43 protein-coding genes and 2 pseudogenes (2 of these 45 cut by a window edge) are annotated in these 57,671 nt (G+C 70.3%); 15 read left to right on the top strand and 30 right to left on the bottom strand.

Going from position 1 to position 57,671, the window contains the following annotated elements; all coding sequences use genetic code 11:
* From ACFRFC_RS19695 to ACFRFC_RS19675, 5 genes are all read left to right on the top strand, one after another.
* On the top strand, window positions 1-39 hold the final stretch of the coding sequence (locus tag ACFRFC_RS19695; RefSeq protein ID WP_382690193.1) for an ABC transporter permease. Its footprint begins 801 nt before the window's first position; the window shows 39 of its 840 coding nt (coding positions 802-840); its start codon lies off the left edge, out of view; the stop codon is at window positions 37-39.
* 28 nt (window positions 40-67) lie between these two features.
* Window positions 68-1,360: a sensor histidine kinase gene (locus tag ACFRFC_RS19690; RefSeq protein ID WP_382690367.1), complete on the top strand. Its 1,293-nt coding sequence runs from the start codon at window positions 68-70 to the stop codon at window positions 1,358-1,360.
* Window positions 1,357-2,025 (top strand): response regulator, encoded by a 669-nt coding sequence (locus ACFRFC_RS19685; protein ID WP_382690195.1) that lies wholly within the window; start codon window positions 1,357-1,359, stop codon window positions 2,023-2,025. Before ACFRFC_RS19690 ends, ACFRFC_RS19685 begins: the two co-directional genes overlap by 4 nt.
* 521 nt (window positions 2,026-2,546) lie before the next feature.
* Window positions 2,547-2,843, top strand: coding sequence for a hypothetical protein (locus ACFRFC_RS19680; protein WP_382690197.1), 297 nt, complete (start codon window positions 2,547-2,549; stop codon window positions 2,841-2,843).
* A gap of 9 nt (window positions 2,844-2,852) precedes the next feature.
* Window positions 2,853-3,326 carry a MarR family winged helix-turn-helix transcriptional regulator gene (locus ACFRFC_RS19675; protein WP_382690199.1) on the top strand — a complete coding sequence of 158 codons (474 nt, stop codon included), beginning with the start codon at window positions 2,853-2,855 and terminating at the stop codon, window positions 3,324-3,326.
* Between the two features lie 610 nt (window positions 3,327-3,936).
* Here the strand turns inward: ACFRFC_RS19675 and ACFRFC_RS19670 are convergent.
* The 10 genes and pseudogenes from ACFRFC_RS19670 to ACFRFC_RS19625 all read right to left on the bottom strand — a co-directional run.
* Window positions 3,937-4,467 (bottom strand): annotated as a pseudogene (locus tag ACFRFC_RS19670) (class I SAM-dependent methyltransferase); the annotation flags it as partial.
* Window positions 4,468-4,968: 501 nt separating this feature from the next.
* Entirely contained in the window at window positions 4,969-5,643 is a 675-nt protein-coding gene (locus tag ACFRFC_RS19665) for a hypothetical protein (protein WP_382690201.1), read from the bottom strand.
* Window positions 5,640-7,049, bottom strand: a complete 1,410-nt coding sequence (locus tag ACFRFC_RS19660; RefSeq protein ID WP_382690203.1) for an FGGY family carbohydrate kinase — start codon at window positions 7,047-7,049, stop codon at window positions 5,640-5,642. Before ACFRFC_RS19660 ends, ACFRFC_RS19665 begins: the two co-directional genes overlap by 4 nt.
* A 235-nt stretch (window positions 7,050-7,284) precedes the next feature.
* Entirely contained in the window at window positions 7,285-8,973 is a 1,689-nt protein-coding gene (locus ACFRFC_RS19655; RefSeq protein ID WP_382690205.1) for a sugar ABC transporter ATP-binding protein, read from the bottom strand.
* A gap of 48 nt (window positions 8,974-9,021) precedes the next feature.
* Window positions 9,022-10,023: a substrate-binding domain-containing protein gene (locus tag ACFRFC_RS19650; protein ID WP_382690207.1), complete on the bottom strand. Its 1,002-nt coding sequence runs from the start codon at window positions 10,021-10,023 to the stop codon at window positions 9,022-9,024.
* Window positions 10,024-10,271: 248 nt separating this feature from the next.
* Complete coding sequence (locus ACFRFC_RS19645; protein ID WP_382690209.1) at window positions 10,272-11,276, bottom strand: ABC transporter permease; 1,005 nt, start codon at window positions 11,274-11,276, stop codon at window positions 10,272-10,274.
* A complete protein-coding gene (locus ACFRFC_RS19640; RefSeq protein ID WP_382690211.1) occupies window positions 11,273-12,010 on the bottom strand; it encodes an SIS domain-containing protein in 738 nt (245 codons plus the stop codon). The genes ACFRFC_RS19645 and ACFRFC_RS19640 overlap by 4 nt, the downstream gene beginning before the upstream one ends.
* 309 nt (window positions 12,011-12,319) lie before the next feature.
* The gene (locus ACFRFC_RS19635) at window positions 12,320-12,553 is read right to left on the bottom strand and encodes a hypothetical protein (protein WP_382690213.1); all 234 of its coding nucleotides are present in this window, start codon (window positions 12,551-12,553) and stop codon (window positions 12,320-12,322) included.
* 179 nt (window positions 12,554-12,732) lie between these two features.
* The gene (locus tag ACFRFC_RS19630; RefSeq protein WP_382690215.1) at window positions 12,733-14,262 is read right to left on the bottom strand and encodes a helix-turn-helix domain-containing protein; all 1,530 of its coding nucleotides are present in this window, start codon (window positions 14,260-14,262) and stop codon (window positions 12,733-12,735) included.
* 162 nt (window positions 14,263-14,424) lie between these two features.
* Window positions 14,425-14,991 (bottom strand): TetR/AcrR family transcriptional regulator, encoded by a 567-nt coding sequence (locus tag ACFRFC_RS19625; protein WP_382690217.1) that lies wholly within the window; start codon window positions 14,989-14,991, stop codon window positions 14,425-14,427.
* Window positions 14,992-15,270: 279 nt separating this feature from the next.
* Here ACFRFC_RS19625 and ACFRFC_RS19620 point away from each other — a divergent pair, with 279 nt between their 5' ends.
* The 3 genes from ACFRFC_RS19620 to ACFRFC_RS19610 are packed head-to-tail and all read left to right on the top strand — an operon-like array spanning window position 15,271 to window position 19,060.
* Window positions 15,271-15,849: a 2Fe-2S iron-sulfur cluster-binding protein gene (locus ACFRFC_RS19620; protein ID WP_382690219.1), complete on the top strand. Its 579-nt coding sequence runs from the start codon at window positions 15,271-15,273 to the stop codon at window positions 15,847-15,849.
* On the top strand, window positions 15,846-16,883 hold the full coding sequence (locus ACFRFC_RS19615; RefSeq protein WP_382690221.1) for an FAD binding domain-containing protein: 1,038 nt from the start codon (window positions 15,846-15,848) through the stop codon (window positions 16,881-16,883). The genes ACFRFC_RS19620 and ACFRFC_RS19615 overlap by 4 nt, the downstream gene beginning before the upstream one ends.
* Complete coding sequence (locus tag ACFRFC_RS19610; RefSeq protein ID WP_382690223.1) at window positions 16,880-19,060, top strand: xanthine dehydrogenase family protein molybdopterin-binding subunit; 2,181 nt, start codon at window positions 16,880-16,882, stop codon at window positions 19,058-19,060. The genes ACFRFC_RS19615 and ACFRFC_RS19610 overlap by 4 nt, the downstream gene beginning before the upstream one ends.
* A gap of 99 nt (window positions 19,061-19,159) precedes the next feature.
* On the opposite strand, the gene ACFRFC_RS19605 is transcribed toward ACFRFC_RS19610, so the two are convergent.
* The gene (locus ACFRFC_RS19605; protein ID WP_382690225.1) at window positions 19,160-20,311 is read right to left on the bottom strand and encodes a CaiB/BaiF CoA transferase family protein; all 1,152 of its coding nucleotides are present in this window, start codon (window positions 20,309-20,311) and stop codon (window positions 19,160-19,162) included.
* 441 nt (window positions 20,312-20,752) lie between these two features.
* On the opposite strand from ACFRFC_RS19605, the gene acnA reads away from it, so the two are divergent.
* Window positions 20,753-23,482 carry an aconitate hydratase AcnA gene (acnA, locus tag ACFRFC_RS19600; RefSeq protein WP_382690227.1) on the top strand — a complete coding sequence of 910 codons (2,730 nt, stop codon included), beginning with the start codon at window positions 20,753-20,755 and terminating at the stop codon, window positions 23,480-23,482.
* A 67-nt stretch (window positions 23,483-23,549) separates the two neighbouring features.
* Here acnA and ACFRFC_RS19595 read toward each other — a convergent pair whose 3' ends face one another.
* The 5 genes from ACFRFC_RS19595 to ACFRFC_RS19575 form a co-directional block, all read right to left on the bottom strand.
* Window positions 23,550-24,950, bottom strand: a complete 1,401-nt coding sequence (locus ACFRFC_RS19595) for a hypothetical protein (protein WP_382690229.1) — start codon at window positions 24,948-24,950, stop codon at window positions 23,550-23,552.
* Window positions 24,951-25,028: 78 nt separating this feature from the next.
* Complete coding sequence (locus ACFRFC_RS19590; RefSeq protein ID WP_382690231.1) at window positions 25,029-28,910, bottom strand: hypothetical protein; 3,882 nt, start codon at window positions 28,908-28,910, stop codon at window positions 25,029-25,031.
* Window positions 28,907-31,300: a hypothetical protein gene (locus tag ACFRFC_RS19585; RefSeq protein ID WP_382690233.1), complete on the bottom strand. Its 2,394-nt coding sequence runs from the start codon at window positions 31,298-31,300 to the stop codon at window positions 28,907-28,909. Before ACFRFC_RS19585 ends, ACFRFC_RS19590 begins: the two co-directional genes overlap by 4 nt.
* A gap of 109 nt (window positions 31,301-31,409) precedes the next feature.
* On the bottom strand, window positions 31,410-35,453 hold the full coding sequence (locus tag ACFRFC_RS19580) for a DUF6603 domain-containing protein (RefSeq protein ID WP_382690235.1): 4,044 nt from the start codon (window positions 35,451-35,453) through the stop codon (window positions 31,410-31,412).
* A 13-nt stretch (window positions 35,454-35,466) separates the two neighbouring features.
* Window positions 35,467-36,366, bottom strand: a complete 900-nt coding sequence (locus ACFRFC_RS19575) for a hypothetical protein (RefSeq protein WP_382690237.1) — start codon at window positions 36,364-36,366, stop codon at window positions 35,467-35,469.
* A 450-nt stretch (window positions 36,367-36,816) separates the two neighbouring features.
* Here ACFRFC_RS19575 and ACFRFC_RS19570 point away from each other — a divergent pair.
* A pseudogene (locus ACFRFC_RS19570) lies at window positions 36,817-38,048 on the top strand (cytochrome P450); the annotation flags it as partial.
* A 98-nt stretch (window positions 38,049-38,146) separates the two neighbouring features.
* Here ACFRFC_RS19570 and ACFRFC_RS19565 read toward each other — a convergent pair.
* The 13 genes from ACFRFC_RS19565 to ACFRFC_RS19505 all read right to left on the bottom strand — a co-directional run bounded on the left by ACFRFC_RS19565 (window position 38,147) and on the right by ACFRFC_RS19505 (window position 49,986).
* The gene (locus ACFRFC_RS19565; protein WP_382690369.1) at window positions 38,147-38,764 is read right to left on the bottom strand and encodes an HAAS signaling domain-containing protein; all 618 of its coding nucleotides are present in this window, start codon (window positions 38,762-38,764) and stop codon (window positions 38,147-38,149) included.
* A complete protein-coding gene (locus ACFRFC_RS19560) occupies window positions 38,761-39,135 on the bottom strand; it encodes a PadR family transcriptional regulator (protein ID WP_382690239.1) in 375 nt (124 codons plus the stop codon). Before ACFRFC_RS19560 ends, ACFRFC_RS19565 begins: the two co-directional genes overlap by 4 nt.
* A 248-nt stretch (window positions 39,136-39,383) precedes the next feature.
* The gene (locus ACFRFC_RS19555) at window positions 39,384-43,214 is read right to left on the bottom strand and encodes a GH92 family glycosyl hydrolase (protein ID WP_382690241.1); all 3,831 of its coding nucleotides are present in this window, start codon (window positions 43,212-43,214) and stop codon (window positions 39,384-39,386) included.
* 210 nt (window positions 43,215-43,424) lie between these two features.
* Window positions 43,425-43,889 (bottom strand): NUDIX domain-containing protein, encoded by a 465-nt coding sequence (locus ACFRFC_RS19550; RefSeq protein ID WP_382690243.1) that lies wholly within the window; start codon window positions 43,887-43,889, stop codon window positions 43,425-43,427.
* A gap of 54 nt (window positions 43,890-43,943) precedes the next feature.
* Window positions 43,944-44,555, bottom strand: a complete 612-nt coding sequence (locus tag ACFRFC_RS19545; RefSeq protein WP_382690245.1) for an AAA family ATPase — start codon at window positions 44,553-44,555, stop codon at window positions 43,944-43,946.
* Window positions 44,477-45,319, bottom strand: a complete 843-nt coding sequence (locus tag ACFRFC_RS19540) for a hypothetical protein (RefSeq protein WP_382690248.1) — start codon at window positions 45,317-45,319, stop codon at window positions 44,477-44,479. The genes ACFRFC_RS19545 and ACFRFC_RS19540 overlap by 79 nt, the downstream gene beginning before the upstream one ends.
* 78 nt (window positions 45,320-45,397) lie before the next feature.
* On the bottom strand, window positions 45,398-46,180 hold the full coding sequence (locus ACFRFC_RS19535) for a hypothetical protein (protein ID WP_382690250.1): 783 nt from the start codon (window positions 46,178-46,180) through the stop codon (window positions 45,398-45,400).
* A complete protein-coding gene (locus ACFRFC_RS19530; RefSeq protein WP_382690252.1) occupies window positions 46,177-47,160 on the bottom strand; it encodes a radical SAM protein in 984 nt (327 codons plus the stop codon). Before ACFRFC_RS19530 ends, ACFRFC_RS19535 begins: the two co-directional genes overlap by 4 nt.
* Before the next feature lie 86 nt (window positions 47,161-47,246).
* Window positions 47,247-48,179: an endonuclease/exonuclease/phosphatase family protein gene (locus ACFRFC_RS19525; RefSeq protein WP_382690254.1), complete on the bottom strand. Its 933-nt coding sequence runs from the start codon at window positions 48,177-48,179 to the stop codon at window positions 47,247-47,249.
* Window positions 48,180-48,265: 86 nt separating this feature from the next.
* Window positions 48,266-48,997, bottom strand: coding sequence for a hypothetical protein (locus tag ACFRFC_RS19520; RefSeq protein ID WP_382690256.1), 732 nt, complete (start codon window positions 48,995-48,997; stop codon window positions 48,266-48,268).
* Between the two features lie 106 nt (window positions 48,998-49,103).
* A complete protein-coding gene (locus ACFRFC_RS19515; RefSeq protein ID WP_382690258.1) occupies window positions 49,104-49,310 on the bottom strand; it encodes a DUF6415 family natural product biosynthesis protein in 207 nt (68 codons plus the stop codon).
* Window positions 49,311-49,318: 8 nt separating this feature from the next.
* A complete protein-coding gene (locus ACFRFC_RS19510; RefSeq protein ID WP_382690260.1) occupies window positions 49,319-49,516 on the bottom strand; it encodes a hypothetical protein in 198 nt (65 codons plus the stop codon).
* Complete coding sequence (locus ACFRFC_RS19505) at window positions 49,510-49,986, bottom strand: ATP-binding protein (RefSeq protein ID WP_382690261.1); 477 nt, start codon at window positions 49,984-49,986, stop codon at window positions 49,510-49,512. The genes ACFRFC_RS19510 and ACFRFC_RS19505 overlap by 7 nt, the downstream gene beginning before the upstream one ends.
* A gap of 182 nt (window positions 49,987-50,168) precedes the next feature.
* Here ACFRFC_RS19505 and ACFRFC_RS19500 point away from each other — a divergent pair, with 182 nt between their 5' ends.
* Complete coding sequence (locus tag ACFRFC_RS19500) at window positions 50,169-51,503, top strand: hypothetical protein (RefSeq protein WP_382690263.1); 1,335 nt, start codon at window positions 50,169-50,171, stop codon at window positions 51,501-51,503.
* A gap of 91 nt (window positions 51,504-51,594) precedes the next feature.
* Here the strand turns inward: ACFRFC_RS19500 and ACFRFC_RS19495 are convergent, their stop codons facing one another.
* Window positions 51,595-52,626: an NAD-dependent epimerase/dehydratase family protein gene (locus ACFRFC_RS19495; protein ID WP_382690265.1), complete on the bottom strand. Its 1,032-nt coding sequence runs from the start codon at window positions 52,624-52,626 to the stop codon at window positions 51,595-51,597.
* 517 nt (window positions 52,627-53,143) lie between these two features.
* On the opposite strand from ACFRFC_RS19495, the gene ngcE reads away from it, so the two are divergent.
* The 4 genes from ngcE to ACFRFC_RS19475 form a co-directional block, all read left to right on the top strand.
* Window positions 53,144-54,595: an N-acetylglucosamine/diacetylchitobiose ABC transporter substrate-binding protein gene (gene ngcE / locus ACFRFC_RS19490; RefSeq protein ID WP_382690267.1), complete on the top strand. Its 1,452-nt coding sequence runs from the start codon at window positions 53,144-53,146 to the stop codon at window positions 54,593-54,595.
* 90 nt (window positions 54,596-54,685) lie between these two features.
* Entirely contained in the window at window positions 54,686-55,612 is a 927-nt protein-coding gene (locus tag ACFRFC_RS19485; RefSeq protein WP_382690269.1) for a carbohydrate ABC transporter permease, read from the top strand.
* A gap of 5 nt (window positions 55,613-55,617) precedes the next feature.
* On the top strand, window positions 55,618-56,607 hold the full coding sequence (locus ACFRFC_RS19480; protein WP_382690271.1) for a carbohydrate ABC transporter permease: 990 nt from the start codon (window positions 55,618-55,620) through the stop codon (window positions 56,605-56,607).
* 183 nt (window positions 56,608-56,790) lie between these two features.
* A protein-coding gene (locus ACFRFC_RS19475; RefSeq protein ID WP_382690273.1) for an ROK family protein crosses the window boundary here: on the top strand, window positions 56,791-57,671 show its 5' portion. It continues 319 nt past the right edge of the window; the window shows 881 of its 1,200 coding nt (coding positions 1-881); it begins with the start codon at window positions 56,791-56,793; the stop codon falls past the right edge of the window.

The following is a 57,671-nucleotide window of genomic DNA, read 5'->3' as shown; positions in this document are numbered from 1 at the left end:
GCGGGTGCGGCGCTCCGGCTGACCCGCAGCGACGCCTGACCGGCCGCACCATGGCAGCGTGACCTCCGTGACCTCCGTGACCACCGATGACATCAGCGCCATGGGGCCGCTGGTCGCCCGTGTCTCCCGGGGCGGCCGGCGGCTGCGGCGGGCCGACCGGACGCATCCGTGGGTGCTGGACACCGCGGTCGTCGTCGTCGTCTTCCTCGTGTTCTGCCTGCCCGACGTTCTGCGCGGCGGTACCGCCGGTGACGCCGACGTCCCGAGCCGCTTCCGGCTCGCCTTCGCCCAGCTGCCCGTCGCGGGGATGCTGGCGCTCCAGGCCGGTCTCGTACTGCCCCTGCTGTGGCGGCGGCGCAGACCGCTCGCGGCCTTCGCCGCCATCACGGCGGTGTTCGTCCTCCAGTGGTCCCTGGGCGCCGTGCTGCGCGCGGACGCCGCCCTCTTCGTCGCCCTGTACAGCCTGGCCCTGCACGGCAGGCTGCGGCAGCTGCCCTGGGCCTGCGCGGCCACGGTGGGCGCCATGGTGCTGGTGGCGGTCCGCATCTCCGGGGTGGTGTCCGTCTGGGACGCGCTGTTCTTCCTGCTGAGCACGGCGACCGCGGCCCTCACGCTCGGCCTGATGATCCGGATCCGCCGCGCCCAGCTCGCCGGACTGCGGGAACGGGCGGCGCGGCTGGAGGTGGAGCGTGATCAGCGCAGCAGGCTGGCCACGGCCACCGAACGCACGCGGGTCGCCCGCGAGATGCATGACGTCGTCGGGCACAACCTGTCCGTCATCATCACCCTCGCCGACGCCGGCGCCTACGCCACGGACATCGACCCCGAACGGGGCAAGGAGACCCTGCGGCTCATCGGCGACACCGGCCGCCAGGCCCTCGGCGAGCTGCGCCGGGTGCTCGGCGTACTGCGCGAGACCACGGACGGTCCCACGGGCGGGCCCCCGCTCAGCCCGCAGCCCGGCATCGCCGACCTTCAAGCCCTGTGCTCCGGGGTGCGCACCGCCGGACTGGAGGTCGTCTACCGGACCTCCGGCGATGTGGACACCCTGGACAGCGGAGTACAGCTGACCGTGTACCGCGTCGTTCAGGAAGCTCTCACGAACACCCTGAAGCATGCTGCCACCGGCACCCGGGTGCGTCTGTCGGTCCAGGTCGAGGGCAGCAGGCTGACCGTCCGGGTCGAGGACAGCGGCCCGGCCACCCCGGCCGGACCGCCGAACGAGGAAGGACACGGCCTGGTGGGTATGCGCGAACGAGCGGCCCTGTACGGAGGCACCGTCAGCGCGGGGCCGACGGAACAGGGAGGATGGAGCGTCGAGGCGGTTCTCGACCTCACACCCCCGGGCGGCGACCGATGACCACCGTACTGATCGTGGACGACCAGCCCTTGCAGCGCTACGGCTTCCATCTGCTGCTGGACTCCGTCGCCGAGACCGATGTCGTCGGCGAGGCCGCCCACGGCGCCGAGGCCGTGCGCAAGACCGCCGAACTGCGCCCGGACATCGTCCTGATGGACGTACGGATGCCCGGCATGGACGGCATCGAGGCGACCCGCCGGATCGTCGCGGCCGGTGGCCGCTCGCGCGTCCTCGTCCTGACCACCTTCGACCTGGACGAATACGTCCACGCCGCCCTGCGCGCCGGGGCCAGCGGCTTCCTCCTCAAGGACGCCCGCCCCGACGAACTCCTCGCCGCCATCCGCGCGGTGGCCTCCGGCGACGCCGTCATCGCGCCCGCCCTCACCCGCCGCCTCCTGGACGAGTACACCCGCTACGTCCCCGCCCACCGCGCGGACCGGACCGGGGACTCGGCCCTCGGCTCGCTCACCGAACGCGAGCGCGAGATCCTCGTCGCCGTCGGAAAGGGCTGGACCAACGGCGAGATCGCCACCCGGTTCGTCCTGTCCGAGTCCACCGTCAAGACCCATGTCGGCCGCGTCCTGGCCAAGATCGGGGCCCGCGACCGCGTCCAGGCCGTGATCTTCGCCTACGACCACGGCCTGGCCCGCCCCCACGCGAACTGACCCGACGCACAGCGCGGCAACCGGCGAGGCCGCTTCAGGGCGCGACGGCGTGCCGCCGGCCTGGCGGGTGTCACTCCGGCGCGGCGGAAGTATTACCGCCGGGTCGTTTTCGCCTCCCGGCGCGGTCCTGCGCTGCGCGACCACTGTGCTCTGGTGGCCAGGGTTCGACGGCCTGCCATCGGCCTGGCGGGTGTCACTCCGGCGCGGCGGGAGTGCCACCTACCGGCCCTGCGGGTGCCGCTCCGGCGCGGTAGAAGTACCACCGCCGGGCCGTTTCCGCCTCCCGGCGTGGTCTTGCCCTGCGCGACCACCGTGCCCGGCCGCCGGGCTGGGGGGTCCGGCGGCACGGCGAGGAGGACGAGCTGGCTGATCCGGTGCGGGGTCCGGTGCGGGGTGTCCGGGTTGGGACGGCGGACGGGCATGTCGATTCCTCTCCCGTTGATGCGTGCGGGCGGCTCCGCTACCGGGTCCCCGGGCGCAACCGGGCGGCGGTGCCCAGGAGTTCGGGATGCGTCCGTCTGGTGTCGGGCGGGGTCGACGTCGTGTTCGACAGGGCTCACGCCGGTTCCGGCCTCGCCACCACCGCCGCGGCGGCCAGGCCGGGAGGCATCCCGGTCTCGCCGCTCGGTTGCCCGGCCGTCTTCGACCGCGGTGTCACCGTCCTGTACGGCGGCACGCGCGCGACCGAAGGACGCGTGGCGTCCCTCGCCGTCGAGGTCGTCCAGGGCGAGCTGCGCATCCCGGTCGACGCCGACCACCCCTTCGCCGGGGCCCGTCAGGCCCTTCCCGTCTTTATTGACGCATCAACAACCTGCTAGTGTCGACCTATGTCCGAACCGCGATGGCTCACCCCGCGCGAGGCCGAGATCTGGGCGGCGTACCGCCGGTTGGGCCGACTCCTTCAGCGGGCCCAGGACCAGCAGTTGCAGCGGGATTCCGGTATCTCGGCCGCCGATTACGCCCTGCTCGCCCCGCTGTCGGAGTCCGAGGACGGCGTCCTGCGGGCCCGTGAACTCGGCGCGTGGGTCGACTGGGAGCGCAGCCGGCTGTCCCATCAGATCAGCCGGATGGAAAAGCGCGGCCTGGTCGTCCGGGAAGCGTGCGAGGACGACGCGCGCGGCTCGATGGTGCGACTGACCGAGAAGGGCAGGGAGACCATCGAGGCGGCCGCACCCGGGCACGCGGAGTTCGTACGGCAACTCTTCTTCGACCCGCTCGAAGCGGATGAGACGACAACACTCGGGGATCTCCTGACCCGCATCACGGCGGCGGTGGAGGCAACCACCGAGGGCCACACCTGAGACCGGCCACGGTCAGGCAACGGTCCGGACGAGCTTCTTGTTGACGAACTCCTCGATGCCCGCCCGTCCGAGTTCGCGGCCGAACCCGGAGCGCTTGACGCCGGCCGAACTCGACGGCCTCCTGCCGGACGAGCCCGCGGGCCCCGGGCACGAGACCCCGCTGAGCACGCTCCGGCGCTTCTTCTCCCTCATCGCGAGCGCCGAATTCGACAACGTCAGCAAGCTCTGGCTGAACGCACGGCACCTGTCGCGCTATCGCCCCGTGCTCCGCGACCATGTCGTCGAACAGGAACTGCTCTGGTGCCGCCGCATCGAACAGCTCATCGCGGCGGGCACGGGCGCACAGCTCTTCCACTGCGCGAACCCGTGGACCGCGGCCGTACGCATCCTCGTCGGGATCGACGGAAGCAGCGCCTACATCAACACCAGCGCCCACACCCGCACCGCCGACCCCTACGGCCGCCTGAGGCTGCGGGGGTCGGGTGGTGCGCGGGCGGCTGGAGATCCGGGTCGGCGGCCGGTGGTGCGGGCGGCGGGCCCGGATGAGCTGCTGGACGACCGGGTTGCCGTCATCCACGGGACGCAGCAGATCGATGGCCTCGACGTGGAAGCCGTAGTCGGTGAGCAGGCCCTCCCACAGGTGCGGTGCCAGGACCCACATCAGGGTCGGCAGGGGTGGGTCCTCGCGCAGCAGGATCGTCTGCTCGCGCGGTACCACCTCCGTGGACGGGCCCTGGCCGTGCAGGTCGGTGTGCAGGAGGGAGAGGATCAGCGGCGCCCCGGGGAGCAGGCCGTCGCGCAGGGCGGGCAGGACGCGGTGCGGGTCGGTGAAGGCCAGCGTCCCGATGGCGTAGGCGGCGTCGAAGGGCTCGGCCTCGGCGAGATACGCGGCCACGTCCCCGTGGGAGAAGTGCACGCCCCGGACCCCCACGTGTGCGGTGACCGCGCGTTGGTGCTGGGTGGGCGACAGCTCGACCCCGGTGACAAGGGCGCCGTGGGCCCGGGCGAGATGCACGGCGTGGTGACCGGCTCCGGACCCGATGTCCAGGACACGTCGGCCGGTGATGTCCCCGAGGATCTCAGCGCCCGGTCCGACCCCGTCCCAGGGCGCCCAGGCCAGGCGGCCGGGGACGTCCGGCACATGGGCGCGGTCCAGCTGGCGCCGGCCATAGCGGGTCCAGGCTTCGGTGTTGATGTCCTCGACGGGCACGGGGCTCCTCGGTGGGCGGCGCGGTGGATCGGGTGGACGGCAGATGCCTCAGCGGGGTCTCGGCGGGGTCTCGGCGAGGGCGAGGGCTACGGCTACGGCATCGGACAGCCACTGCCCGTGGGCCGCGGGCGGCACACCTGCGCTGTACGTTGCCGGCATGACCACCGGGTTGAGACGGTCCGCCGGGGTGACGTTCAGCGCCGCGTCCGGGATGGCTCAGAACCTCGCGTGAAGAGCGCTCGCACAGGCACCCGGCCCGACGGACACCGGGGAACTGGCGCCGACGGTACGGGATGCCTGGCCGGTGGCCCGCTGCCAGATCCTCGTCGTGATCGGCGTGGGCCTCGGGCGCGGACAGGGTGAGCCACGTTGTGCCGCGCGCTTACCGAGGGCCGCAGGGCGGCACGGTCCGGGACGTTGCCGCTGCCGGCATCAGGTCGCGCGTAGCAGGGCGCGGCCGGAGACGGCGTAGCGCGCACCGGCCTGGAGACAGGCGCCGAGGTTGCCGGTGTTGACGCCGCCGTCGACGCCGACCGGGAGGGCGTGGCGTGCCTGTGCGGCCTTGGCCGTCAGCGTCAGGTCGGCGGCGCCGGTGCTGCCGGGTTCGATCAGCATGACAAGGAGTCCGTCGACCATCTCGAAGCACGGGCGGACCGAGCTGAGTTCCGTGGTGGGCGCCACCGCGAGCCAGGCGGTCGCGCCGGAGGCGCGGATACGTTCGGCGGTGTCGGCCACGGCCGCGTGGTCCGGGCACGACTCGAAGGGAAAGGTGACGCGGTCGGCCTGCTGGGCGCAGACCTCGTCGATCAGGCCGTCGAGTTCCGGTGCGATGACGTGGATGTCGAGCGGCCCGATCCGGCGCTCGGCGAGCGTGCGCAGCAGGGAGAGGCTCACGCCGCGATGCGTACCGTCGTCCATGATGATGTCGGCGTGGATCCACAGGCCGGCGTGTTTCAGGTGCTCGGCGGCGGCGAGCCGGTCCGCCTCGGCGACGGCGTAGAGGCTGCCGGCGAGGACCGATCCGGGGTGGCGGGCGATCTCGGCGAGCAGCTCCGGGTTCAGGTCCGGGTTCCGGTCCGGGTTCAGGTCCGCGTCGTACCGTGTCACGTCGTGGGCCCCGCGTGCCCGGCGCCGTCGGTGTCGAGCGGGTCCCGGTCGGCGAGCACCGTGTAGGCCCGTTCCCGCGCGTGTGCCGAGCCGGGTTGGGGGGCGGCGGCCGACCGGGTCGTAGGTGCCCACTCGCCGCGGATATCGCGTACCGGCCGGCCGGACGCGATGGCCGCCGCCTGTACGCAGGCGCCGCGCGCCGACGACTCGGGGGCATCGGCCACGAGTACCTCACCGCCGGTGGCGATGAGGCGTCCGCCGGTGGCGACCCCGGCGGTGTTGAGGTGCCGCTCGCCGGGGAGCAGGCCGAGGATGACGCCTTCGAGGGCGGCCCATGCGCTGTCCGCGCGGCTCGTCGTGGAGGTCAGCCCGGCGTGGATGCCCTGGGCGCCGGGCCGGTTGGGCTTGCGTTCGCCGTCGAGGCAGGCGACGAGTGCCGGTTCGGCGAGGGCCTGGCGGTCGACGCCCAGGATGCGGGCGAAGGTGTCGGTGACGCGTGCGGCGTCCAGTGTCGAGACGAGGGGGCGGTGGCCGTCGGTCATGTCGGCGACGCCGTCGACGGTGCCGTGGGGATCAGAACCGAGGGTGTCGCTGGGCGAGAGGACGACGCCACAGGTGCCGAACGTGTGGTCCACGTCGCCGGGGGCGGCACCGAGACGGAGGGCCGCCGCGTGCTGGTCCCCGCCGCCGGGTTCCACCAGGGTGGCGGCAGGCGGCCCGAGTTCCGCGCGGGCCGTGGCGGTGGGCGTTCCGACGGCCGCCGAGGCGTTCATGACCTTGGGCAGGGCGTCCGTCCGGTCCCGTTCGGCGTCGACATGGGCCAGGATCTCGGGGAGATACCGGGACCGCGCGGCGCTGTGACAACCGGTCCCCGATGCCTCGGAGCGGTCGGTGGCGTACCGGCCGGAGAGCTTCCGGATCGGCCAGTGGTGCGGCAGCAGGACGGGGCGCGGTCGCCGGTAGTGGGCCGGTTCGTTCTCGGCGAGCCAGGCGAGCTTGCCGAGGGTGAAGGCCGCAGTCGGCGGGGAGCCGACGGCGCGAATCCAATCTGGCGCCCCGGTCAGGCCCTTGAGCCGTTCGAGCTGTGGTGCGGAGGTGATGTCGTGCCACGGCTTCGCCGGGATCAGGACCTGATCGGTGGTGTCCAGAGCGACCATGCCGTGGCACTGGCCGTCAACCGCGACCGCGCCGATGCCGTCGGGGGACCCGCCCGCGTCGTTCCTGGCGGCCATGAGCGCGGCGGCTCTCAGCGCCGTCCACCAGGCGGCGGGGTCCTGTTCGCCGCTGGGCGGGAACGCGGGTGGATGGGGTGCGCTTCCCGAGGCGAGCAGCGAGCCGTCGCGCAGGTCACGCGGCTCGACCTGGCAGGACTGGGTCGAGGAGTCGACTCCGGCGACGACGGGCATGGGATGTTCTCCTAGCGGGAGGCCACAGCGCCCTGCGGGTGCGGGTGCGGGTGCGGGTGCGCGGTGGCGTCGGGGGGTCCGGGGGGTCCGGGGCCCGGGGAAGTCGCCGGGCCCGCCCGGTCCCGGCACCTGCGGTGAACGGCGCGGTCCCGGGGGCCGTTCACTCCAGGTGCCCGTCGGAGCGGGGTGTGTTCGACAGGGGCGGGCAACGAAGGCGGATCGCGGGTGGACGCTGCTACCCGGCCGCGCGAGCCGTCGTGGCGGACGAGTCCGGCGGCTGATGGCTGCTGGGCCAGGCGAGCTGGCGCAGATCGCCCGGGGTGACGGTGTCCGCGGGGTATGTGACGCCGTCACACCGGCCGTCCTTGAAGACACACACCGCGTCGGCGAGCCCGATCAGCTCTTCCTCCTCGGTGGACACCACGATCACGGCCACGTCCTGTTCGGCGGCCATGGCACGGATCAGAGCGTGGATCTCGGCCTTCGCGCCGATGTCGACGCCCTTGGTCGGTTCGTCGAGCAGAAGCAGCCGCGGCTGTTGCAGAGCAGCGCGGGCGAACAACACCTTCTGCTGGTTTCCGCCCGACAGTTGGACGATGGGCTGATCGAGGTCGCCGCGGACCGCGACCTTGTCCAGGGCGTCGTGCGTCGCTTCGGCGATGCGCCTGCGCTGGAGCCGACCGGCACGGCTGAACGTATGCAGCACGGGAAGTGAGACGTTCTCCCTCGCACTCATCCCGGGGATGAAGCCGTCCGCCTTGCGTTCCTCGGAGAGGAAGACGATCCCGGACCTGATCGCCCGGGCCGGGCTCCTGGGCCGGTACGGGGAGCCCATCAGGGTCAGTGACCCGGACGGAGTGCGCTCCGATCCGTACACGGTACGCAGGAACCGTGAGCGTCCCGAGCCCACCAACCCGTACAGGCCGAGTATTTCACCGGCCCGCACCTGGAGCGTGACGTCCTTGAGCCGGTCGGTGGACAGATGGACGGCGCTGAGCACGACCTCGCCCGCCTCGTGGTCGCGGACCTCGCGGTCAGGGTCTTCGTGGTCACGGCCTTCGTGGTCACGGGTTCTGTGCCCGTGGGTTCCGTGCCCGTGGGTTTTGCGGCCGAGGTTCCTCCGGTCCTGGACCGTCCGAGGCTTCTCCCTGGCCTTCGGCCCGCTCGTCGGCAACGGATCAGCAGACGCGGATTCGCCGATGATGGCGTGCACCACATCGTCATGGTGCACCGTGTCCGCCGGCCCGCTCAGCGTGACCTGACCATTGGAGAGCCCGACGATGTGGTCGGCGACGGAGAACACCTCGTCGAGCTTGTGATCCACCAGCAGGACACCTATGTCCCGCTCGCGCGAGATGCGCTTGACCGTGGCCAGCAGATGATCGATCTGCTGAGCCTCAAGGGCCGTCGTCGGTTCGTCGAGGAGGAGGTACCGCGCGTTGCGGTTGAGCGCGGCGACCACTTCGACCATCTGGCGCTGGGCGACGGACAACTCGGCGGCGCGCTCGGTGGGGGACGCGGTGACCCCGTACGTCCGGCACAGCTCGGCGGTACGCCGGTTCATCTCCGACCGTGCCAGCCTGCCGTGCCGGCTGATCTCGTGGCCGAGGAAGACATTCTGGGCGACGGTGAGCTGGTCCACGAGCCTGAGTTCCTGGTACACGCAGGCCACGCCGGCGGCCAGCGCGTCCGCGGGGCTGGAGAAGTGCTGGGGGACGCCGTCGATGAGCACCGAGCCCTCGTCAGGACTTTCGGCGCCCGCGAGCATTTTCAGCAGGGTGGACTTGCCCGCGCCGTTGTGACCGACGAGGGCGAGCACCTGACCGGGGTGGAGTGCGACCGTCACACGGTCAAGGGCCCGTGTCTGCCCGTAGTGCTTGCTGATCGAGTCGACGGCGAAGCACCGCGCAGTGGCTCCACTCACTGTTGTGCACCTCTCTCTGTGTGTCTCGGCGGCCGTGGCCGTGCAGGGTCAGCCGACCTCGCCCGGACCCGGGGTGCCGCTGGTGAAGATCTTCAGCGGCTGGAGGATCTCCGCGGGCACCTGCTCCCCGCCGAGGTACTTCTCGACGTTCTCGACGACGATCCGCGCGTAGTCGGCGGGTTCCTGGGCGGCACACGCCTTGTAGGTGTCGTTCAGCGCCTTGTCGGCGGCGCAGAACCCGTACAGCGCGATCTCGCCGTCCTTCCCGAGCTGGCTGATCGCCTGGAGCGCGCCGACCGTGCCGGGACCGGTGTCGGCGAAGACCACGTTGATGCCGGGGTTGCCCTGAAGCATGTCGGTGGTGACCTGGAGGCTGATGTTGGGGTCGACCTTGCTGTTGACGGTGGGGCCCACGCTGGCATTGGCGTTGGACTTCAGCGCGTCCTTGAAGCCGCTGTCACGCTGGTTGGTGGGGATCTGGTCAGGGTCTCCCACGATCCCGGCCTCGATCTCGGCGTCCGCGCCCATGTCCTTGAGGAGCTGGGTCCCCATCGCCTTGCCACCCTCGACCTGGTCGGCGCCGACGTACTGGACGATGCTGGCGTTCTGGGTCTTGAGGTCGTCCGGCGAGACGATGACGTTGACGGTGAACACCGGGATCTTCGCCTGATTCAGCGCGGCGACGCTGGCGGCGCCGGGTCCGGAGTTCACCGCGTTCAGCGCGACCGCGCAGACTCCCTGCTGGATGAAGCTGTTGATCTGGGAGAGCTGGGTCGAGTCGCTGTCATTGGCGATGGCCAGCTTGACGTCGAATCCGCTCGCCGCGCCGTTGTCCAGGAAGCTCTGACGCATGGCGACGTAGTAGGGGTTCACCGTGTTGGGCAGGGCGACGCCCAGCACGGGCTTGTCCGTCGCGCAGTTGTCGGGCAACGCGGTGCTGCTGTCCGACGTCGGGGTGCCGCTCGTCGCCTGGTTGCTGCAAGCGGCCGTCAGAAGTGCGAGTGAGACGGCTGCCGACGCAACGGTCAGCGCTCTGGTTCTGTTGGGCATCTGCTCTCTCCTCGGTTGACGCGTCCGGCGCGGTCGTCTGACGCGGGTTGAGAAAGGTGCCTGCCGCCGGTGGCGGCGAGGCTCGGGCCGGATCGGAGTGGCGTGCAGTGGGCGAAATGTGACGGAACGTCGGAAAGGGTGCGGAGGCGGCCGGAGCCTGGATGGCGGCCGAGGTCGCCGGGAGGCGGAGTGAGACGGGCCGACGCGTGTCGGGGCGGGCGGTGCCGTCGGGGCGGCGCGCTGCGGAGTCAGACCGCCGTGGGCTCCTTCGCGGATGCCGATCGCGACGTACCGGTGAGCGAGCCGAGGATCGATGCGCCGTTCAGGCCCCGCCGGTAGGTGTCGAACGAGACACCGAGCAGGATGATCAAGCCGATCACCAGCGACTGCCAGTAGCTGTTGACATTCAGTACGTTCAGACCGTTGGAGACCGAGGCGATCAGAACGGCACCGATCATGGCCCCGGGCACCGTCCCCGTACCGCCGAACAGGCTCACCCCGCCGACCACCGCCGCGGCGATGGAGAAGAAGAGTTCGTTGCCCAGTCCGGTGGCCGGGAACCCGACCATCAGGCGCGAGGTGGCGATGAGCCCCGCGATGCCCCCGCAGACGCCGCTGACGGCGTAGACCAGGATCGTGACCGCCGGAATGTTCACGCCGGCCAGCCGGGCGGCCGGCTTGTTTCCGCCGGAGGCGTAGACATGCAGGCCCAGCCTGGTCCGGGTCAGGAACCAGGTGGCCGCGACGGCCGCGATCAGCAGCATGATCACGGGCAGCGGGACTCCCGCGATACGCCCCTGGCCGATCCAGGAGAAGCCGGCCTGCCGTACGGAGATGGAGTTCGCTCCGGTCATGATGAGGGGGACGGCGATGGCGACGCCCTGGGTGGAGAACGTGACGATGAAAGGCGGCACCTTCACGTAGTGGATCACCAGACCGTTGATCACCCCGAGGACGAGTCCCGCTCCGACGGCCAGCACGGAGGCCACCAGCCAGGGAAGCCCGTCCCGCATGAGGACGGCGGCCAGCACTCCCGTCATGGCCACATTGGCCCCGGTGGACAGATCGATCCCGCCGGTCAGCAGCACGAACGTCTGGCCCAGGGCAAGAAACGCGATGACCGCGCCGTTGAGGAGCAGGGCCATGCCGTTGTCGACGGTGCCGAAGGACGGCGACAGGATGCTCAGCACAGCGAGCACGACCAGCAGGACCAGGAAGATTCCCGTCTCGTCGGGCAGTCGGAACTTTCTCATGGGAGTCTCCGTGGTTCGTGGTTCGTCGTCTCGGCCGTGAGGTCGGTTCCCGGTGCGGCTCCCGGTGGGGATGGCGCGGGCCGGCCCCCGCGGCTCAGTGCCGCGGCGTCCAGGGGTGCCAACTCCTGGGGGGCTTCGGTGAGCCGGCCCACCGTGCCGGCCGGGTGCGCGGACAGCACCTGGGACCAGGAGTAGCCGTTGAGCCGCATCAGGGTGACCGCCAGCGCGTCGCCCCAGGCCGACATGGCGAGGGTGCTGCCCATGGCGATCACACCGCCCGGGTCCGCGTGGGAGGCGGGATCTATCCGCACGCTCACGTCCGCGATCAGGCCGAGCGCCGAGTCCGCGCGAGCGGTCAGCGACAGGACGTCGGCACCGCGATCCTGTGCCCGGCGGGCGAAGTCGTTGAGTTCGGCGGAGCCTCCGCCCTTCGAGATGGCGATCACCACGTCCGACCCGGACACCGCGCCCAGGGAGCCGTGCAGCGCGTCCATGGGGTGGAGGAAGACGGCCGGGGTTCCGCAGACGGACAGGAGGTGCGCCATCCGCCGGGCCACCGTCCCCGAGGTCCCCGAGCCGGCCACGACCACCTTGCCCCGGCATCCGAGCAGCAGTGACACGGCGGTCAGGAAGGACTCGTCCAGTTGTTCGGCGATGCTCGCGGTGGCGGCGCTCTCCCGGCGGATCACCTCTCGGGCGCCCTCAAGGATCTGGTCCTCAGCTGGCGAACTCACGACGGTGTACCTCCGGGGACGGCGGGGATCGGGCACCCGGTGCGAGTGCTCGGCCAGGGATCTCATCAGCCCGTTCCTGCCGTCGGCGGCGCGTCGTGTCCACGACGTAAATGCCGCATTACGACTCTGTGGCGCGGGTGGAGTCATCAGACCCCCAGCCCGCCCATGCGTCAAGTAGGCTGCCCATATGGGCGGCACCGCCCGGGGAAGGCAACGGAACCAGTGGCCATTCGCGAAGGCCAACCCGATGGGTCCAGCCGAACTCCAGCGAGCCACCACGGTCGCCCGCATCCTCGACGAGTGCCGCCATCAAGGCATCTCGCGGGCCGAGACCGGCGCACCGACCGCCGTGGACAGTGAGCCGTCAGAACAACCGCGTACCGCGTACGGGCTCCAGCACGCGCCGGCGGCCAAGGCGACCGCACCGGGTGTCGCCTCACCGGGCCACGAGGAGATCGCGCCGGAGGTCTGTTCCCTGCCGCTCACCGAGACCGGCACCCCGCCGGACGGAAAGACCAGCAGCCCGAAAACAGCAACGGTCAAACGTCCGAGTGTGTTTTCGCAGGTACGCAAAAACTCCCGACCTACTTGTTTCGCAGGTCGGGAGAATTTCCCGGAGTGTCCCCGGCGGAATCCGAATCCGCACACACGGATCCGGAGCGCCGCACCCCTCCCTCACCCGCCAAATCGCAGGTCAGTCAAGATGCGGCGGCAGGCGCGTGTCAGATATCCCGGAAGATCTCGATCTGCGCCCCGATCGAATTCAGCCGCTCCGCCAGATCCTCGTACCCCCGGTTGATGACGTACACATTGCGCAGTACCGACGTGCCGTCCGCGGCCATCATGGCGAGGAGGACGACCACGGCGGGGCGCAGGGCCGGGGGGCACATCATTTCGGCGGCGCGCCAGCGGGTGGGGCCCTCGACCAGGACGCGGTGGGGGTCGAGGAGCTGGAGGCGGCCGCCGAGGCGGTTGAGGTCGGTGAGGTAGATCGCGCGGTTGTCGTAGACCCAGTCGTGGATGAGGGTCTTGCCCTGGGCCACGGCCGCGATCGCCGCGAAGAAGGGGACGTTGTCGATGTTGAGGCCGGGGAACGGCATCGGGTGGATCTTGTCGATCGGGGCTTCCAGCTTGGAGGGGCGGACGGTCAGGTCCACCAGCCGGGTGCGGCCGTTGTCGGCGACGTACTCGGCGCTGCGGTCGTGGTCGAGGCCCATCTCCTCCAGGACCGCCAGCTCGATCTCCAGGAACTCGATGGGGACCCGGCGGACGGTGAGTTCGGACTCCGTGACGACCGCCGCGGCCACGAGGCTCATCGCCTCCACCGGGTCCTCCGACGGGGAGTAGTCCACGTCCACGTCGATGGTGGGCACGCCGTGGACGGTCAGCGTCGTCGTGCCGATGCCCTCCACCTGCACGCCCAGCGCCTCCAGGAAGAAGCACAGATCCTGGACCATGTAGTTCGAGGACGCGTTGCGGATCGTCGTCACGCCGTCGTGGCGGGCCGCCGCGAGGAGCGCGTTCTCGGTCACCGTGTCGCCGCGCTCGGTCAGCACGATCGGGCGGTCCGGGCGTACGGAGCGGTCCACCAGGGCGTGGTACTGACCCTCCGTCGCCGCGATGTCCAGGCCGAACCGGCGCAGCGCGATCATGTGCGGCTCGATGGTCCGGGTGCCGAGGTCGCAGCCGCCGGCGTAGGGCAGCTTGAAGCGGTCCATGCGGTGCAGCAGCGGGCCGAAGAACATGATGATCGAGCGGGTCCGCACGGCCGCGTCCGCGTCGATCGCGTCCATGTCCAGGTCGGCCGGGGGCACGATCTCCAGGTCCACCCCGCCGTTGATCCAACGGGTGCGCACACCGATGGAGTTGAGCACCTCCAGGAGCCGGTAGACCTCCTCGATCCGGGCCACCCGGCGCAGTGTCGTGCGGCCCTTGTTGAGCAGGGAGGCGCACAGCAGCGCCACGCACGCGTTCTTGCTGGTCTTCACGTCGATCGCGCCGGAGAGCCGACGGCCGCCGACGACCCTCAGATGCATCGGGCCGGCGTAGCCCAGTGAGACGATTTCGCTGTCCAGTGCTTCACCGATTCGGGCGATCATCTCAAGGCTGATGTTCTGATTGCCGCGCTCGATGCGATTGACGGCGCTCTGGCTGGTGCCGAGCGCTTCCGCGAGTTGTGCCTGTGTCCAGCCTCGGTGCTGCCGGGCGTCACGGATGAGCCTGCCGATGCGTTCGAGGTAGTCGTCTGCCATGAGGTTGAGGCTATCTCAGATATGAGATGGCGCCTGCTGGGGGGTCTGTTCGGGTGAAAGGGTGTCAATCCCGGCTGGTGGGGCGGAGGGTGGCAGAAGGGGCAGGGCTAGGGGAGATGCCTGCAAATCGGGCTATGTCGTATTCATCGTGCGGGGCGTCGCTCATGCCCGCAAACCGCGCATCACCAGGTCCAGCAACCGCTCCGCCCTCGGCTCCCAGTCGCCCGCCGGGTCGATCTGCCACAGGCCCGCGATCGCCAGCACGAAGTCGTCCGTCGTGACTCCCGGGCGTACGGTGCCGGCCTGCTCGTTCGCTTCGAGGAGCAGTTCGATCGCGTTGAGGAGGGGCGTGGCGCCCGGGGCCGTTCCGCCGCCCGGGGTGCTCGTCGCCCGGCGGATGGCCTCGGCCAGGCCGATCTTCGTCATGTAGTAGGCGGCCAGCCGGTCCATCCACTCCCGCAGTGCCCGCTCCGGCGTTCGGCGGCGCAGGAGTTCCGGCGCCGCGTCCGCGACCTGCTGCATCTCGTGCCGGTACAGCTCGATGACGAGTGCCTCGCGGTTCGGGAAGTGGCGGTAGAGGGTGCCCTGTCCGACGCACGCCTTCTTGGCGATCGCGCTCAGGGGGGTGGCGGCGTCCAGCGTCAGCTCCGTGAGCGCCACCGCCAGGATGCGATCCCGGTTGCGCTGTGCGTCCGCCCGCTGCGGTGCCTCGTTCTCCGGCTGTCCCATGTCCGCTCTCTCCCGGCCTCGTACGTGCCGGCCTCGTAGCTGCCGACGGGTCTTCGGCGAACCCGATCTTGCCAACCGGACAACTGTCCGCTACGTTCCTGAGCGTACCGGACAGTTGTCCGGTTGTGTCCCGGCCGGTGCCGAGCCCAGTGTCCCAGCGTCCCGTTCCGATCCGGCGCCACCCCCCACCCCGCACTCCCCACCCGCACCCCCACCCCGCACCCCCCGCCGACCGGCCGCTCCCGCAAAGACGCCCGGAACCGCGAAAGAAGGCTGACCATGGCTTCGGCCCCCGTGCCGACCTCCAGCGAACTCACCCTCCACATCAACGGGGAGGAGTACCCGCTCACCGCCGACCACCGCACCGCCCTCCTCGACGCCCTGCGCGAACGGTTCGACCTCACCGGCACCAAGAAGGGCTGCGACCACGGACAGTGCGGCGCCTGCACGGTGCTGGTCGACGGGCGCCGCGCGCTGTCCTGTCTGATCCTCGCCGTCGCCGCCGAGGGCAGGCGGATCACCACCGTCGAAGGGCTCGCGGACGGCGACCGGCTGCATCCGGTGCAACAGGCGTTCCTCGACCTCGACGGCTACCAGTGCGGCTACTGCACCCCCGGGCAGATCTGTTCCGCCGTCGCCGTCCTCGAAGAGCACGCGGCCGGCCGGCCCAGCGCCGTCACCGGCGACCTGCGCCCCGAGGCCGGACCCCCGCCCCTCACCCCGGCGGAGATACGCGAGCGGATGAGCGGGAACCTGTGCCGGTGCGGGGCGTACGTCGCCATCGTCGACGCCGTCTCCCACGCCGCCGCGCACGCCGTCGATTCCGTGGTACCCGCCCCCAAGGAGCCCACCCCATGAGGGAGTTCGGCTACGACCGTGCCCACGACGTCCCCGGCGCCCTCGCCCTCCTCGGCGCCGACCCAGGCGCCCGTTACCTCGGCGGCGGCACCCATCTCATCGACCTGATGAAGTCCGGCGTCGAGCGCCCCACCCGGCTCGTCGATGTCAGCGGGCTGTCACTGGACCGCGTCGAGCGGTCCGCCGACGGCTCCCTGCGGATCGGCGCCACCGTCACCAACAGCGACCTCGCCGCCCACCCGGACGTCCGCCGCGACCACCCCGCCCTGGCCCAGGCCGTCCTCGCGGGCGCCTCCGGCCAATTGCGCAACATGGCGACCGTCGGCGGCAACCTCCTCCAGCGCACCCGCTGCCCCTACTTCACCGACCCCACCGGCCCCTGCAACAAACGCGCCCCCGGCAGCGGCTGCCCGGCCGTCCGGGGCGAGCACCGCAACCACGCCGTCCTCGGCGCCTCCGCCCACTGCGTCGCCGTCCACCCCTCGGACATGGCCGTCGCCCTGATCGCCTTCGACGCGCTGATCTCGTACGAGACCGCCGACGGCACCGGCGAACTGCCCCTGGCCGGCCTCTATCTCCCCGTCGCCGACACCCCGCACCGCGAGACCGCGCTGCCGCCCGGCGCCCTGATCACCGGCGTCACCCTGCCGCCCGCCCCCATCGCCGCGCACGCGCGCTACCGCAAGGTGCGCGAGCGGGCCTCGTACGCCTTCGCCATCGGGTCCGTCGCCGCCGCGCTGGACGTCACGGACGGCGTCGTACGGGACGTACGTCTCGCGTTCGGCGCGGTCGCCTCCCGGCCCTGGCGGGCACGCACCGCCGAGCGGATGCTGACCGGCGGTCCCGCGACCCCGACGGCCTTCGCCCGCGCCGCCGAAGCCGAACTCGCCGCCGCCACGCCACTGCCCGGCAACGCGTACAAGGTCCCCCTCCTCCGCAACCTCACCACCGCCATGCTCACCGACCTGGCCGAGCAGCACAGCGACCCGCACACCGGTCCGCCCACCGACCGCGCCGAAGGGGCCGCACGATGATCGGCACCCCCGCGACCCCCGTCCCACCCCCGACCCCCGTCCAACCCCCGGAGGCCGTCCGCCCCCCAACCGCCGTAGGCCGCCCCCACCCCCGCGTCGAAGGCCCCGAGAAGGTCACCGGCCAGGCCCGCTACTCCGGGGAGATACCGTTCGCCGACCTCGCCCACGGCTGGCTGGTGCTGTCCACCGTCACCCGGGGCCGGATCCGCGCAGTGGACTCGGCCCCCGCCCTCGCCCGGCCCGGCGTCCTCGCCGTCCTCCACCACGGCAACGCGCCCCGGGTTGCGGCCGGGGACGGAGACGGGGACGGCACCCTCGCCGTGTTCCAGCACGACCGGGTCCCGTACCGGGGCTGGCCCGTCGCACTGGTCGTCGCCGAGACCGCCGAGCAGGCCAGGGAGGCCGCCGAGACCCTCGTCGTGCACTACGACGTGGCACCGCACGACACCGCGTTCCACGAGAACCACCCCGGCGCCTACGTCCCCCCGGACGGCCCGCACGTCAAGACCGTCGCCCGCAAGGGGGACCTCGACGCCGCGCTCGCCGCCTCCGCCGTGGTCGTCGACGCCCGCTACACCACCCCCGAGCAGCACCACAACCCCATGGAGCCGCACGCGGCCACCGCCCGATGGACGGACGGCCGGCTCGAACTGGCCGACTCCAACCAGGGCGCCACCTGGGTCAGGAACGACCTGGCGAAGCTGTTCGCGCTCGACCCCGCCGCCGTACGGGTGCGCTCCGAGCATGTCGGCGGCGGCTTCGGCTCGAAGGGGCTGCGCGCCCACCAGGTGGCCGCCGCGATGGCCGCGAGCCGGTTGCGGCGCCCGGTGCGGGTGGTGCTGACCCGGCGGCAGATGTTCACCCTGGCCGGCTACCGCAGCCCCACCATCCAGCGGGTCCGGCTCGGCGCCGCCCCGGACGGACGGCTGCGCGCCCTGGACCACCAGGGGTTCAGCCTCACCTCCACCGTCCATGAGTTCCTGGAACCGGCCGCCTCCTTCGGGCGGGTCCTGTACGACGCCGACGCCCACCACACCGGACACCGGCTGGTACGGCTGGACCTGCCGTCCCCGACCTGGATGCGCGCGCCGGGCGAGGCACCGGGCTCCTTCGCCCTGGAGTGCGCCCTGGACGAACTGGCCGAGCGGCTCGGCCTCGACCCCATCGAGCTGCGCGTACGCAACGAACCCGCGCTCGGCCCGGTCTCCGGACTGCCCTTCGCCGGACGCCAGCTGCTCGACTGCTTCCGCGAGGGCGCCGCCCGCTTCGGCTGGGCGGACCGCGATCCGCGCCCCGGCGTGCGCCGCGAAGGCCCGCTCCTGCTAGGCACCGGCACCGCCACCGCCGTCTACCCGGCCGGTGCCGGTTCCTCCACGGCGGCGATCACCGCCGAGGCCGACGGCACCTTCACCGTCCGGATCACCGCCGCCGACATCGGCACCGGCGCCCGTACGGCACTCACCCTGATCGCCGCCGACGCGCTGGACGTGGAGCCGGAGCGCGTCCGGGTGCGGATCGGCGACAGCGACTTCGGGCCCGCGCAGATCGCGGGCGGCTCCACGGGCACCCGCTCCTGGGCCTGGGCGGTCACGGCAGCCGCCCGCGACCTGCGCGAACGGCTGGTGCCGGGCGCCGAACCGCCCCCCGAGGGCATCACCGCCCGCGCCGACACCACCGCCGCCCTCGCCGCCCTCCCCGCGCGTGAACGGCACTCCTACGGCGCCCAGTTCGCCGAGGTCGCCGTCGACACCGTGACCGGGGAGATCCGGGTACGGCGGCTGCTGGGCGTCTTCGCCGCCGGGCGGATCGTCAACCCGCTCACCGCCCGGGGGCAGTTCGTCGGCGGCATGACCTGGGGCCTGTCCATGGCCCTGCACGAGGAGGCCGCCCGCGACCCCGCCTCCGGCGCCCCCGTCGGCGCCGACCTCGCGGGCTACCACTTCGCCGCCCACGCCGACGTCCCGCCGATCGAGGCGCACTGGCTCGACGCGCCGGACGACGGTGACCCCGTCGGCATCAAGGGCATCGGCGAGATCGGCATCGTCGGCACGGCGGCGGCCATCGCCAACGCCGTCCGGCACGCGACCGGCGTTCGCCATCGCGATCTGCCCCTGCGCCCGGACCGCATCCTGATGGCCGGACAGCCACCCGCCCCCGCCCCGGCACCCGGCCCCTGAACCCGGAAACTCCCGGCCCCCGCCCCGGGACCCCACAACCGACACCAGCGTTCCCCTCGGACTGATCAGCCCCAGCGACAGTCGGCGAGCCCCCCAGCGCTACTCCTCCCCACTCCCCTCCCGCCCCGGCGGCGGCAGCCGGTACGTCGGTGGTGTCCGGGACATCCCGATCGGGTTGCTCGGTGTCGCGATCTGACCGATCTGGGCGATGGGGTCGAGGCCAAACGATTCCGCGAGGGCGAACGCGCCCGCGATGTCATTGACCGGCCCGGCGGGGACCCCCGCCCGGTTCAGCAGGTCGGCCCAGTGGGCCGTGGTCCCGCCCGCCAGCCGTGCGGTGAGTGCGGCCCGCAGGGCGGGGCGGTGGGCGACCCGGTCCGTGTTGGTGACGAAGCGCGGGTCCTGGGCGAGGCCCGGGTCCCCCAGCCGCGCGCACAGCGCCGCGAACTGCCGGTCGTTGCCGACGGCGAGGGCGAGCTGGCCGTCCTCCGTCGGCAGGGTCTCGTACGGGGCGATGGACGGATGCTCGTTGCCGAGCCGGGAGGCGACGACCCCGCCCGCCGTGAAGCCGGTGGCCTGGTTCGCCAGCGCCGCGAGGAGGCTGCTGAGGAGATTCACCTCGACCAGTTGTCCCACGCCCGTGCGCTCCCGGTGCCGTACCGCCGAGAGCAGCCCCACGCAGGTGAACAGCCCGGCGAGGACGTCGACCAGGGCCACGCCCACCTTCTGCGGCTCGCCCTCGGGGTCGCCGGTGATGCTCATCAGGCCCCCGACGGCCTGCACGATCAGGTCGTAGCCGGGCACCGCCGCCCCCGCGCCCGAGCCGAAGGCGCTGATGGAGCAGTAGACGAGGTCGGGCCGCTCGGCCCGCAGCTCCTCGTAGCCGAGCCCGAAGCGGGCCATCACCCCCGGCCGGAAGTTCTCCACGACGATCCCGGACCCGACGGCCAGCTCCCGTGCGGCCTTCTGACCCTCGGGCGTGGTCAGGTCGAGCGTGACGCTCGTCTTGTTCCGGTTCGCGGCGAGGAAGTACGTCGCCGTGCCCGCCGCGTCGTACGGCGGCCCCCAGGCACGGGTGTCGTCACCGCCGCCGGGCCGCTCCACCTTCACGACCTCCGCGCCCAGGTCCGCCAGGATCATCGTGGCGAACGGGCCCGCGAGGATGCGGGAGAAGTCGGCGATCCGGATCCCGGAGAGCGCCCCCGGATCCGCCGCTGACGGATCTGACGGATCCGCTGCTGAACTGGCCATCGACAGATCACCTTCCGTAGTGGACAGCGGCCCGCCCCCCGGCGGAGACGCGGTGTGTCCCCGTCCGGTCATCCGTATCAGCTCCGGCGGCCCGTCCGCCAGCCCCGGCAGGACACCACAATCCAATGTCCCCTCGGTTCTCGGACCGGCTGACAGGGGGGTGACTCGGCCCGTCGACCTGCGCATGGAAGGGGCGCGGTGATGACGGCGATCTTGGTACGGGGTCTCGACGGAACGCGACGAAGGCCCAGGGCATGACCAGCGAGCCCCCATGTACTAGAGTTATCTCGACATCGAGATATCTGCCGAGGCGTGCCGCAGCCACCCACCCCGGTGAGGTACCGGTAAGGGTTACCTAACTTAGCCGTACCTTAGCGGATCGGCCAAGGGGGCGTGGCGGCAGGATGCGGTGGTACGCGCACATGAATGAAGGAGACTGTCGTGTCGGCGAACAGCTTCGACGCCCGCAGCACGCTGCGCGTGGGTGACGAGTCGTACGAGATCTTCCGGCTGGACAAGGTCGAGGGCTCCGCGCGCCTTCCCTACAGCCTGAAGGTGCTGCTGGAGAATCTGCTCCGCACCGAGGACGGCGCGAACATCACCGCCGACCACATCCGCGCCCTCGGCGGCTGGGACTCGCAGGCCCAGCCCAGCCAGGAGATCCAGTTCACGCCCGCCCGCGTGATCATGCAGGACTTCACCGGCGTGCCCTGTGTCGTGGACCTCGCGACCATGCGTGAGGCCGTCAAGGAGCTGGGCGGCGACCCGGCGAAGATCAACCCGCTGGCCCCCGCCGAGCTGGTCATCGACCACTCGGTCATCGCCGACAAGTTCGGCACCAACGACGCCTTCAAGATCAACGTCGACCTGGAGTACGGGCGCAACAAGGAGCGCTACCAGTTCCTGCGCTGGGGCCAGACCGCGTTCGACGAGTTCAAGGTCGTCCCGCCCGGCACCGGCATCGTCCACCAGGTGAACATCGAGCACCTCGCCCGGGTCGTCATGATCCGCGACGGCAAGGCGTACCCGGACACCCTGGTCGGCACCGACTCGCACACCACCATGGTCAACGGCCTCGGGGTGCTCGGCTGGGGCGTCGGCGGCATCGAGGCCGAGGCCGCGATGCTGGGCCAGCCGGTCTCCATGCTCATCCCGCGCGTCGTCGGCTTCAAGCTGACCGGTGAGCTGACCCCCGGCACCACCGCCACCGACCTCGTGCTCACCATCACCGAGATGCTCCGTAAGCACGGTGTGGTCGGCAAGTTCGTGGAGTTCTACGGCGAGGGCGTGGCCGCCACCAGCCTCGCCAACCGCGCCACCATCGGCAACATGTCCCCGGAGTTCGGCTCCACCGCCGCGATCTTCCCGATCGACGACGAGACGCTGAACTACCTGCGGCTGACCGGCCGCAGCGACCAGCAGGTCGCGCTGGTCGAGGCGTACGCCAAGGAGCAGGGCCTGTGGCTGGACCCGGCCGCCGAGCCGGACTTCTCCGAGAAGCTGGAGCTGGACCTCTCCACGGTCGTCCCGTCGATCGCCGGTCCCAAGCGCCCGCAGGACCGGATCGTCCTCGCGAACGCCGCCGAGCAGTTCAAGAAGGACGTCCTCAACTACGTCTCCACCGCCGACGAGGCCGGTGAGGAGTCCTTCCCCGCCTCCGACGCCCCGGCCGCCACCAACGGCGTCCCGAGCAACCCGGTCACCGTCACCGCCCCCGACGGCACGTCGTACGAGATCGACCACGGTGCCGTCACCGTCGCCGCGATCACCTCGTGCACCAACACCTCCAACCCCTACGTCATGGTCGCCGCCGCGCTGGTCGCGAAGAAGGCCGTGGAGAAGGGGCTGACCCGCAAGCCGTGGGTCAAGACCACCCTCGCGCCGGGCTCCAAGGTCGTCACCGACTACTTCGACAAGGCGGGCCTGACCCCCTACCTCGACAAGGTCGGCTTCAACCTCGTCGGCTACGGCTGCACCACCTGCATCGGCAACTCCGGCCCGCTGCCGGAGGAGGTCTCCAAGGCGGTCAACGACCACGACCTCGCGGTCACCTCGGTGCTCTCCGGCAACCGTAACTTCGAGGGCCGGATCAACCCCGACGTCAAGATGAACTACCTCGCCTCCCCGCCGCTGGTCGTCGCGTACGCCCTCGCCGGTTCGATGAAGGTGGACATCACCCGCGACGCCCTCGGCACCGACCAGGACGGCAAGCCCGTCCACCTCGCCGACATCTGGCCCACCGAGGCCGAGGTCAACGACGTCGTCGCCCACTCCATCGGCGAGGACATGTTCAACAAGTCGTACGCCGACGTCTTCGCCGGTGACGCCCAGTGGCAGGCGCTGCCCATCCCCACCGGCAACACCTTCGAGTGGGACGCCGAGTCCACCTACGTCCGCAAGCCCCCGTACTTCGAGGGCATGCGCATGGACCCGACCCCGGTCACCGACATCTCCGGCGCCCGCGTTCTCGCCAAGCTCGGCGACTCGGTCACCACCGACCACATCTCCCCGGCCGGTGCCATCAAGGCCGACACCCCGGCCGGCCAGTACCTCACCGGGCACGGCGTGGAGCGCCGCGACTTCAACAGCTACGGCTCGCGCCGCGGCAACCACGAGGTCATGATCCGCGGCACGTTCGCCAACATCCGCCTGCGCAACCAGATCGCGCCGGGCACCGAGGGCGGCTACACCCGCGACTTCACCCGTTCCGCCGAAGGTGAAGGAGGGGCCCCCGTCTCCTTCATCTACGACGCGTCCCGCAACTACATCGAGCAGGGCATCCCGCTCGCGATCCTGGCGGGCAAGGAGTACGGCTCCGGCTCGTCCCGCGACTGGGCCGCCAAGGGCACCGCCCTGCTCGGCGTGAAGGCCGTCATCGCCGAGTCCTACGAGCGCATCCACCGCTCCAACCTGATCGGCATGGGCGTCCTGCCGCTCCAGTTCCCCGAGGGCCAGAGCGCCGAGACCCTCGGCCTGACCGGCGAGGAGGCGTTCTCCTTCACCGGCGTCACCGAGCTGAACAACGGCACCACCCCGCGCACGGTCAAGGTCACCACCGACACGGGCGTCGAGTTCGACGCGGTGGTCCGGATCGACACACCGGGTGAGGCGGACTACTACCGCAACGGCGGGATCATGCAGTACGTGCTGCGGAACCTGATCCGCGGCTGACCTCGACGACGTCAAGGGCCGCACCTCCGAGCGATCGGGGGTGCGGCCCTCGCGCGCTACGGCGCGGTCAGTCGAAGGAGATCTGCCACTGCGCCGAGTTCACGTCGTTGCCCGGGTCCCACACGGCCACCTCGCGGCGGCTGTCGTTGACGAACATGGTGGCGTAGAAGTAGCCCCGGTAGTGGTTGTTCCACAGCGAGACGGTGGCGTTGTTGGCGAACACCTTGTAGCCCTTGACCCAGATGTCCTCCGCCGTATTGACACTGCACCCCGAGAGCACCTCAAGGTTGCTGTTGATGGAGAGCTTCTCGCCGTAGGGGCCCCGCAGTTCGCGGATGCGGACGTAGTAGTCGTCGCTGACCGCGTTGACCTGGCCGTAGGCGTTGAGGGTGCTGTTGGCGTTCAGGTCGCCGTTGGCGTCGAGGGTGCCGCTGACCTGGAGGCCGCTGTTGGCGTACAGACTGCTCTCGGCGCTCAGGGAGCCGTTCACCGTGAGATTGCTCTGCGCGTAGGTGCTGCCGCTGACCGTCAGGCTGCTGCCGACGCTGGCCGAGCCCTGCACGGTGGCGGAGGATCCCACGGTGAGCGAGGACCCCACCGACGTACTCCCGCGCACCTCCAGCCCGGACTGGGCGTCGACGTTCCCCCGCACGGTCAGCGCGCTCAGGGTCGGGTCCGTCACGGTGAGGGAGAGGGTGGCGTACTGGTAGACCGACTCGAAGTCGTTGCCGCCCTCTCCGCTTTCCGACGCGAAGGATGCCTCCAGTGTGTAGGTGGTGTCCGCGGTGAGTGACCCGGCGTCGACGGAAGTGAACGTGTCGGGTCCCTCGTAGACGATGGTGCCGTCACCGTCGTACAGCCGGAAGTTGGAGCCGTTGCTCTCCCAGGAGAGATAGGGGCTGCCGTCGCTGGAGAACCTTGTCCTCGGGGCGGTGGCACTCTCGTCGTCGCGGGCCAGGAAGGCGTGCAGGTAGAGGACAGGCGCCGTGACGGGCAGCGGGACGACCTGCCGCCTCGGCACATAGTCCTCGGGGTCGGACGACGTGTCGGAGTGCTCGGTGATGTGGTAGTCGAGCGTGCCGGTGATGGTGCTCAGCGGGCCGCTGAGGCCGAAGTGCACGGTGCCGCTGACCGGGTCGGTGTCGTCGCCCGAGTAGCGGAAGATGGCCCGGTAGTACTCGGCGTCGTCGTTCTTCAGGCCGAGGTGCTTCCCGGACACCTGGGCCAGGGACGCCAGGGACCACTCGTCGCTGTCCGTGGAGAAATCCGGCGTATCGGTGAAGTAGGCACCTCCGGCCGGGCTGTTCTTCGGCACGGCGATCTGTATCCAGTCGCAGTACACATTCTCCTGGCCAGTGGTGACGGTGACGTTGATACGTCCTTGGGTGTCGGTTTCCTGAGTGCTCGCCTGGAGCGGTGACGGGCTGGTCGCGAAACGGTAGGTGAGCAACGGGGATTGAGCGGACATGGCGGGGCCTCCTGCTGGTTCGGTGACTTCTGTTGCCAGGGTGGATGCGGCTACTGCGGCTCGATCGCTGCCGTGCGGTTACTGCTGCTCGGGCTCGGGCTCGGGAGCGGGCTCGGGGAGGAGACGGAGCAGACCGTCTTCGAGCGTGGGCGGACGGTCCGGGAACCGCGCGTCCGGCAGCACCGGGGACACGTCGTACGGTGTCCAGGCGCCGTCCGGTGGCGGGGCCGGGCGCAGCCAGGACCAGGTGCCGTGCCGGGTGCCGGGCCGGGGGAACGCGAGGGTGTGGTCGTCGCCGCCGTCGCCGCTGAGGACGGGGCCGAAGCGGAAGTGGGCCTGGAGGCGGCGCAGCGCGGCGTCGACGTGCTGCGGCTGGACGGTGACGGCGGTCGTGGGGGTGATGCCGCTGATGGCGTGGACGCTCGCCCGCGGGTCGACGAGCAGCAGCAGCCGGGTGGGCGCGGGGTCGCCGAACGTCAGACTCAGGTAGTTGGCGGGCTGCGGCGGGTTCGGGGCGGCGGCGCCGGGCGGGCCGATCCGGACGATGAGGTCCTGGCCGTCGTCGGGGGCCGTGACACTGTCGAAGCGCTCGTAGTCGTACCCGCCGCCCGGCGCGGTCCGGTAGAAACCGATGAGGCCGTCGTCGCGGGCGGGCTGATCGCCGAGCCGGATGTCGAACGCGTCGGCGGTGAAAGTGGCCGGCGGCGGGCGCAGGGTGGCCGCCCAGCCGGTGTCGGTCAGGGGCGGCCCGTCCAGGGTCAGCCGCAGCCCCGCCTGGACCAGGGCCAACGGCCGCCCGATGAGGGCGGACAGGGTCTGGTCGGTGCGGCGGCCGAGTGGGTCCGTCGTCCACAGCGTCGAGTCGATGACGTCCAGGAACGCGCTGAGGCCCGCCTCGCCGGCCAGGCCCCGCGAGCGCAGCAGACCGGCGACGGTCGGGGCGAGCGCCTCGACCTCGGCGAGGGTGGTGAGGGAGCCGTCGGGCGGCGGCTCCCACTGGCCGGTGCGAGTGCCGTCCGGGCCGGTGAGCAGCCGGTGGGTGCCCAGGAACCGGCCCGCCGGGTCGTACAGCAGCAGACTGCGGTCGAGGTGGTTGGGCAGCAGCCAGCCGGTGACGGGGCTCGGGTCGGCGGCCGTCTCCACCACGCGGGTGCCGGTGGCGGCGTCGAGGAGGTCGAAGTCGAGCCGGGCGGGCTTGAGGGGGCGCGGGGGCAGTTGCGCGACGGCGGCCACGGTCGGGGTGAGCGAGGACTCGGTGGTCAGGGCGGAGTCGATGACCAGGGGGAAGTTGCGGTAGTCGTGCAGACCGCCCTGCTGGAGGTCGGGGCTGACGACATCGAGGACCCGGCCGAACTTGTCGTAGAGGAAGAGTTCTTCGAGGTGGATCTGGCCCTGCCGCATCTCGTGGAATGTCCCGCTCTCGCCCCCGGGGAGGTGCGGGACGTTGGTGACCCGGCCCAGGTAGCGGGCGGGGAGGCCATCCTCGGTGGCGGCGTCGGGGTAGCCGGCCAGGCCCGCGACCTGCGGAAAGTGCCGGTCCTGGGCGGTGGGGCGGCGGAAGGCCCGGGTGTCACGGGCGGCGACGCGGTCGTTGAAGCCGGTGAGTTCCTGGGCGAGGATGCCCCAGTCGCCGATCGCCCCGAGCCAGGAGGCGAGCTGGTCGCGCTGGGCGGTGGAGCCGTGCCGGGAGACGAACTCCTTCAGCCGGGCGGCGAACAGGGAGCGCGGGTGCGGGCTGAGCGGGGAGACACCCTTGACGGAGACCGGTTTCGGGGCGGGTGCCGTGCCCGGGACGTATCGGTAGTCGGTGCCGTCGAAGGCCCAGCAGCTCTGGCCTTTGCTGCTGTGCGGGATGTGGTGGTAGGAGGTCTTCCACTCCATGAACAGCGGCTGCCAGGGCTGGTTCCAGGGGTCCAGGCCCAGCGCGGGCAGGGTGCCGGTGTAGTCGCCGGGCCGGTGCGCGGCGAGGGCGGTGGTGAGGTCGGCCTCCGCCAGCCCGGTGGCCCCGGCCAGGGCGGCGGCGTTGCCCGGGTCCAGCAGGAAGTACTCCGCGAAGAGCCCGGCCACCTCACCCGGCAGCGCGCCGAGGCCCGGAAGGCCGGGCAGCGGCCCCTGACCCGGCGTCGCGGTGACGGCCCGCCCCCCGACCGTGACGGCGCTGACCAGCGGGGCGGGGGTGCCCTCGGCGAGCGGCCGGACGGGTACGGGCTGGTCGGTGACGGTCGCGTCGGCCGGGGGCAGGACGCCGGACAGGCTCACCACCGGGTTGACGCTCTGCCAGTACGCGGGCCGGGGCACGGCCTTGAGCGTGGCGCCCCCGGACAGCCCCTTGGCCTCGGCGAAGGCGCTGATCCCGGCTTGAAGCGCGTCCTGGGCGCCCGCGTGCGCCGCCGACGGGTCCGGCTGGGGCACCCGGTCCGCGAGGGCGCGCGCCTGCGTCGTCCGCTCCCGCACGGTGTGCGCGAGGGAGCCCTCGCGGTCGGGGTCCAGTTCCGCCTGGATGTCGTCCTGGTCCGGGGCGTGGGCGGGGAGCGGGTCCAGGATGCCCAGCAGGCCGTTCTTCAGCCAGAGGGAGTTAAGCCGCCACTGAAGCGCCTGTACCTCGCCGAGCAAGTCGTCCAGCCGGCTCTGGTCGTCGTTGAGGGTGGTGAGCCAGGCGGGCGGGACGAAGGGCGCCGGGGGTGTTACATCGAGAGAGTCGAGAGAGTCGAGAGAGCCGGGGGAGCCGGGAGAGCCGGGAGAGCCGGGGGAGCCGGGGGAGTCAGCAGAGTCAGGAGACGGGTCGGCGGGCGGTGGGGTCACCGTCCACCGGTATCCGCCCGACGCGGCCCCGAACGACGCGGCGTGCACGCCCCGCCGTACCCGCTCGTCGCCGCCCTTCTCGTCGGCGACGGGAAGCAGGTCGTGCAGGAACGCGCGCAGGAGCTGTATGTCCTCGGCGGCGGGCCGCGCGCCGGTGGCCCGGAGCGCGTGCCCGGCGAGCGCGGTGAAGGCGTCCTCGGTGGTGGTGCCGAGGGCGACGTTGAGCGCCCCGCTGTCCTTGACGGTGCGCAAGGGGTCGGGGGAGGGGGCGGCGGTGGCGGCCGGGTCCCAGCGGACGGTCAGCGCGAGGCCCTGGTAGAGGCTGCGCACGGCCGGGGTGACATCGCCGTCCAGGACGGGATTGCCGGTGAGACGCGGGTCCCGCCAGTCGAGCCGGGTGAGCCGGTCGGCGTAGGAGGTGCCGGGCGGGAGCGTGGCGAGGACATCGGCGCCCGGGTCGGAGTACCAGCCGACGACCTGATACCCGAGGGTGTCCGCCGTGCTGAGGTCGGAGAGGTCGTCCAGGAAGGAGAAGACGTTGGTGTTGTGCGGGGTGTAGGTGGTGAAGTACGGGTCGCCCGTGTCCATGGCGGTGAGGAACAGCGGGTCCCGCGCCGCCCGTTCCGTCCAGGGCGCGCTGTCGGTGTGCGGGAAGGCGAGCCCGATGGGCCCCGCGAGCGCCTTGGACGTCCGGGCGCTGCGGTAGGGGTCGGCGCTCGCCCGCCAGGCGCTCAGCGTGTCGGCGGTGACCAGGTAGGGGCTGGAGTGGTCCAGGGGATGCCCCTGCTGACGGGCGTACGTGGTGTGCGGGCAGTCGCTCTCCACCACCCAGGCCCTGACCTGCCGGGTGCCGGTGCCGCTGAACCGGGTGACCAGCCACCGGTTGGGCACCAGCGGGTAGTCGACGTGGCCGGTCGCCGGGTCCTCCACGCCGTGCCGCAGCCCCCGGGGCAGCGTCCAGTGCAGATGCACCCCGGTGTGGGTGAACAGCGGGTCGGTGGTCTGACGGTCGCCCTCGTCGGTCTCGGGGCTCATGTAGTCGTTCATGGCCAGATAGTTCTGACGCCAGGTCCGGAAGCCGTCCCGGCGCAGCACGGCCGGGTTCACCACGAGGGCGTCGAGGCCGACCGGCACGACGAGGGCGGGGCGCGTGCTCATCGCGGATCTCCTTGGGAGGCGGGGAACCGGTCCCCGTCCGGGCCGTCGAAACGAATGGCCTCGGGCACCTTGACCAGTTGCAGGGCGAGATCGGCGGGCCCGACCGCGCCCACCGACGTGCCGTGCGCGCTGTCCAGGGCGCCGGTCAGCGCCGGGACGAGCGAACCGAGGTCCAGGACGCGTACGGCGGGGTCGGCGGAGGGCCTCAGATGGTCCAGTACCGGGAAGGTGACGTCGGTGCCGAGCTGCTCACCGAGCGGCAGCCGTGGCCCGGAGCCGGGCAGCAGACTGCGCAGCGGGATCCGCCCGTCGTCCTCGACGCCGAAACGGAACCCTTCCTGCGGCTCGGCGAGTTCGACGGTCGCGGGCACCCCGTTGAACAGACACAGCAGCACGGACGGCGAGAGATGCTCCATCCGCAGCAGCGCCAGCGGCCCGCCGCCCGCGTCGACGGCCCGTACGGCGAGGTTGGGCCACCCGGAGACGAGCGCGGAGCGCAGCAGCAGCCCGGAGACGTGCCCGAGCGCGGCGGAGCCGCCATCGCCCTCGCCGTCGCCCCCGCCCTCGCCCTGGACAGCGCGCAGCCCGTCCCGGTGCCGGGCCGCCGCCTCCGCCACCCGCGTCCGTACGACGGAGGTCACCACCGCGTCCTGGAGCGTGTCCCGGCTCGACTGGGTGCCGATGCCGAGTGCCCCGCCGATCAGCGCGTCCAGCCAGTTCGGGTCGGTGTGGAAGAACCGCAGCGACTCCGGCGGCAGCATCCGCGCGTCGGGCACGAGGTGGGTGAACGGCACCGGGACGAGCAGCAGCAGCCGCGCCAGCCAGTCCACCACCGGGGCGAGCTGCTGGCCCAGCGCGTCGTCCGCCGCCAGCGCCCGGGTGACGGCCGCCCGGCAGGCGTCGGACCGTACGAAGGCGTCCAGATCGGCGCTCGGGTCGCCCGGCGCGGGCGCGGGTGCGGGCGGCGACCACGGGTCACCGGGCCGGGCCGGCGTCGCGCCGAGCGTCGCGAGCAACGGCCCGTCGAGCAGCGCCCCGAAGGCAGTGCGGGCGGAGCGCGCCCCGCCCTCGCCGTCCGGCGGCAGATGCGTGCTGGTCGCCTGGTGGTACAGGGTGTCCACCAGCTCATGGGTGGCCCGCTTGAACGCGATCAGCTGCTGCACGAACGCCGGGTCGGCCAGGGCGAGCGCCCGGCCCGTCTCGAACGCGGTGGCTAGCGACACGTCGAAGCTGCCCCAGGCGGGGTCGTAGCCGAGCAGCGAGTCGGCGGTGGTGGCCGTCGCCACCCGGCCGACGGCCAGGGGCAGTACGGGGGTGAGCGGCCCCCGGTACCAGCCGAAGGTGGACTCGCCGGAGCGGTTCAGGTAGGGCAGCGGCACATACCCGTCACCGATCCGCCGGGCCACCTGCCGCCGGGCGGCCGGGGTGCCCTCGCTGTCCTGGTACGGGGAGGGCAGCCGCAGCCACATCTCCTCGCGCGTCGCCGCCCGCGAGCCGTCCGGCGTCCGGGTGAGCCCTTCGGCGAGGTCCCGGAAGTGCGCCTTGCCGTCCGGGTAGGCCCAGAAGGTCCAGCTGCACAGCGACAGCAGGGCGACGGACGTACGGCGCTGGAAGTCCGGGTCGGGTCCGAGGATCCCCTCATGTCCCTCCAGGGAGACCAGATGGACGATGTTCTTGGTGCGGGCGTCCGGGGGTGAGCCGGGCGGGGCGGCGGCCGGGAAGCGGTTCGCGACGACGACGGAGAACAGCCCGTCCTCCTGGACGCCCAGGATGGCCCGGTCCCCGGTGTTCGCGCCCCGGCAGTGCGCCAGGAACGGCAGTTCGTCCAGCCGGGGCGCCACCGCCGTGAACACGGACGCCGGTATCCGGATGACCTCGCACGGATCGTTCGGCCCGATGTCGGACTCCAGGGGCGTCGCGGGCTTGAGCACGTCCGCGTCGGCGGCGAGGAAGGCCCCGACGGTGGACGCCTCGGTCCGGGTCGGGGCGGTGTCGCCCCCGATGAGCTGATCGTCGGTGAGCACCAGCAGCGCCAGCCACGGAGTGCTCCGGCCCGCCCCGCGCAACGGCCGCTCCCACGGCAGCAGCGGGTCACCGAGCACCAGATGCGGCAGCACCTCGGCGAACCGCCCGCCGGAGGAGTCCGGCGGCTGCTTGGCGACCACCGCCGTGGTGTCGATGGCCACCTGCGGCGCCCGTACGGTGAACCGCTGCACGGCCCGGAACGGCCCCCCGACGACCCGCGCGCCCCCGTCCGTCCCGGTGCGCAGGGTGTGGGTGGCCTCGATCCGGTAGTCACCGGCGGGCAGGGCGGGCAGATAGTGGTCGTGCAGTTCGATGTCCCCGATGGGGATGGTGTCGCGGGCGGGGTGCGGCGGGCTCGCACTCACGTCGTTCTGCTCCCTCGATCAGTTCTTACGATCGGTTCTGGTGATCAGCGCTGCCGATCAGTGCCGGCGATCAGGGCTGCCGATCAGGGCTGCCGATCGGTTCCGGCGGTCAGTTCCGGTCCGGGTTCTGGACCATCGGCGCCTGGCTGTACAGATGACCGGCACCGGCCGCCAGCGCGGTCAGGGTGTCGGACGGCCCGTCGAGCAGCTTGGCGTCGGCCAGCGCCGCCCACACCTGGTCCCGCCCGGCGCGTGCCGTACCCCGGTCGATCCGCGCGATCCGCTCCACACACGCGTCGTCGGGTACGGGGACGTAGTCGCCGTCGGCGACGGGGGAGGAGGGCAGCGGGGCGAGGCCGGGCGGGATCTCGTCGGACGTGTACTCGCTGAGCGGGAACACCCCGCGCGAGCCCGCCAGTTCGGGCCGGGGCGCCTGGACGTCGTACCCGACCGCACGGTCCGCGAGGACTTCGGCGCTGGGCGCGTCCGGGGTGTGGCTGAAGGGGGAGGGCGGGGCGCCCCAGAGGGAGGCGGGCAGATGGTGGGTGCGGGGGGTGAGGGTCCAGCCGTCCATAGGGGCGGGCAGGTTGCCGTAGTACAGCGTCAGCCGGTGCTCACCGACGAGTCCCGTACGGTCCATGGAGCGGATGTCGACACCGGGACCGTCACCGGACCGCGGCACGGACAGCGGGTCGGGGCCGTTCCGCAGATGGCTGGCAGGGACGGCGGACTGGGTGAAGAAACGCAGGTCACGGGCGCGGGCGTACCACGCCTTGCCGCTGTTGCCGCGGTCGTGGGCGGCGGTGTCGTCCACGGCCTTGTCGATGCCGTTGACGGGCGCGATGGTGACGACGTCGGCCGCCTTCGGCAGCATGGAGGCGAACTCGTCCCACCCCAGTGCCTTCGCGTCCGTCCCGGCGGACCGGGAGCCGAAGCCGATGGTCTTGGAGAAGCCGACGAAGTGCGCGGTGACCGTGCCGGCGGTGGGCGGCCCCCACAGCTCCAGATCGGCGCCGACGGTCACACTGATCGTCTTGTGGGCGGGCCCGATGTTGACCGTGTAGGACGCGCCGATGCTCACCGAGATCCGGGCGGTGAAGAAGAACGGCCGCCACGACAGCAACAGGTCCGCCTGGGCGTTGAACCATGCCCGGAAGTCACCCGCGTGGAAATTGATGCTCAGCCTGCCACCGGCCATCGCGCAGGACGGGGTCACCGCGAGATACGCCTCGGCGGTGATCGACAGATTCGAGCTGACCGCCCACTTGAGGCCGAGCCGTGGTGCGTCGGGGTAGTGGGCGGGGACCCGGAACGCCGGATGGTAGCCGCCGAGGGTGACCACGAACTGCCCGGCGTTCGGATGGGGCCCGAACCACACGGCGGCGGCGAACCCCCCGGTGAGATGGCAGTCGGGCGTGAGCACGTACGACGCGGACGCGAGCTGCGCGCCTATCTCGATGCTCCCGGAGAGCGGCTTGATCTCCGCTTCGAGCCCCAGCTCGGCGTACACATAGGTACGGGTCGCGGACTCGGCCGGTATCGGCAGCTGGAGCGTGGCGAGCCCGAGGACCGCCAGCGCCAGCTCCTGCCCGAACTCGGCGGCCAGCAGCACCTTCGCGTTCACCAGCTCGGCGACGGTGAACTCGATACCGAGGGCCAGCCAGTACGACCCTTCCTTCGGGGCGATCCACTCCCGCGGGTCCTTGCCCGGTACGGCGGACACCCGCCCCTCCAGGACATCCAGCACGTCGGAGGGCCGTTTGGGGGCGTCCGGCCCCTGCTTGTTCAGCGTCAGCAGCGGGAAGCCGGACACCTCCCCGGCGCTCGGCAGTTTCAGTTCCCGGTTGAACCCGAACCCGGCCATCAGCCCCGTGACCAGGATCGGCGGCGGCCCCCCGAGCGGCGCCTCCAACTGCCCGAACAGGAACAACGACGGCCAGCCGTCCTCCAGTTGGGCGTACGACCCGATGGCGGCCAGCGAGAAGTCCGGCACGGCGATGGTCGCCGACCCGTCGAACTGGAACAGCACCCCTTCGTCCAACTGGGCCGGGGGGATCCGCAGCAGCGCCCCCGCGATCTCCACCGGGGGAGCCATATAGCCGACACCGACGCCGTCGAGCTGGAAAGCGGGCGCGAACTTGTCCAGCGCCGAGCCGACGGCGAGCCCGTCCAGGGACAGGGCGAGCGGCCCGAGCTGCACTCCGGCGTCCAGACCGAAGAGCAGCGCGTTGTTCTGGTACAGCACGCCGATCCGGTTGATCTGGATGACGCCGAGCTGCTTCTGGACGGTGATCCAGACGCCGGTGGAGGAGCCGGTGGGTTTGGCGGGCGCGGAGGATGTGGAGGGGGTGGAGGGGGTGGTGGGCGCGGATGGTGTGGAGGGGGCGGGGGCCGGGGTGCCGGATCCTCCGGTGTCACCGGTACCCCCGGTGCTGGTGGCGGCTGTGGGCAGTCCCAGGGCGACCGGCACCCTCTCCGCCCCGATCTTCAGCGCGGCCAGCGCGGCCGGTCCCGCCTTGAGCCCGTCCGCCGGGAGGGCGGCCACCCCGGCCTGGGTGAGCAGCGCGTTGGCGGCGGCTGTGGCGGCGGCGTCGAACACCCCGGAGGAGTAGAGGACTTGCAGATCGTCGACGCCGAGGCTGCCCGCCTCCGACAGGAATCCGCCGACCAGCGGTAACTGCGCCAGATCGATCCCGGCCGAGAGATCCACCCCGAGGGCGAACACGGGCGGCCCGCCCTGCGGCTTGACCCGGACGAACTTGGCGTCCTTGAGCCCGATGCGCAGACTGTCGGGAACATCGGCGGCCAGCTCCTCGGAGAAGTGGGCGACCCAGTCCCGTAGCGTGATCTGCCCCCCGTCCTCGGGGGCGTGATAGGTGGCGGCGAGCACATCGGCGCCGGACTTCTCGTGATCGAGGGCGACCTCGAAGGCGAAACCGTCCACGGACAGGGTGCCGCCGTAGTGGGTCGCGGAGCCGTCGCGGGTGGCGGTGAGCCCCAGTTCGGCGGTGATGCCGTCGGAGATGGTGATCTCGCCGTGGCACAGGAACTCGTAGATCTCGGTCCCGGTGGTGTGGGTGAGCCACAGCCCGGTCAGCTTCAGCGACTTGAGCGGCTGCGGTACGTCGGGCAGGTGCAGGGCGTCGATGACATCGGCGACGCCGATCGCACCGGCGGCGAGTCCGCCGCTGAAGGTCCAGCCGCCCGTGTCGCCGCCGACCTGCGCGGCGGAGACGCTGATGGCGATGGACTCACTGATCGAGACGGTGCCCGCGAACTGGGTGACGAACTTCTGCTCCGCGTCGTAGTACAGGTACACGGACAGGGCCGTGATGGTGAACGGACCGATCTCCCAGTCACCCGTGACCTTTATCCGGAGGAGGTAGGCATCGCCGAGCAGGGCCGCGAAGGACAGCTCACCGAGGGCCAGTGACTCGGGCACCTCACCGGAGGGCAGATCGAACGACTCCAGCAGCGATCGTATGGTGACCGGCTTGTCGTCGTGCAGTTCGCCCGTGACCCGCAGCTCCGGTAGCCAGACCGCGATGTCCAGCGGCAGCGCCTTGAGGTCCAGCGCGGCGACGACCGCCATGGACGTCACCTCGTAGGCGGCCGGTACGGCATCTTCGTTCCACGTCAGCCGGTAGTCGAACCCGGCGACATCGCGGGCCGCGAAGTCGAACGCGTGCAGCCCTTCCACCGCGCTCTGCCACACGGCCGGGTCGGCGAAGCGTCCGCCCAACTCGTCCAGCGCGTTGGCGAAGGCGCCCGCCTGCCGGGGCCGTACGGCGGCGGTGAGCCGGCCGTCCTCGCCCTCGGTCACGGTGGACACCACCTGCACGGTGTCGAAGGCGCCGCTGAGCACCAGACTGACGGAACCGTCCGCCGACACGGTCACCGTCACCCCGGTCACCGCGAGCGTCACCTTGCCGCCGGCGGGCCACACGGTGGAGGCACAGGCAAGGACAAAGGTCAGCTCGGTGCGCCCGCTGTCGATCCGCGGTGCTTGCGAGCCGGCCGTGCCCTGACAGGTGCCGTTCGGGAACGTGGCCAGCAGGTCCGTCAGTTGGACGGGCAGCTCGGTGTCCGTGACGGACAGCGCGGGTAACTCCCCCAGGCTGGTGAGGTGCGCCTTCAGGGCGTCGAGATCCATCGATCCCCCTCCGTCAGGTCGCGGCATCGGTATCCTTTTTCGAGCGGTCTTTATACAGAGCGCCCGAGCCCATGATCAGCTCGGCTTCTTCCGTGGTCACGTCCAGCAGGACTTCTTCGCGGCGGGCTTTCCGCGACAGCTTTTCCCAGTTGACGACCGCCGTGTTGAACGGCATCGTCTTAAGTTGGGTGTTTTGGGGCCACGGAACCATCCACGACTGCAAGAAATTCGCGGCGAATCCACCGAAGCGGGCCATTTCTGAAGTCATTCTGGCGACCGCATGGAACGAGTGCTCGGCTTGGCGCAGATAAGTGATATCCGGCCCCTCTGCATGACTATCTGGCTCCGCCCTCACTAATTCGGTCACGAAACCGTGGAGGGTATTTAAGTCCTCCGAAAGCCGAACCCACCCCAATTTTGGCTCACCGGATGTGCCGTTGTAGTCGATCAAGATCCTTCTGTCGGCTCCGATCCGCCGGGTCTCTTGGGGGACCGTATCCGGGTCCTCCCCGGCGGCGAAGTACCTGAACTCTATTTCGTCGCCGTTGTCGTCGCCGTTGTCGTTTCCGTTGTCGCTGGCCCTACCTCTGCCCTTACCCCTGCCTCTGCCCTTTCCTCTGCCCTTGCCCCTGGCCTTGTCGCTACCGCTGGCCGTGTCGCCGCCACTGCTGCTGGGCCTGTCACTGGCGATCGCCCAGCCCTGAAGGTAAAAGTCCCTCTTCAGGAAATAGGCCCGGACCTCTCCGGCGTCGATCCGAAAGTCAACCCGGAACAAGCGCGCATCGAATTCAGCTGCGGCGTTGTAGGGGGCATTGTATCTATTGCGCAGAAAGGTGAGCATCGCGCGATAGCGGGCTTTGCTCGGCACACCTGTCACGTCGTATGCATGGATATCCTGCTGCGCCAACACCACTGTGCGATCTCCCCCGCCGATTCACCGCCGCCGCGATCCGCCACAGGCTCGCTGCCGCGCGCCGGAAAGCGCAAGGGCGCTACGCGGGTAGGCGGAAGTTTTCGGACAGGCGCGCAATGTGTGGCATGTGACAGAAGTCGCCAATGATCACAGACGGGGCGTGCCACAGCTTCGGCCCCGCTGCCCGGCGAGGCGGGCGCGTCCGGGCGGGCGTTGGGGAGAGAGCCGATCACCCGTGACGGTGACGGTCGTACGAACACGGAACCGGGGATCGAAGATCCGGCCGATTGTGATGCCGAGTCGGCTGCCCCTCGCCCCACCGGGCAGCCGACAGGGCGATTCGGGCAGACGTTCGGCACAACTCTTGGGACACCTCACGGCAACGCTGTGTACCGGCCCGCCGGCGTGACCAGCCCACACCCCGCCCACCCCGCCCGCCGGGAGGCCACCATGACCACGACCGACCGCACCGCCCCCGCCACCACCCCTGACCGCATCGCCATCGACCCCTTCGGCGCGGACATCCCCGCCGAGGCCGCCCGATGACGAGCCCTCGGCCCCATCGTCCCCGTGGAACTCCCCGGCGGCATCCCCGCCTGGGCGCCCACCGGCCACGACACCCTGAAGGGCCTCATCCTCGACCCGAACGTCAGCCGCGACGCCCGGCGACACTGGAATCTCTGGCCGCAGTTCGCTGAACACCCCGCCTGGGGCTGGGTCCGGTCCTGGTCCGCAGTGGACAGCACGCTCGCCACCTACGGCGACCACCGCGCCCGCCTGCGCTCCCTGGTCGCCCCCAGTTTCACCAAGCGCCGCACCGAATCGCTCCGCCTCCGGGTCGAGACGGTCACCGCCGAACTGCCGGACGCGCTGGCGACCCGCGACGGCGGGGTGGTCGACCTGATAGAGGGGCTGGCCTACCCCCCCGCCGATGCGGGTGATCTTCGACCTCTTCGGCGTCCCCGCCCCGCTGCTGGAGCCGATACGCAAGCTCATGAGCGCCATCATCCGCGCTTCCGACCCGGCGTCATCCAGGAGCAGCGCGGCTACGTGGCGAACGCCCTGGTCGCCCGCCGGACCGCGAACCCCGGTGACGACCTGACCACCGAGCTGATCAGGGCCGGGGACGCCGAGGGCGCGCCGCTCACCGACGAGGAGTTGATGAACACACTGACGCTGGTCATCGGCGCGGGCTGCGAGACGACGGTGAACCTGATCGGCAACGCGGTCGTGGCCCTGCCGCGCGACCCGGCCCAGCTCGCGGCGGTCCGTGCGGGCAAGGCCGACTGGGACGCGGTGATCGAGGAGACCTTGCGCGTCCACCCGCTCCTGGCGACGTTCCCCCTGCGGTTCGCGGTGACGGACCTGAAGGTCGCGGACGTCACCATTCCGGCCGGGGACGCCATCATCACGACGTTCGGCGCGGCCGGGTGGGACCGGACAAGTACGGTGCCGACGCGGCCGTGTTCGACGCGGCACGCGGGGTGGACGACCACTTGGCGTTCGGCGTGGGCGTCCGCCGCTGCATCGGCGCCCCGCCGGCCCGGATGGAGGCCCGCACCGTCCTGCCCGCGCTCTTCGACCGCTTCCCCGGCCTGACCCTGGCCACCGAGCCGGAACGGCTGCGCCAGGTGCCGTCGTTCGTAGCGCTCGGCTGGCGGGAGATCCCGGTACGGCTGAGGGCGTCACCGCCCACCTCGGCGTTCCGCTGGTCGGTCACCGGAAGCGCCCCCGCCGTCGACGCGGGCTGCGCCCCCACCCTCCGAACCGGAGACCCGGCTCAGACGCGCCGCACCCGCCACAGCCATGCAGCCGCGCCACCCAGCAGGACGAGCGTCACCAGATTGGCCAGGTGGGCCGCGGTCGTGCCCAACGGGGCGTCGGACGCGACCCAGATACTGATGGCGACGGTCGGCAGGACGGCAGCGAGCAGTACGCCGGTGGTCTTCTGGACGGCGACCCAGTGCACGGAGGTGCAGAGCAGCACCGCGCCGACGACGCGGAACAAGGTGCTGAAGAACTGCGCGGCGGCGACATCGGGGAGGGCGGCCGCGACGAGGAACGGGAGGGTGAGCATCAGGAGCGGGACCAGGGGGTGCACCCGGCCCCGCCGGACGGGCACACCGGCACCGGCATGGACACCGGCCCCGCTCCATGCCGCCGGGGCCCCGGCGGCCTCGTTCCCCGCCTCGGCCAGCGCCGTCGCCGCGATCGTGCGGGGGTCACCCAGCTCCGCCAGGATCGCGCCGATCGTGACGCCGGGCCGTTCGGCGCGCGTCACCTCGATGTGCTCGGCGAGGTCGGCGAGGAGTTCCTGGCGCCGGTCGGCGGGAAGCGCGGCGGCCTCGCGCTCGACGGCGGAGAGATAGTCACGTACGGGATCGGCAGAGGTCTTCATGCGGGGTCTCCGGAATAGGGGCGCGGGGTGGTCAGGAAGCCGTCGACGGCGTCGCGGAAGCCGGGCCAGACACGGGTGAACTCATCCAGCGCGTCCCGGCCGCTGTCGGTGAGCGCGTAGTAGCGACGCGGTGGCCCTGAGGCGGACTCCTGCCAGGTCGTGGTGACCAGGTCGTCGCGGCGCAGCCGGGACAGCAGCGGGTAGACCGTGCCCTGGCTGGTGGCCAGCGCGCCGGAGTCCTCCAGGGCATGGAGGAGTTCCACGCCGTAACGGGGCCGGTCCCGCATCAGGGCGAGTACGCAGTACTCCAGGACCCCCTTGCGCAGCTGGGCGGCTGCCCGCGCCTGCTTGGTCGAATCACCTGGTTCCATGCGATGCAAGATACCTGGTGGGGCAAGAGTAGGGGAGAGGGGGGTGGCCCTTGTGCCGAATCCCCGCCGGCGACTCCGCCAGGACGGTCCCCTGCCCGTCCGCGTAGAAGTCCACGACAAGGGAGACAGCGAACCCCGACTCGTCCACGGCACGGACGAGTCGGGGCGCCGGAGCAACCGGAGTAACTGGAGCAACCGGAGTGACCGGAGCAACCAGGGTGACCGGAGCAACCGGAGCAACCGAGGACTCAGGAAAGCAACTCCACCTCCGCAAGCGTCGCCGCCCGCTCGCCGCTGAACACCAGCCGGTACTGCGTGTACGACCCCGGCCGGTCGACGGAGAATGCTCGCACCTGCCGGTCCCACTCGAACGACTCACCGGAACGCGTGTCCAGCGTCCGCCACTTGGCGCCGTCCGTGGAGCCCTGCAAGGTCCACCCGGTCGGCGCCCCCGCCTTGTCCTTCGGGGACGTCAACGTGTACTGCACGGCCTTGGTCCGCTGCGCGACCGGCAGGTCGACCACACCCCCGGTCACCGCCGCCTCGGTCGCCGACGTGTTGTCGAAGAGCGCCCCCGCCCCCAGCGAGACATCCCCCCGAGGCGTCGGCACCTTGCCATCCTTGGTGATCGACACCGGCGCCGCGTTCTTCCCCGTGCCCCACTTCGACGGCTTCGGCCCCATGTCGAACTCCAGCACCCCACCCTCGGCGATCGCCGAGTGCGGAAGAGCCGTCGAGTTCCACGACTTCCCGTTCACCTTCAGCCCCTGCACATACACGTTCTTCGCACTGTTCTTGGGCGCCTTGATCACCAGCTCACGCCCGTTCTCCAGATTCACGGTCACCTTCGTGAACAGCGGCGATCCGATCGCGTACTCCCCACTCCCCATCACCAGCGGATAGAACCCCAGCGCCGAGAACAGGAACCACGCCGACTGCTCCCCGTTGTCCTCGTCACCGTGATAGCCCTGCCCGATCTCGCTGCCGGTGTAGAGCCGCGACAGCACCTCGCGGACGTTCTCCTGCGTCTTCCAGGGCTGGCCCGCCGCGTCGTACATGTACAGCGCGTGGTGAGCGACCTGGTTGGAATGCCCGTACATGCCCATCCGGACATCCCGCGCCTCGGTCATCTCATGGATGACCCCGCCGTACGACCCGACGAAGTCAGGAGAGGCGGTCTCCGGAGTGGCGAGATACTCATCCAGCTTCTCCGCGAGCCCGGCACGGCCCCCATAGAGATTCGCGAGCCCCAGACTGTCCTGCGGAGCGGTGAACGCGTACCCCCACCCATTGGTCTCGGTGTAGTCATAACCCCACACACGCGGGTCGTACTGCTCCGACTCGACCCGCCAGTCACCCGCGAGATCACGCCCCTGGAAGAACCCGGCCGTCGAATCGAACAGACTCACATACTCCTGCGCCCGATTCAGAAAGTACGCGGACTCCTCCTTGTACCGCTCCTCTCCCGTCTCCTCATACAGCTGCTCGCCCATCTTCGCGATGCCGTAGTCATTGAGGTAACCCTCCAGCGCCCACGACAGACCCTCGTGCGTCGCCGTGCTGGTGTAGCCGAGGAACGGCGATGTCTCCATGCCCTTGCGGCCCACCCCCGACGCCGGCGGCACGACCGTCGCGTTCTTCACCGCCGCGTCGTACGCCGCCTCCGCGTCGAAGTCGACCCCCTTGACGTACGCGTCCGCGAACGCCACGTCCGACGACGTACCGGTCATCAGGTCGGCGTACCCCGGCGACGACCACCGCGAGGTCCAGCCCCCGTCCTTGTACTGCTGCACGAAACCGTCGACCATGTCACCCGCCTGCGACGGCGACAGCAGCGAGTACGCCGGCCAGGTCGTCCGATACGTGTCCCAGAAACCATTGTTGACATACACCTGCCCCTCCACGATCTTCGCGCCCGTGTGGGTCGGGGTGTCCGGACCCGGCATCGGGGAGAACGGCGACGCGTACTTGTCCACCCCGTCGACCTTCTCGAAGCCCGAGTTGGGGTAGAGGTAGAGGCGGTACAGGCTGGAGTAGAGGGTCGTCAGCTGGTCCGGGGTCGCGCCCTCCACCTCGACCTTGCCCAGGATCTCGTCCCACTGGCTCTGCGCCTTCTTCTTGACCGTCTCGAAGGACGTACCGTCGGGGATCTCCTGGCGCAGATTGTCCTTGGCCTGGTCGATGCTGATGAGGGAGGTGGCCAGACGCAGGGTGACTTGCCGGTCGTCCCCCGCGTCGAACCGCAGGTAACCCTTCACCCCGCTCGACGAACCCTCCACCACCGGCTTGTCGAACACCCCGTACACGAACAGCCGTGTCGCGCCCGTCGACAGCCCGGATTTCACATCCGAGTACCCGGTCACGACCCCGTTCTCCTGGTCGAGTGTCAGGCCCGCCTGGTCGGTGACATTGTCGAAGAGGACACTGGTGTCGTCGCCGGGGTAGGTGAAGCGCATGACCGCCGCGTGGTCGGTGGGCGCGATCTCCGTCTTGAGCCCGTTCTCGAACGTCACGCCGTAGTAATAGGGGTGGGCCGTCTCGTTCTCGTGCCGGAAGGGAAGCGCGCGGGCCGTGCGGCCGGTGTCCGGGGTGCCGGAGGCGGCGGACGGCATCAGCTGGAAGGTCTGCCGGTCACCCATCCAGGGGCTGGGCTCATGGCTCGCGCTGAACGCCTGGATCGTCGGCAGATTGTCCGCGTTGTTGGCGCGCGCGTAGTCGTACAGCCAGCTCAGCGAGCCCGCGTTGGTCACCGGCGTCCAGAAGTTGAAGCCGTGCGGGACGGCCGTCGCCGGGAAGTTGTTGCCGCGCGAGAAACCGCTGGAGGAGTTCGTGCCCCGGGTCGTGATCGCGTAGTCCGACAGATGGGCCTTGGGCTTCTCCGGCTCGACCTCCTCGATCGTCACATCGTCCAGCCACCCCCGGAACTTCGCCGGTCCCGTCGGCGAGTCGTAAGCGACGAGAATCCGGTCGATCCGCTTACCTGCCGCGACCGACCCGATCCGCGACTCCACGCTGTTCCACTGATTGACGTACAACACCTTCGACTCGCCCTGCCCGCCCGGTGTCAGCGGGAAGCCATGCTGGTCGGTGGCGGGCAGGTCACTCAGGTAGGTGCCGTCGGTGAAGGCCAGATCCACGGCGACATGCGTGGCGTCGTAGTCGAGATCGCCGTCGGCCATGGAGGGGAACACCTTGTACGACAACTGCGTATCGCGGCCGACCGCCACGTCCACGTCGAAGACCTTGTTGTACGAGTAGGCGCGGCCGTCCGTGAGATGCCGGCCTGCGTAACGCAGCGCCCGCGTGCCGGTGAAGCCCGCCCGCGCCTTCGCGGTGGCCGAACCGACCGGGCCGGTGTCGACCAGCGACAGCATGTCCTGGGGCACGGGGTTGTCACTGCCGCCGGTCGAGAACTGCACATCGGCGAGCTGGGTGATCGGCCCGCCGTTGTTCTGGGTGATCTCCAGCCGGAAGTGCCGATACTCGGCGGCCTCTGCCTCGGCGAGATCGTACGATTTCGTCTGGAACCGCTCGTCGAAGGTCTCACCCTCGCGGGTGTCGAGGGTCTTCCAGTCACTGCCGTCGGCGGACCCCTTCAGGGTCCAGTTCTTCGGGTCGCGCTCGTCGTAGTCGTTCGCCGAGGTGAGCGCGTACGTCACGACGGCGGCCGGTTTGTCGAGGTCGAACTCCAGCCAGGCGGTGGGCGCGAACGCCAGCCATTTGGTGACCGGCTCCCCGTCGATCAGGTTCTCCTTGACCTCGCCCCCGCCCGTGTTCTCGGCGCTCGCGCGGACATCCGTCACATGGTCGGTGATGCTGCCGGGGATGCCTGTCGTGTAGCCCCCGTCGACACCGGCGGACCGCTTGGCACCGTCCGCCCCCGTGTCCACCGTGTTCAGCCAGTCCGGGGCCGGTTCGTCCGCCTCGAACGAGGACGCGAACTCACGGTCGGCGGGGACCGGGGCGGCGGGCAGGGCGATCGCGGTTCCCTGGGACCCGGCGGTCAGCGCGAAGGCTCCCGTCAGGACGACCGCCGTACCCCATCTGTGCCGGGCCTTGCGCCGAGTTCTGTGCCGCATGCGCGAGCACCACCCTCCCTGTGCTGGACAACGTTGTCAGCTTCTGGTTCGCAGGGACCAGTAGTGGTGCAAGTTGCTTGTGCTGTCAAGGGTGTTGGGTCGAGCACTGACCTCGCGATTCATTGGGTGTGCTGTCCGGCAGGTGATCAGGCACGCAGAAGGTTCCCCCGACCAGAGCGAACGCACACTCGGTCGAGTCATGGGGATGAGTCACAAACTCTGCGTCAACTCGTCCTGCCAGTCGTGCCAGTGGCTGGAGAAGGTCTCGCCCTTGGCGTAGTGGAGGAGACCGAGGGCGTTGTAGCGGACGGTGTGCGGGGGGAGTTGGTCGATGGGGTGCCATTCCAGGCCCGCGCATTTGTGGGGTTCCATGTTGCGTGGTTCTCCGTCCCAGTGCCGGGCGGCGAAGAACCAGCCGATGCGGGATTCTCCTTCGGGGTTGCGGAAGTGCATCGCGTGGACGAGCTGAAGTGACTCGCGCGTGACGGTGATGCCGACTTCTTCGCGGCCTTCGCGCATGACGGCGTCGAAGACGTCCTCTCCTCGTTCCAGTTTGCCGGAGGGGAGGTTGAGCATGCCGTCGGCGTAACCGGTGCCCCGTCGTTCCGCGAGGCAGACGGCTTTGTCGCGTTCCAGGATGAGCATGACGTCGTTCACGGGGAGCTGTGGGGCCACGTGCTTGTCCTCCGGCCGGTGGGGTGGGCTGCCGGTAGGGGACCTTAGTCGGGGTCAGGTGGCGATCAGCCCCATGTCGTCAAGGCGGTCCGTTGTCCACTGGACTCGGTCGGCTACGGTCAGGCCGGGGGGCATCATCAGGATGTCCACGCCGCAGTGGCGGAGGACCGCGCGGAGGGTGTTGTCGGTCTCGTACTGGAGGTCGAGAACTTTCTCCCGCATGCGGTCGCCGCCGGCCTTCTGGTCGTAACGGTCCTGGCAGTAGACGATCACGTCGTAGGCGCGGGGCATCCAGGCGCGGCACATCGCTTCGGCGGCGCCGAGGATTTGGCCCACGTCGCGGTCGGTGCGGTCGAGGACCAGGCTGGCGAGCGCGATCACGTTGGCGGGGGTCTTGTCGGTGATGAGGATCTGGTGGTGGCGGGCGGCCCGCAGCGGCACGGTGAGGTGCTGGGCGAACAGGTCCAGCTCTGCGACGAGGTCGAAGTTGCCTTGTCGGTGGACGACGATGTCCTCCATGAAGGGGCTGGTGCGGGCGGGTTCGCCGGTGCAGGTGACGTTGATGCTCCGCTCGCGCAGGTGCGCGGTCAGCGCGTGGACGAGCGTCGTTTTGCCTGCGGCCTGGGTGCCTTCGACGGCGATGACGCGGCATTCTCGGATGGGCACGGGTCCTCCAGGAGTGCGGTGAAGGTTGGGTTGTCCAGCCATGTCCAGGCGCCTTCGGCGCGGGCGGCGAGGGTGCGGTTGACGTTCAGGCCGGTGTCCGGGAGCTGTGCGAGGCCCGCGGTGAGGGCCGCGACGTAGGCGGTGGACAGGGAGTGGCGCAGGTTGAGGACGCTGACCCGCTCGCGGCCCTCCGGCTCGCCGGTCTCGATCCAGCGTCGGTGCCAGGCGGGCATGGATGTCTTGCGCAGTTCGGGCTGGGTGACGTCGAGGCCGAGTGCGGTGCACACGTCGACCAGGCGGCGGGAGGTGCCGGTGAGGAGATGGCCGGCGTCGTATCGGGTGTCGACGTAGTGGTTCTCGTCCGGGGCGGCGTCGCGGCGCTGCCTCCAGCGCTGCCGGGCTCGCTGGAGGGAGGGGATCGCGTCTGTGGGGGCGTTGGCCTCCAGGACGGACAGGTCGGCGCAGAACTGGTGGCCGGTGATGACGGCCGCTGTCTGCTCGGCGGCGGCGACGGCTGCTGCGGCGTGCCGGATCAGTGTGTCCATCTCGCCGGGTTCGTCGACGTACGCGCTGGTCCATTCGTACGGCGCGTTGGCGAGATCGGGGGTGTGGCTGGTGGGCAGGTCGAGCCACGTGACGCTGAAGCAGAAGGGGCGCTGGCCGTTCTTGACGCGGTAGTTCTTCGTCCATTCCACGTCGATGGACGCGATGCGCACAGTCCCCGAGCGCACGGGCGGGGGCTGTAGCGCGTGTGCGGGGGGCATGCTGCTGTTGATGATCATTCGGTGCCTTCCGCCGAGGGGCCGGGGCCGTACGCCGGATGCGTACGGCTCCGTCGGACGCTATTCGCCGGCCGGGTTGGTCACGCCGCCGAGGATGGACGGGGCGGCGTCCCACGCCACTTGTTCAAGGATGTCGTGGATGCTCAGGGTGCCCTCCCAGTGCAGGCGTCCGGCCCGCTTGCCGCCGAGCAGCGCGGTGGTGAGCGCGGAGGACAGGACGCTGCCGATGAGAGCGTGCGGGTCGCCGGACTCTCCGTCGGTGAGGGCTTGGCACTCCGACTGCGCGCGGGTCTGCTGTCGTATGCCCTCGAACGGTTCCAGCGGCACCAGGTCGTGGGTGAGGCCGGTGTCGCTGATGAGCCCGGCCGGGCCGAGGTCGCGGCCGGTGTCCACGCACAGGGCTGTGCCGGGCTCGCGGCTGGTGCGGTCGTTCCATGCCTCGTCGAGCGCGGTCACTCCCGCGTGCCGGGGCTCGTCGGCGCCCTGCGGGAGGTTGCGCAGGACGTGCAGGTCGTCGGCCCCGTTGTGCCATGCGATGAACTGGGCCTTGCGCCGGGCCTGCACGAGCAGGCTGTCGAGGATGTCGGCGATCTGTCTCGTCTGCCCCACGGCGTCCGGGACCAGGGCGCGGTATCCGAAGGCGGCGAGGGGAACGGAGACGGGGAGGGAGCGGGTGCGGTGGATCTTCATGAACACGGCCCCGGCGCCCAGGAGGACGGGTTCGCCGTCGGTGTCGCCCCACAGCGCCGAGAACGCGGCCAGCCACGTCGCCGGTCTGTGCCAGGGGCTGGTGACCGACCCGAACGGAACGTCCGGCCACAGCAGATTCGTCGCCTCCTTCACCGTCGTACCCCCTGGCCGACGGTGTGGATCGAGCGGCCGAGGTACTTGGAGAGGTGGTTCGCCTTGAAGCGGTACCGCTCCCAGACGGCGGTGATGGGCTCCTCCAGCACGTTTCCCAGGTACTCGAACAGGTCGGGCGCGTCGTACACGGGCCATGCCTGAGCCTTGCCGTCGGGCTCGATGCAGATCATGTGGCCCTCGTTCTCCGGGGTCCATTTCGTCAGGCGCAGCGCGGGGGACCACTGGTGTTCCGCGCGGGCGGCCTTCAGACGGTCGAAGGCGTCGTCGGCCTCTTCATGGCTGATGAATTCGTGATCGGCCAGGTTCTCGGCGTTGCCCTTGCGCAAGGGCATGATCAGCTTCACCTTGCCCGCGTCGAGGACATCCGCGATCTGGACGGTGAAGGGCAGCGCGTTCATGGTGGAGCGGTAGACGACCGCGGACAGGGCGAGGGGGATGCCGGCCTCCTGGAGGGCGCGGACGCCCGGCATCACCTTGTCGTAGTCGCCACGGACCCGGTTCGTCGTGGCGCGGGGGCCCTCCAGCCCGATGTTGGCGTACGCGATCTTGCCCGCGATGTTGCGGGCGTGGTCGAGTCCGTGGGTCGCGTTCGTGGGGACGGCGACGATGTGGTGCGGGTGGTAGATGTCCACCACCTCGCCGAAGTCCTTCCGCATCAGCGGCTCGCCGCCGGAGAGGAAGACCCTGCCGACTCCTGCGATGTTCGCCCGGATGGTGTCGAGCTGTCCGAGAGTCGGGTCCGGCTTCTGCAAGATCTCGGAGCAGAACGAGCAGTCGAAGTTGCAGCGCTTCGTCACCTGGAGGATGACGGAGAGCGGGACGGTGGCGGCTTCGGCAGCTACGGCGATGTCGAGGTCCGCGGGGGCGGCGAAGTGCTGCCCGTTGAACGCGTACGCGACACCTCCGCCGAGTTCGTGGTGCGTCTGCCTGGGAACACTGGGCATCCCGAGGTTGGTCATGATCTTTACCTCCGTTTGGCCGGTCCGGTCTGGGGTGGTCCGACGGTTCGGGCCGAGAGCCGTGTGTGGTGGCGTGCGTGGTGTCCCTACGCCGCCCGTCGGCCCGGCGGCCGGCTGTCGGCTTCACGCCGTAGCGCCTCGGCGGCTCTGCCGAGGTCGAGGACGACTTCGACCGCGTGGTGATCGGAAATCCCGCTGGTGTCCAGCACGTTGACTTCGAGTACGGCCTGTACCAGATGTCGGCTCAGGTACCAGCGGTCGATGCGGCTGGGGCCGCCCTGACCCTCGGTGCCGGGGGCATGTCCGGCTGTGGCTCGCAGAGCGGAGCGCTGGCCGAGCGTGTGGGCGGCATGGCGGGCCGGATCGACCAGTCCGCAGCCCCGGAGCTTCTTGTCCACGTAGGTGCAGCTCTCGCGAGTGCCGTCGGGGCCCTCGTTGGTGCGGTGCATGACGTGCGGCAGGTCCGACACCTGCGGCGAGGCCCAGTCGACCGGGGGCACCTCTTCGCCGTCGGGCACCGGGTACTCATTGCAGTCCCCGGCGCCGATCCATCCGCCTCCCCGGCCTACGCCGATCAGCCTGGCCAGGTCATCTGCCTCCCTCTCCCGGTGGCGGGGCGAGGCGGGCGTGTTGTGCCAGGACACCATGATGATCGGTACGTCCGGGACGCCGGCGAGCGTGACGATGACGTTGGTCGGCGGCGTGCGCCAGTCCGTCAGCGCGTACTCCCGTGTGACGGTGAAAACGCCCGGCCGGACGAAAATCGCGGTGGGGTGCTGGCCGGTTCCCGCAGGCGCGAGGAAGCCGCGCATTCCGCCCAGCGCCTGTTCGGCGAGATGGAGGCGTGCGCGGCCATCTGCTCGGGAGTGGGTCATCTCCTGGCGGAACACGGCGTCGGGGTGCCGGGAGGCGAGCAACTCGTGGGCATTGCGCCACCGCCTGGGCGGCTTGCCGCCCTCGTCCGGGCCGCCGTCCATTTCAAGGTTGAAGGTGATGAGCTTGAGCGTGCGCGTGTCCAACGCGTCCCTTCCTGTTTCGGTGATCGGTACGGAGGGTGAGGGTGGGTGGTGCCTACAAGGGCCAGGGCAAGGAGGACATCCTGGCCTCAGGCAGAAGTGCGGGCCGTGCCCGTGCCTGCTCCGGCGTTGAGCAGAAGGAGCAGCTCATCGAGATCCACAGGGCGGGAGTCCGCGAGGCGGCGAACGGACCGTGAGGCCAGGGTCATGGCCAGTCGCGGGTCCCCGTACGCCACCGGGCCCGCAGCTTCCCCGACGGCCTCCGCGCCGTCCGTGCCGGGACTGTAGAGCGTGCCGGTCACGCCCCACGGATGGGCGCTCGCGGCGAGATGAACCACCGGATCGTCCTCCAGATGCAGGCGCCGCCCGACCGCGGCGTGGACATGCGCGGCGCACACGGGCGGGAGACTCGTCAGGATCGCGGGCTGGGTGGGGGCCGGGTCTCTGGGGCCGAGGAAGAGGTACCCGAAAGGGGTCTCAGCAGGTGCGAAGCAGATCAGGCAGTGCATCCGCTCCATGCACAGCCGCTGTCGGACGGGGTGCATGCGCTGCCAGTCGGGTGGCCCGGCCGGCTCGCCGTGGCCGTCCGTGGGCAGGACGCGGCAGCGCGCCCACAGCGCACCCCCGTCGTCCCGGTCGGCAGGCTTCTCGTCCCGATAGCCCAGGCGCGCACCCGATCTGCTCCCAACGACCACGAGGTCGTCGTGCACCTCGTCCTCGCCCGCGCGTGCGGTGACGAAGGGGACCACGGACGGCTCGGTGTGCACCGAGGGCTTCTTCCGCTTGCGGTAGGGGCTGTAGGGGACGGGATCGACTAGCAAGGCGCCTCCCGAGGCCCCGGATGCTCGGAGTCGTACGCCGCGATGGCGGTCTCGCCGAAGTGGGGGAAGGACGGGGCTTGGGGACGCCACGCCTGCCTGATCTCGGTCAGCATTCGGTCGCCTCCCTGAGGCACTGGCGACGAGTCAGCAGCTCCAGCAGCCATTCGAGCGTCCACGCCATCTGCCGGACATGAGCAACCGCCTGGAGATGGCCGCCGGGCAACTCCGTGGAGCGGAGCGTGCGACCCCGCTGAACCAGTGCGGCAACCTCGTCGTCCGCCTGACGCGCTCCCGAGGTGATGGCGTACTCCACCAGGCGCATCAGATGGCCCGTCGGTACCCGTACTCCAGGACCTCGTCCTCGCCGGGCAAGTGGTGGTCCATCACCAACGCGAGGTCGTCCAGGAGGACGCCGTCGACATATGGAGCCCACACCCTCACCTCCCGGACGGCCCTCAAGCCGCCGGGGGTGGCGACCTGGAAGGGCGGGGTCGTGGCCGTGACGGAGCCCCTCAGCATGACTCCTCCGCGGGCACGGCGAGACGGCACCACGTCTGTGCTCCGCCGTCGCCGGTGCCCCAGGTCCCGCCGTGCTCCGCGGCGACGGCCTGCACCATCAGCAGGCCGCGCCCGGACTCCGCGGTCTCACCTACTTGCTCCACGGGAGTCGCCGCCCCGGGCATGCCGTCGATGACGAGGATGTGCAGGACCCCGTCACCGAGGACCATCGTCAGGCGGATCTCCCGGGTACCGCTGTGCTCCAAGGCGTTGGTCATCAGCTCGGACACGACCAGCACCGTGGGGTCGATCAGCGACTCAAGGCCGATGTACCGGAGCCGCGCGGCGGCGAGACGGCGCAGAACGCCGACCCGCTCGGCCTCGACCCGTGGGAGCTGGGCGCCGAGGTCTCGTGGCGCGACCTGGATCCGCTCGTCCATCACCGTCCCGTCGCGGTGTGGGACCGCGCGAGACCGTACGGCTGTCGTCATTTTGGCCTCTTCGTCGTCCTGGTGCCTGGCCGGTCTCCGGGGGGTGAGCAGGCCAGACCGTCGAGAGCCGCGGGAAAGAGATCCCGAGCGGCTGATATCTACTCAACCTCGGTGCGCGATCCGGGGTAAGGGAGCAGAGTGAGGTATCGGTTGAACTGGTTGAACACCCCCGGGAGTCACCAATGGCTCGACGCCTGCGAACACCGAACACGGCCATGGCTGCCCTTATGCAGTCGGAAGGAGTTGAGAACGAGCAGCTCGCCCGCCGGGTAAATGACACCGGCCGTGAACTCGGGTTGAGCCTGTGCTACGACAAATCGTCAGTGTCGCACTGGCTTGCCGGGTCTGTGCCCAGGCCCGAAGTACGGCCGGCTGTCGTCGAAGCGCTCTCCCGCATCGTGGGGCGGCCCGTAACGTGCGGGGAGATCGGTTGGCCGCCGGAGTCGACCGACAACCACAACGTGGTGACGGGAGTGATCGACCTGAGCCGAGCAGACATGGACCCCTCGCGCCGAGGGGTACTCAAAGGCGGAATGTACGCGGCGGCGCTGGCCGTGCCCCGCTTCGAGGACGTCGCGGGACGATTGGAAGCCGTCCAGGCCGGGCGCTCGGTGCACGTCGGTCGCTCCGATGTCGAGACGGTTCGTACGATGACGGACAAGATCGCCGACATCCTCGACCAGGTCGGTGCCGGGCACGCCCGCCCGATGGCAGCGGCTTTCCTGGTCAACACCGCGGGTCCCTACCTTCGTGCCACCGGCACGGACGAGGTCTTGCGCGACATGCGAGCCGCCGTCGCCGACTTCGTGTACCTCACCGGCTGGATGGCCATGTATGAGGATCAGCAGGGCCTCGGGCAGAAGTACTACCAGCGTGCCCTCGAACTTGCCGGTGCCGCCAACGATCACGTGACCTACTGCCGCACGCTACGCGGCATGAGCCTTCAAGCCACGCATCTTGGTCATGGTGCCAAGGGGCTGGAGCTGGCCGACGCCGCCGCCGAAGCCGCACCCGCCGCGGGGCCGCGCCTGGTCGCATTCCTCCGGGGGCAACAGGCGGCTGCCGCCGCGATGACCAAAGACCGGCGGACCGCGCTCGTCCGGCTGAGTGAGACCGAGACGGCGCTGTCCAGCGCGGACAACCGTCGGGACTCAGTGGGGGGATACGACACAGCCGCCTACTATTTCCACGAGGCCCATGTGCGCTGGCACTTGGGTGATCAGGAGGGGTCGATCAAGTCCCTGATCCGTTCGAACGTCGCCCGCTCGCCGCTGGAACGCCAGGGTCGTCTGCATTGCCTCGGAGTGATCGCGGAACGACAACTCCGGATGCGTCACGTCGAAGCCGCGTGTGCCACCTGGGGTACGTTCCTGGACAGCCACATGACTCTGGCTTCCGCGCGTGGTGACAAGCATCTGAAGAGCATGCTCACGGCCCTGCCCGCCCATCGCGCGGTAGCAGGAGTCCGAGAGCTGGAGGAGCGTGCCCGGCACGTGGTCGCCCTCAAGGCCGCCTGATCCAGCCCGCGTGCTGCTGGGCCCTGGGGGAGCCGGGGCCCAGCAGTGGCCAGGCTCGGCGCCGCAAACCAGCTCGCTATCGAAGCCTGACCTACTTGCCGAGCGCGGCCAGGACGAGGGCCTCCTTATCCGGCGTGATCCCGTGCTCCGCCCAGCGGGGATGCTCCACCGGAATGCCGCCATCGCGGAGCCATGCCCAGGTGTCGGCGACGGTTTCCGACAGAGATCGGCACACCAGGCCGGCCGCCTGTGCCCGCGCGGACTCGATCTTCCAGACCCCGGCGTGCGTGCGCCACAGCGGCAGTTCCGTCCACTGCGTCACCCCGTGGTCCAGGAGCAGCTTGTCCGGAGCCCACGCCAGTTGCGCGCCTCCTCCGGCGGCGAGAATGCAGGCGGTGAGAAGGTCCGTCATGGTCTCCCGTCCGATCGGTGCGACGCAGTTGTACGCGCCTCCCTGATCGGCGGCTGCCTGGCTGAGCGCGAACTCGGCGACATCACGCACGTCGATCGGCTGGATGGGCTTGTCCGGGGCGCCCGGGGCAAGCATCCGGCCGCCGCGCGCAGCGCGGTTGAGCCACCACGGCAGCCGACCGACGTATTCACCGGGACCGAGGATGACGCCCGGCCGCAGGATGACCGTCCGCTCGTCACCGAACGCCGCAGTGGTGGCGCGCTCAGCGCCGGCTTTCTGCCTGCCGTAATACCAGTCGGGCCCGTCCCAGCCATCCGGGAGTCGGCCATAGTCGACGTCGGCGTCCGGCGGTCCGTCCAGGACTTCAGAGTCCTCTGTGAGCGGATCATTCGGCCACCCGCGGTAGGCGTTCACGGTGGAAACGTAGACGTACCGACCCGCGGCTGTCTCCAGAGCACGGGCACCGGCAAGGACGTCGCGAGGGGCCATCTCGGAGGCAGAAGTGTCCACCACGGCGTCCCACGTGCCTTCGCCGGCCAGCCGTGCCAGATCAGCAGCGACAGTGCGATCGCCGCGAACCGTTCGCGCTCCCTCCGGCACAGTTCCGGAAAGGCCACGGTTGAAGGCGGTCACGTCCCACCCACGGTCCAGCGCGCCTTGCGCAACTGCGCGGCCCAGGAACCAGCTTCCGCCAAGCACGAGAATCTTCATGGCGCCGATCCTGCCCGAGGAGATGTACCGCGGGCCAGCGCACCTCATACCCATTCACCCCCTCCAGCAAGTGGCCGAGCTGGCTCCATGAGCACCGGCCGACGTTTCCAGCATGTGGCCGGCTTTCGCTCCAAGAGCTTGGCTATCACGCCCACCACCGGAGCAGTGGAACCCGGCATCCCCCAAGACGACACCCCTGCCAAGGGAAACCACCGCGGCAAGGCCCACCCAGACGGCTCACAGTGCACCCACATATCCGCGAGGTCTCAACTCGGAAAAGACCGCACCCGCACCCTGTATTCGATCTTGCTCCATCCGAGGGAAGTGGACTATACCTGTCGGCCACCAGGCGGTGTTCCTCCTGGCAGACGCGGCATGTCACGCACCGTTTCCGTGTGTCCCATAAGACCCTCGATTCAAGAGAAGCCCCTCCTGCACGAACCAGCTCGACCCGATCGCGGTGCCGGGGTCAGGACCGGTTCACCGCCTGAGTCCTGGAGAAGGCGAGGACTTGAGCATGGGAACCACTTCTGCCGAGAACGAGCGGGCGACCGGCGTCGGCCGTCGCGATCTGATCAGGCGTTCGGCCGCACTCGGCCTGATCACCGTCCCCACGATGAGCTTTCTGGCCGGGTGCGCCAGCGCTGGCGGGGGGAATGGAGGGAAAGCCGAGGCCGGTGAGAAGACCGAGAAGAATCCCCTCGGCGTCAACAACTCCGCGCAACTGGAATTCGTGCTGTTCGACGGCGGATTCGGCAAGGAATACGCCGAGGACGCGGTCAAGATCTATGAGAAGGACCTTCCCGGGGCCACCGTCAGGTTCTCCGCGACCCAGAAGATCCAGACGACCCTCCAGCCCCGCTTCAACCAGGGCAGCCCCCCGGACCTCATCGACAACTCCGGCGCCGAGCAGATGGACATGGGCGTCCTGTCCAGCAAGGACCAGCTCGCCGACCTCACCCCGCTGCTCGACGCGGCGTCGTACGACGACCCGGGCAGGAAGGTCCGCGACACCCTGCGCCCCGGCATCGTGGAGATGGGCCGGCTCGACGGCGAGCCGGTGTGGATCCTCTACTACGCCTACACGGTGTACGGCGTCTGGTACTCGCGGAAGGCGCTGGACTCGCTGGACGCCGAGTACCCGCAGACCTGGGACCAGATGCTCGCCGTGTGCGCCGCCGCCAGGAAGAAGGGCATGGCGGGCTGGACGTACGCGGGCAAATACCCGTACTACCTGCCCTTCTCGCTCTACCCGATGATCGGCAAGGTGGGCGGGGCCGAGGTGCTCGACGCCATCGACAACCTGGAGCCGAACGCCTGGAAACACCCGGCCGTCAAGGCGTGCTTCGACGCGTACTACGAGCTGTATGCGAAGGGGTACGTCCTGAAGGGGACGCCGGGGCTCGACCATATCCAGTCGCAGACCGCGTGGGCCCAGGGCAAGGCGCTGTTCCTCCCGAACGGCTCCTGGGTGGAGAACGAGTCGGCGAATGTCATCCCCGCCGACTTCGATCTCGCCGTGTCCGCGCCGACCGGCATCGACAGCTCCGACCAGCTGCCCTTCGGGACCCTCTGGGCCTCCGGCGGCGAGCCCTTCATCGTCCCCGCGAAGGCGAAGAACCCGGCGGGCGGCATGGAACAGCTCCGCATCATGCTGAGCGAGGCGTCCTCGAAGAACTTCACCAGCAAGGTCAAGTCACTGACCGCGTACGACGGCGGCACCGACGGCATCACCCTGACCCCGGGTCTCCGCTCGGGCGTGGCGGCGCTCGAACTGGCCGGGGACAACGTGGTGAATCCGCGGATGCAGGACTGGTACGTCAAGCTCCAGAAGGAGCAGATCGGGGTGTCCGGGCTGGGCGAGATGATGGCCGGACGGCTCACCCCGGCCGAGGCGATCAACAAGATCCAGGCATACGCCGACGAGACCGCCAAGGACGACTCCATCCAGCACTACAGGCACCAGTAGACCGGGCGGCGATCAGGTGAGGATCCGTCAGCAGCGTCTCCACCCGTGCAGAGAGCGTCTCCACCCGTGGACAGAGCGGGGGCGGTAGCGATGCAGCACGGCAAGTACCGGTTCATCGTGGGGTTTCTCCTGGCACCCCTCGGGCTGTACATCCTGTTTGTCGTCTGGCCGTTCATCCAGTCCATCTACTACTCGTTCACGGACTGGACCGGGCTCAGCCCCGACTTCACCATGGTCGGCTTCGACAATTACGAACGCATGCTCGACGACGACGTCTTCTGGAAGTCGTTGCGGCACAGTCTGCTGTTCGCCCTGCTGCTGCCGCTGGTGACGATCGGCCTGGCGCTGTTCTTCGCCTTCATGATCAATGTGGGCGGACGGAAGCGGAAGGGCGGCCCGGCGATCCGGGGGGTCCGCGGGTCCGGCTTCTACAAGATCGTCTACTTCTTCCCGCAGGTGCTGTCGATCGCGATCGTGGCGCTGCTGTTCGCCTTCGCCTACAACCCGGACAGCGGCGCCATCAACTCCCTGCTGCGCGGGATCGGCCTCGACAGCGTCCAGCCGCTGTGGCTCGGCGACCCGGACCTCGCGCTGTGGGCCGTGTTGGGGGTCCTGGTCTGGTCCACGGTCGGCTTCTTCGTGGTCCTCTTCTCCGCGGGCATGGCGTCCATCCCGGCGGATCTGTACGAGGCCGCGCTGCTCGACGGCGCCGGGCGGGCCGCCACCTTCTTCCGGATCACGCTGCCGCTGCTCTGGGACACCGTGCAGTCCGGGTGGGTCTATCTGGGCATCCTCGCCCTGGGCGCCGAGTCCTTCGCCGTCGTACAGATCATGACGACCGGACCCGGCGGGCCCGACTACTCGACCACCGTGATGGTCCTGTACGTGTACCAGAAGGCGTTCCGGGACGGACAGGCCGCCTACGCCACCACCATCGGCGTCGCCCTGCTCGTCGTCACCCTCGTCTTCGCCGCCGCCGTGATGCGGCTGGGCCGGCGCGAGCGGCTGGAGTACTGAGACCGATGAAGACGACCGAGACACCCGACGCCGGGCCCAGCGGGCCTACCGGATCCAGCGGGTCCAGCGGGCCTACCGGGCCCACAGGGTCCGGTGGTCCGTCCGTCACCAAGACCGCCGTCACCAAGACCGCCGGGCCGGGCGGCGGTCCGCCCCCGCGCGAGACGAAACAAGGCGCCGTCCTCAATGTCTTCTCGCACGGCGTCCTGGTCATCTGGGCGATCATGGTCGTGCTGCCGCTGCTGTGGGCGGTGATGACCTCCTTCAAGGACGACCGATCGATCTTCACCTCGCCCTGGTCACTGCCCGACCGGCCGCACTTCGAGAACTGGTCGCGGGCCTGGACCGAGGCCAACATGAGCGACTACTTCCTCAACACCGTCCTGGTGGTGGGCGGCTCGCTCCTCGGCACCCTGCTGCTCGGCTCCATGGCCGCCTATGTGCTGGCCCGGTTCGAGTTCCCGGGCAACCGGTTCCTCTACTACCTGTTCATCGGTGGCATGAGCTTCCCGATCATGCTCGCGCTGGTCCCGCTGTTCTACGTGGTGAACAACATGGGCCTGCTGAACACCATCCACGGCCTGATCCTCGTCTACATCGCCTACTCGCTGCCGTTCACCGTGTTCTTCCTGACCGCGTTCTTCCGCACCCTGCCCACCTCGATCGCCGAGGCGGCCTTCGTCGACGGCGCCTCGCACTCCCGTACGTTCTTCCGGATCATGCTGCCCATGGCCAAGCCCGGCCTGGTCAGCGTGGGCATCTTCAACTTCCTGGGCCAGTGGAACCAGTACATGCTGCCCACGGTCCTCAACACCGACCCGGACACACGCGTCCTCACCCAGGGCCTGGTGCAGCTCGCCGTCAGCCAGGGATACAAAGGGGACTGGTCCGGTCTTTTCGCCGGACTGGTGATGGCCATGCTGCCGGTGCTCGCCGCGTACCTCGTCTTCCAGCGACAGGTGGTGCAGGGGCTGACAGCGGGAGCCCTGAAGTAACGCTCCGGATTCACAGATGTACACGCCGCTCCCCGTGCAGGGCAGCGGCCTACAGGACTGTGCGCGGGAGGGGGATCCAGTTCAACCTCTTGACGGGAGGTGACCCGAACAGCTCAGCTTAGAGTTCACTAGTTGGACATAGACGGGGTCCCATCGAAGCGGCCCCGTGCGCAGGAGGTCGTCGTGGAGACTCCGGGGTCGCAGTCGTCGCTGCACCGAGCCAACCTGGAACGGGTGGTCCGGGCGGTACGGCTCGCGGGATCGCTCACGCAGGCGGAGATCGCCCGCACCACCGGCTTGTCCGCGGCCACCGTCTCGAACATCGTGCGGGAACTGAAGGACCGCGGGACCGTGGAGGTCACGCCCACCTCGGCGGGCGGACGCCGGGCCCGCAGCGTCTCGCTGAGCGGGGACGCCGGGATCGTGATCGGCGTCGACTTCGGGCACAGCCATCTGCGGGTCGCCGTCGGCAACCTCGCCCACCAGGTGCTCGCCGAGGAGGCCGAGCCGCTGGACGTCGACGCCTCCGCCGCGCAGGGCTTCGACGCGGCGGAAGCGCTGGTCAACCGCCTGATCGCGGCGACCGGAGTGGACCGTACGAAGATCGCCGGGATCGGGCTCGGCGTGCCCGGGCCCATCGACGTGGAATCCGGCACCCTCGGCTCCACCGCCATCCTGCCCGGCTGGACCGGCACCCGGCCCGCCGAGGAACTGCGCGGACGCCTCGGCGTCCCGGTGCACGTGGACAACGACGCCAATCTCGGCGCCCTCGGCGAGCTGGTCTGGGGCGCCGGCAAGGGGGTCAGGGACCTCGCCTACATCAAGGTCAGCAGCGGGGTCGGGGCCGGTCTGGTGATCGACGGGAAGATCTACCGGGGGCCCGGCGGCACCGCCGGGGAGATCGGGCACATCACGCTGGACGAGTCCGGGCCCGTCTGCCGCTGCGGCAACCGCGGCTGCCTGGAGACCTTCACCGCCGCCCGCTATGTGCTCCCGCTGCTGCGCTCCAGCCACGGCAGCGACCTCACCATGGAGGGCGTCGTCCGCCGCGCCCGGGACGGCGA

Origin of the sequence: Streptomyces sp. NPDC056734 (assembly GCF_042790455.1) — a bacterium.
In the GTDB taxonomy this organism is placed as follows: Bacteria; Actinomycetota; Actinomycetes; order Streptomycetales; family Streptomycetaceae; genus Streptomyces.
The sequence above is the reverse complement of the archived record's forward strand: the minus strand, read 5'-3'. Positions and strand labels throughout refer to the sequence as shown.

Excerpts from the sequence above, each read along its gene's own strand:
- ACFRFC_RS19650 (WP_382690207.1), bottom strand. The coding sequence starts at position 10,023 with ATGCCCAACAGAACCAGAGCGCTGACCGTTGCGTCGGCAGCCGTCTCA.
- ACFRFC_RS19595 (WP_382690229.1), bottom strand. The coding sequence starts at position 24,950 with ATGTCCGCTCAATCCCCGTTGCTCACCTACCGTTTCGCGACCAGCCCG.
- ACFRFC_RS19590 (WP_382690231.1), bottom strand. The coding sequence starts at position 28,910 with ATGAGCACGCGCCCCGCCCTCGTCGTGCCGGTCGGCCTCGACGCCCTC.
- ACFRFC_RS19500 (WP_382690263.1), top strand. The coding sequence starts at position 50,169 with ATGGCTCGACGCCTGCGAACACCGAACACGGCCATGGCTGCCCTTATG.
- ACFRFC_RS19610 (WP_382690223.1), top strand. The coding sequence starts at position 16,880 with ATGATCGGCACCCCCGCGACCCCCGTCCCACCCCCGACCCCCGTCCAA.
- ACFRFC_RS19620 (WP_382690219.1), top strand. The coding sequence starts at position 15,271 with ATGGCTTCGGCCCCCGTGCCGACCTCCAGCGAACTCACCCTCCACATC.
- ACFRFC_RS19580 (WP_382690235.1), bottom strand. The coding sequence starts at position 35,453 with ATGGATCTCGACGCCCTGAAGGCGCACCTCACCAGCCTGGGGGAGTTA.
- ACFRFC_RS19625 (WP_382690217.1), bottom strand. The coding sequence starts at position 14,991 with ATGGGACAGCCGGAGAACGAGGCACCGCAGCGGGCGGACGCACAGCGC.
- ACFRFC_RS19615 (WP_382690221.1), top strand. The coding sequence starts at position 15,846 with ATGAGGGAGTTCGGCTACGACCGTGCCCACGACGTCCCCGGCGCCCTC.
- ACFRFC_RS19510 (WP_382690260.1), bottom strand. The coding sequence starts at position 49,516 with ATGCTGAGGGGCTCCGTCACGGCCACGACCCCGCCCTTCCAGGTCGCC.
- ACFRFC_RS19480 (WP_382690271.1), top strand. The coding sequence starts at position 55,618 with ATGAAGACGACCGAGACACCCGACGCCGGGCCCAGCGGGCCTACCGGA.
- ACFRFC_RS19685 (WP_382690195.1), top strand. The coding sequence starts at position 1,357 with ATGACCACCGTACTGATCGTGGACGACCAGCCCTTGCAGCGCTACGGC.
- ACFRFC_RS19555 (WP_382690241.1), bottom strand. The coding sequence starts at position 43,214 with ATGCGGCACAGAACTCGGCGCAAGGCCCGGCACAGATGGGGTACGGCG.
- ACFRFC_RS19565 (WP_382690369.1), bottom strand. The coding sequence starts at position 38,764 with ATGAAGACCTCTGCCGATCCCGTACGTGACTATCTCTCCGCCGTCGAG.
- ACFRFC_RS19495 (WP_382690265.1), bottom strand. The coding sequence starts at position 52,626 with ATGAAGATTCTCGTGCTTGGCGGAAGCTGGTTCCTGGGCCGCGCAGTT.
- ACFRFC_RS19645 (WP_382690209.1), bottom strand. The coding sequence starts at position 11,276 with ATGAGAAAGTTCCGACTGCCCGACGAGACGGGAATCTTCCTGGTCCTG.
- ACFRFC_RS19675 (WP_382690199.1), top strand. The coding sequence starts at position 2,853 with ATGTCCGAACCGCGATGGCTCACCCCGCGCGAGGCCGAGATCTGGGCG.
- ACFRFC_RS19505 (WP_382690261.1), bottom strand. The coding sequence starts at position 49,986 with ATGACGACAGCCGTACGGTCTCGCGCGGTCCCACACCGCGACGGGACG.
- ACFRFC_RS19660 (WP_382690203.1), bottom strand. The coding sequence starts at position 7,049 with ATGCCCGTCGTCGCCGGAGTCGACTCCTCGACCCAGTCCTGCCAGGTC.
- ngcE (WP_382690267.1), top strand. The coding sequence starts at position 53,144 with ATGGGAACCACTTCTGCCGAGAACGAGCGGGCGACCGGCGTCGGCCGT.
- ACFRFC_RS19605 (WP_382690225.1), bottom strand. The coding sequence starts at position 20,311 with ATGGCCAGTTCAGCAGCGGATCCGTCAGATCCGTCAGCGGCGGATCCG.
- ACFRFC_RS19540 (WP_382690248.1), bottom strand. The coding sequence starts at position 45,319 with ATGCCCCCCGCACACGCGCTACAGCCCCCGCCCGTGCGCTCGGGGACT.
- ACFRFC_RS19485 (WP_382690269.1), top strand. The coding sequence starts at position 54,686 with ATGCAGCACGGCAAGTACCGGTTCATCGTGGGGTTTCTCCTGGCACCC.
- ACFRFC_RS19630 (WP_382690215.1), bottom strand. The coding sequence starts at position 14,262 with ATGGCAGACGACTACCTCGAACGCATCGGCAGGCTCATCCGTGACGCC.
- ACFRFC_RS19560 (WP_382690239.1), bottom strand. The coding sequence starts at position 39,135 with ATGGAACCAGGTGATTCGACCAAGCAGGCGCGGGCAGCCGCCCAGCTG.
- ACFRFC_RS19530 (WP_382690252.1), bottom strand. The coding sequence starts at position 47,160 with ATGACCAACCTCGGGATGCCCAGTGTTCCCAGGCAGACGCACCACGAA.